28 protein-coding genes, 3 rRNA genes and 1 pseudogene (2 of these 32 running past the window's edge) are annotated in these 57,671 nt (G+C 46.4%); 5 read left to right on the top strand and 27 right to left on the bottom strand.

Going from position 1 to position 57,671, the window contains the following annotated elements:
* The 23 genes and pseudogenes from MKY75_RS11650 to MKY75_RS11535 all read right to left on the bottom strand — a co-directional run.
* Positions 1-8,240: the 5' portion of an amino acid adenylation domain-containing protein gene (locus MKY75_RS11650; RefSeq protein WP_340885343.1), read on the bottom strand. The gene continues 1,132 nt to the left of window position 1, outside the view; only the first 8,240 of its 9,372 coding nucleotides appear in the window; its start codon is at positions 8,238-8,240; the stop codon falls past the left edge of the window.
* 24 nt (positions 8,241-8,264) lie between these two features.
* The gene (locus MKY75_RS11645; RefSeq protein WP_340885341.1) at positions 8,265-20,948 is read right to left on the bottom strand and encodes an amino acid adenylation domain-containing protein; all 12,684 of its coding nucleotides are present in this window, start codon (positions 20,946-20,948) and stop codon (positions 8,265-8,267) included.
* Positions 20,923-22,146 (bottom strand): ACP S-malonyltransferase, encoded by a 1,224-nt coding sequence (gene fabD, locus MKY75_RS11640; protein WP_340885338.1) that lies wholly within the window; start codon positions 22,144-22,146, stop codon positions 20,923-20,925. The genes MKY75_RS11645 and fabD overlap by 26 nt, the downstream gene beginning before the upstream one ends.
* Before the next feature lie 708 nt (positions 22,147-22,854).
* A pseudogene (locus MKY75_RS25590) lies at positions 22,855-23,274 on the bottom strand (GNAT family N-acetyltransferase).
* A gap of 1,035 nt (positions 23,275-24,309) precedes the next feature.
* Positions 24,310-24,426: ribosomal RNA gene (gene rrf / locus MKY75_RS11625) — 5S ribosomal RNA — on the bottom strand.
* A gap of 150 nt (positions 24,427-24,576) precedes the next feature.
* Positions 24,577-27,523, bottom strand: a 23S ribosomal RNA gene (locus MKY75_RS11620).
* Positions 27,524-27,925: 402 nt separating this feature from the next.
* A 16S ribosomal RNA gene (locus tag MKY75_RS11615) occupies positions 27,926-29,481 on the bottom strand.
* Together the 16S, 23S and 5S rRNA genes form the textbook arrangement of a ribosomal RNA operon.
* A 431-nt stretch (positions 29,482-29,912) precedes the next feature.
* The gene (locus MKY75_RS11610) at positions 29,913-31,073 is read right to left on the bottom strand and encodes a trans-sulfuration enzyme family protein (RefSeq protein ID WP_165150849.1); all 1,161 of its coding nucleotides are present in this window, start codon (positions 31,071-31,073) and stop codon (positions 29,913-29,915) included.
* Between the two features lie 303 nt (positions 31,074-31,376).
* Positions 31,377-32,057 carry a YetF domain-containing protein gene (locus MKY75_RS11605; protein WP_029516790.1) on the bottom strand — a complete coding sequence of 227 codons (681 nt, stop codon included), beginning with the start codon at positions 32,055-32,057 and terminating at the stop codon, positions 31,377-31,379.
* A 234-nt stretch (positions 32,058-32,291) separates the two neighbouring features.
* Positions 32,292-32,558 carry a metal-sensitive transcriptional regulator gene (locus tag MKY75_RS11600; protein ID WP_013310304.1) on the bottom strand — a complete coding sequence of 89 codons (267 nt, stop codon included), beginning with the start codon at positions 32,556-32,558 and terminating at the stop codon, positions 32,292-32,294.
* Between the two features lie 76 nt (positions 32,559-32,634).
* Complete coding sequence (locus tag MKY75_RS11595; RefSeq protein WP_039275080.1) at positions 32,635-33,111, bottom strand: DsrE/DsrF/DrsH-like family protein; 477 nt, start codon at positions 33,109-33,111, stop codon at positions 32,635-32,637.
* Complete coding sequence (locus tag MKY75_RS11590; protein WP_340885334.1) at positions 33,108-33,698, bottom strand: sulfurtransferase TusA family protein; 591 nt, start codon at positions 33,696-33,698, stop codon at positions 33,108-33,110. Before MKY75_RS11590 ends, MKY75_RS11595 begins: the two co-directional genes overlap by 4 nt.
* Before the next feature lie 216 nt (positions 33,699-33,914).
* Positions 33,915-34,442 carry a TetR/AcrR family transcriptional regulator gene (locus MKY75_RS11585; protein WP_029516793.1) on the bottom strand — a complete coding sequence of 176 codons (528 nt, stop codon included), beginning with the start codon at positions 34,440-34,442 and terminating at the stop codon, positions 33,915-33,917.
* 150 nt (positions 34,443-34,592) lie between these two features.
* Positions 34,593-35,294 carry a DUF4309 domain-containing protein gene (locus tag MKY75_RS11580; protein ID WP_340885332.1) on the bottom strand — a complete coding sequence of 234 codons (702 nt, stop codon included), beginning with the start codon at positions 35,292-35,294 and terminating at the stop codon, positions 34,593-34,595.
* A 120-nt stretch (positions 35,295-35,414) separates the two neighbouring features.
* Complete coding sequence (locus MKY75_RS11575) at positions 35,415-36,041, bottom strand: HXXEE domain-containing protein (protein WP_340885330.1); 627 nt, start codon at positions 36,039-36,041, stop codon at positions 35,415-35,417.
* Between the two features lie 18 nt (positions 36,042-36,059).
* Positions 36,060-36,650 (bottom strand): TetR/AcrR family transcriptional regulator, encoded by a 591-nt coding sequence (locus MKY75_RS11570; protein WP_029516796.1) that lies wholly within the window; start codon positions 36,648-36,650, stop codon positions 36,060-36,062.
* A 228-nt stretch (positions 36,651-36,878) separates the two neighbouring features.
* Entirely contained in the window at positions 36,879-38,111 is a 1,233-nt protein-coding gene (locus MKY75_RS11565; RefSeq protein ID WP_340887087.1) for an aminopeptidase, read from the bottom strand.
* A gap of 47 nt (positions 38,112-38,158) precedes the next feature.
* Complete coding sequence (locus tag MKY75_RS11560) at positions 38,159-39,748, bottom strand: acyl-CoA synthetase (protein WP_069012580.1); 1,590 nt, start codon at positions 39,746-39,748, stop codon at positions 38,159-38,161.
* A gap of 179 nt (positions 39,749-39,927) precedes the next feature.
* On the bottom strand, positions 39,928-41,031 hold the full coding sequence (locus MKY75_RS11555) for a DNA alkylation repair protein (protein WP_340885328.1): 1,104 nt from the start codon (positions 41,029-41,031) through the stop codon (positions 39,928-39,930).
* 113 nt (positions 41,032-41,144) lie between these two features.
* The gene (locus tag MKY75_RS11550; protein ID WP_340885325.1) at positions 41,145-43,172 is read right to left on the bottom strand and encodes a S9 family peptidase; all 2,028 of its coding nucleotides are present in this window, start codon (positions 43,170-43,172) and stop codon (positions 41,145-41,147) included.
* A 290-nt stretch (positions 43,173-43,462) separates the two neighbouring features.
* Positions 43,463-44,011 carry a GNAT family N-acetyltransferase gene (locus tag MKY75_RS11545; protein ID WP_340885323.1) on the bottom strand — a complete coding sequence of 183 codons (549 nt, stop codon included), beginning with the start codon at positions 44,009-44,011 and terminating at the stop codon, positions 43,463-43,465.
* 290 nt (positions 44,012-44,301) lie between these two features.
* Positions 44,302-44,805 carry a ferritin gene (locus tag MKY75_RS11540; RefSeq protein WP_039275069.1) on the bottom strand — a complete coding sequence of 168 codons (504 nt, stop codon included), beginning with the start codon at positions 44,803-44,805 and terminating at the stop codon, positions 44,302-44,304.
* Between the two features lie 139 nt (positions 44,806-44,944).
* Positions 44,945-47,893, bottom strand: a complete 2,949-nt coding sequence (locus MKY75_RS11535; RefSeq protein ID WP_340887086.1) for a glycoside hydrolase family 48 protein — start codon at positions 47,891-47,893, stop codon at positions 44,945-44,947.
* Between the two features lie 315 nt (positions 47,894-48,208).
* On the opposite strand from MKY75_RS11535, the gene MKY75_RS11530 reads away from it, so the two are divergent.
* On the top strand, positions 48,209-48,577 hold the full coding sequence (locus MKY75_RS11530) for a DUF423 domain-containing protein (protein WP_069011139.1): 369 nt from the start codon (positions 48,209-48,211) through the stop codon (positions 48,575-48,577).
* Between the two features lie 93 nt (positions 48,578-48,670).
* On the opposite strand, the gene MKY75_RS11525 is transcribed toward MKY75_RS11530, so the two are convergent.
* On the bottom strand, positions 48,671-49,525 hold the full coding sequence (locus tag MKY75_RS11525; protein ID WP_039275066.1) for a sugar phosphate isomerase/epimerase family protein: 855 nt from the start codon (positions 49,523-49,525) through the stop codon (positions 48,671-48,673).
* A gap of 19 nt (positions 49,526-49,544) precedes the next feature.
* Positions 49,545-50,279 carry a thioesterase II family protein gene (locus tag MKY75_RS11520; protein WP_340885322.1) on the bottom strand — a complete coding sequence of 245 codons (735 nt, stop codon included), beginning with the start codon at positions 50,277-50,279 and terminating at the stop codon, positions 49,545-49,547.
* A 224-nt stretch (positions 50,280-50,503) separates the two neighbouring features.
* Here MKY75_RS11520 and MKY75_RS11515 point away from each other — a divergent pair, with 224 nt between their 5' ends.
* The 3 genes from MKY75_RS11515 (at position 50,504) to MKY75_RS11505 (ending at position 54,841) form a co-directional block, all read left to right on the top strand.
* Complete coding sequence (locus MKY75_RS11515; protein WP_340885320.1) at positions 50,504-52,939, top strand: GH36-type glycosyl hydrolase domain-containing protein; 2,436 nt, start codon at positions 50,504-50,506, stop codon at positions 52,937-52,939.
* A 95-nt stretch (positions 52,940-53,034) separates the two neighbouring features.
* Positions 53,035-54,159: a GGDEF domain-containing protein gene (locus tag MKY75_RS11510; protein WP_029515039.1), complete on the top strand. Its 1,125-nt coding sequence runs from the start codon at positions 53,035-53,037 to the stop codon at positions 54,157-54,159.
* Positions 54,160-54,322: 163 nt separating this feature from the next.
* Positions 54,323-54,841 carry an NAD(P)H-dependent oxidoreductase gene (locus MKY75_RS11505; RefSeq protein WP_029515040.1) on the top strand — a complete coding sequence of 173 codons (519 nt, stop codon included), beginning with the start codon at positions 54,323-54,325 and terminating at the stop codon, positions 54,839-54,841.
* Between the two features lie 87 nt (positions 54,842-54,928).
* On the opposite strand, the gene ectB is transcribed toward MKY75_RS11505, so the two are convergent.
* Positions 54,929-56,191: a diaminobutyrate--2-oxoglutarate transaminase gene (gene ectB / locus MKY75_RS11500; RefSeq protein WP_340885318.1), complete on the bottom strand. Its 1,263-nt coding sequence runs from the start codon at positions 56,189-56,191 to the stop codon at positions 54,929-54,931.
* A gap of 591 nt (positions 56,192-56,782) precedes the next feature.
* Between ectB and MKY75_RS11495 the strand changes: the two genes are divergently transcribed.
* A complete protein-coding gene (locus tag MKY75_RS11495; RefSeq protein ID WP_029515042.1) occupies positions 56,783-57,469 on the top strand; it encodes a response regulator transcription factor in 687 nt (228 codons plus the stop codon).
* 5 nt (positions 57,470-57,474) lie between these two features.
* Here MKY75_RS11495 and MKY75_RS11490 read toward each other — a convergent pair whose 3' ends face one another.
* Positions 57,475-57,671: the 3' portion of a response regulator gene (locus tag MKY75_RS11490; RefSeq protein ID WP_340885316.1), read on the bottom strand. 2,368 nt of this gene lie beyond the right edge of the window; only the last 197 of its 2,565 coding nucleotides appear in the window; the start codon falls outside the window, past its right edge — the gene reads right to left on this strand; the stop codon is at positions 57,475-57,477.

Raw genomic sequence — 57,671 nt, 5'->3', positions numbered from 1 at the left:
ATCGTTACGGTCAAACGCTCGGTGTTCAAGTAGCTATCTAACTGCACAGCCATACCCGAGCCTGTAAAATGTTGCAAATGGTAATGCTGAGCTGGTGCAAGCGGATAGCGCCCAATAGCATTCAGACTTAGTATATTGGTATTCCACTCAGTATTTAACTCAGCAATGCTGGCAAGCCATACATCGGCCTGTTGTTTAAGTAAGGTTTCTTGTTCTTCGTTTGTCGGTATAGCTCCGAGAATTCTATCTGGTTCGTCGGTTCCCCAGCGGACGATATAATGCGGGTGCAGGTCTGGATGGATATGAGATTGGATAAATTCTGAGATTGCCTGAACTTGTTCTACGTGAAAAGGCTCCACTTGCAGGAACAAATAGTTTTGATTATCGGTGGAAACAGTCTGAAGAAAGACCTGTACACCAAACGCTTCTGTAATAGCCCGCTCAACCTCCTGAGCTTTCGCAATGAGCGTATCCGCGTTCACTCCGCCCTCTTCAACACGTTGTAAAAGATCAGACAAACTTCTTATTGTCTGATATTGAAGCAATTGATGTATATCCAGCGGAATGTTCGATTCATGTACTTTCGATACCAGTTGAATGGCCTTCAATGAATGACCTCCAAGCTCGAAAAAGCCGTCGTCAATGCCGACCTTTTCAACGCCAAGCACCGCTTGCCACAGGTTCGCCAACTGTTGTTCCACTTCATTTCTTGGAGCAACGTATTCCATATCGGAACCGCTGGTCATTTCTGGCTCAGGCAATGCTTGGCGGTCGATTTTACCGTTCGTTGTCAGGGGAAACGCCGGCAGGAACACATACTGGGCAGGAATCATATAATCCGGCAACTGGCCAATCAAATGGGTCTTCATATCACTCTTGGATAGCGGTACGTCGGTTGAGATATAAGCACAGAGCGTTTTTTGACCATCCTTCGTGCTTTTTACCGCTACGTGCGCCTCCCGAACTGCATCATGTTTCATGAGCTGGGTTTCAATTTCGCCGGGTTCAATACGATATCCGCGGATTTTAACCTGCTGGTCTATCCGTCCGAGATACTCCAGATTGCCGTCCGGTAGCCATCTGCCCAAATCACCTGTCCGATATATTTTTTCGCCCAGAATGAATGGATTAGGGACAAAATTTAGCTGGGTCAGATCATCCCTGTTTAGATAGCCGCGCGCCAGACCATCCCCACCAACACAAATTTCCCCTTGAGCACCAATAGGCAGCAGCCTGCTTGAAGAGTCCAAAATATAAACAGTTGAATTGCCAATTGGGCGACCAATAGGAATGCGGTTATATTCCTTATCAATCGGGAAATAAGTAGAGAATGTTGTGTTTTCTGTGGGGCCATAGACGTTGATAACGTTCAGTCCCGGAGAATGTGCTCTAACCGTATTAATGATCCCAGGTAAAAGCACATCCCCGCCCACCAGCAAGTGCTTTAGAGAAGCAAAGAGATCTGGTTTATGCTGTGTGAGTTGGTTAAACAAGGGCGATGTCAGCCACATCGTTGTAATATGATATCGATCCAGCGCTTCACCAAGCTGAACAGCATCCAAGATTATGGATTCCGGTACAATGTACAAACGCAATCCGTTCAGCAATGCTCCCCAAATTTCAAAGGTACAGGCATCGAACACGAGCGCCCCGGTCAGCAAAATGCGTTCGTTCTCGGCAAATGGTACGTAATTGGTGTTCTTCACCAGCCGTATGACATTCCGATGTTCAATCATGACACCTTTGGGACGTCCAGTTGAGCCAGATGTATACATGACATAGGCCAGATCGTCTGCCGTTGTCGATTCGGAAAAAATGAAGTCGTCGGAGTCGTCGGAGCTGATGTCGGCCAGATCCAGAACTGTACCGGAAAAATCGAAAGTGTGCATCTGTTTTCCCTTGTCGGATAGGGTTAGCAGAATTTCGCTACCGCTATCCTGAAGCATAAACATAATCCGTTCCTGCGGATAAGAAGGCTCCAATGGCAAGTAGGCTCCACCCGCCTTCAAAATACCAAGAATACCGATAATCATTTCTGGTGAACGTTTAGTCAAAATGCCTACGATGGTATCCTGCGCAACACCCAGTTTCTGCAGCTTCGAGGCCAGCTGATTAGCTTTTTTATTTAATTCGCGGTAGGTTAGCTCACGATTTTCAAATACAATAGCTACTGCATCCGGTGTTTTCTCAGCCTGTTCTTCAAATACGTGATGTATGGTGTGGTCCGATGGATACGGTCTCCGTGTATCGTTAAAATCAAATAAGAGCTGCTGTTTTTCCTCCGCTGTCAATAGATCAATCTCCGAAACCCGGATATTTGGGTTTTGAATAACTTGCTCCATCATTTGGATGAGGTGAGCAGCCAATTGTTTGATCGCATTTTTGTTATACGTCAGCGCGTTATAGCTAAATTTGATTTCCAGCTCGCGCCCAGGCATGACGATTACATTCAAATCATAATTCGTCTGTTCAATATCCTCTACTTCACCAACACGGAGTGCTTTGGTTTTTTTTTCTAATCCAGTAAGTTCTTCCGAAACGGGAAAGTTTTCAAAGGCGACAATATGCTGGATCAGGTTTTGTTTTAGTACACTATGGGCTTGAATATCAGCCAAGGAAAAATAGGAATACCGATTGGACTCCATTAAGGAATCCTGTATAGACGTAAGCAAGTCGGAAAACCGCAGTTCAGCGGAGCTTTTAATACGTACGGGTATGGTATTAATGAATAATCCGACCATATTTTCAATACCGGGGATTTCATCAGGTCTGCCCGACACAACAGACCCGAAAATGACGTCCTTACTGTTGTTGTACGTTTGTAGTAATAAGCCCCAAACGGTTTGAAATAAGGTGCTGACGGTGACACGGTTTTGCTTGGCGATTTGTTCCATGCCTTGGGTCAGCTGCTCTCCCCATGTGCATATGAGTTGCTCTACCTGAAATGAAGGATCGACGGATTGAGTATAGCCGGGCACGACAGTTTCATTTTCAAAATCAGCCACATATTGTTTCCAGTATGCTGCTGCTTCCTCTTTATTTTGTCTTTCCAACCACTGAATAAAGCTGCTAAATGGCTGGACAGGCTCTAATTTTAAAGGAGTATCGTCCCGAAGCGATGTGTAAATATCAAAAAAATCTTTGGCTACCACCCTCAGACACCAGCCGTCCATAATAATATGATGAGAGATCCAGATGAGCTTTGAGGTGTCCTCATCCCACTGTACAAGCGCTAACCGGATGAGAACCTCCTTTTCCAGATCAAAACCTCTCTGCCGCTCTTCCTGTAAAATGGCTTGAAGTCGTCTGTGCTTTTCCGCATCCGGTAAACTACGCACATCTTGGGTATGGACAGGAGCAGCTAATCGTTCCCCCAGTACAACCTGAAGCGGACGATCCGCCTCCTTATACATGAATACCGTACGGAAAATATCATATCGGTCAATCAGCTTTTGTAAGCTTCGGCTGATTAGGTTGGTATCCATAGCTTCATGAATGGTAATGATCGTTTGTTCGAAATAAGCCTCTGACTCTTCATCAAGTATGGAATGAAATAGCATTCCCTCCTGCATCGGGGATAGCGGATAGAGATCTTTAATTTTCACTTGGTGGTTTAACAGCTTATTTGACAAGCGATTTGCAATATTTTCAAACTGGTCCAGAGACAATTGCCCATATGTAAAATCCGTCGGGCTTTGTTCTGCTGTATCCTTGGCACAGCAATGGCGAATAAGTTCGATCAGATGATTCTTAAAGCTGGCTGTAAGTCGCTCCACCGTCGATGCTTCATATTCACGTGCGTTGTATTCGAATACAATGCGGAGTCTTTCGTCAGCCACCGCACCATGAATATCAAAGCTGGGCGCTTTTTTAGTCAGAGGGTTGATTTCAGTACCGGCAAACGTGGATAGTGGCGAGGTACGCCATGTCGTACCTTCTCTGGCTTCTCCGTCAAAGCTAAAGCTTATCTCAGGTGGCTTGGCAGAAAAAAAGGTTACCCTATTCTGCTGCTCCCTGTCGGTCAAGTAGCGTAAAATGCCATAGCCGAAACCCTTGTTGGGTACGCGTCGCAAATTGTCCTTAACCAGCTTGATTTGATGGGCCAAATCTTCGGGTTTGCTCACATTTACCACCAACGGATACACGGACGTAAACCTGCCAACTGTACGTGATACGTCAATGTCTTTAATCAATTCCGTCCTGCTATGACTTTCCACCTGGACTGCAATTTCAGCATGTCCGCTCCATTCCCGGTAAGCCAGTCCTAGCGCCGTCAGTAAAATATCATTTGTTTCTGTATTGTAAGCATGGTGCGCATGTTTTAGCAGGTTTTCGCTTTCTTCCCGGCTGAGTGTCACTTCGGATTTGCGCACGTCACGGATCAAGCTATCTGGAACCTCATGATCTTTTGGCAGCGGAAGTATTTCACGAGCTTCTACCGTATTCCAATAGCTGATTTCCTGACGCGCCAGCTCGCTTTGTGCATACTTGGACAAACGTGCTGCCCATTCTTTGTAGGAATCGGTCTTGGCGGGTAACTGTAGCTTTTCACCGTTAGCTAACTGTTGGTAGGTTGTTTCCAAGTCTTCCAGCAGGATTCTCCACGACACACTGTCTACGACAAGATGATGAATGACGATTAACAAATGATCGGATTCCTGCAGCCGAATTAAAGCCAAACGTACAAGCGGGCCGTTACGCAAATTAAAACTGCTTTGTAACGCGTCAGTGAGCTGCGCGATTTCTTCCTCAGGCTGGTCAGCATGTGAAAAATCGTAGCTTTCCAATGTAAAGTGTTCACCTTCGGCTGTGCCTCTGTTATAGGCGACAGGTTCTTTTTCACGTTCATCAAAGGTAATGCGCAAGGCATCATGGTGCATGGTCAGCTTGTCCACGGCGCTTCGCAGCCAGGTTTCGTTCCATCTTTCGGGGTTCTGGAGCATGACAGCCTGACTGTAATGATGACGTTCTATACGATGATGCTCAAAAAATTCCCATTGGATCGGTGTCAACTCCACTGTACCTTGTACCGCCCCCTGCGGGATGGTCCGAATTACTTTTTTTATATAAGGAGCAATCAAATCAATCTGCGGATGGCGGAACAAATCCTTCATGTCCATTTTGAGGCCCTTCGCGTTTAATCGGGCTGCGATTTGCAACGCTTTGATCGAATCGCCACCAAGCTCGAAAAAGTTGTTGCGCAGACCAATCGGCTTAACGCCAATGACTTCCTCCCAGATGGAAGCGAGTGTTTGCTCCAGTTCGCTCTGCGGCGCTTCATACTCGACGTCGGTCAACACAAAATCTTCGGGTTCTGGAAGCGCACGTCGATCAATTTTACCGTTATGGGTCAAAGGTAATTGATCCAGCACGATAATATGTGCGGGCACCATATAGCTTGGCAACTGCTTGGCAAGCTCTGTCCGCAGAAGGGATTTGTCGGTTGTACCTGCTACGTAGGCGCACAAATACTTTTGTCCGGTTTTATCCGTTCTATCCGTGACCACCGCTTGGCGTACCTCATCCAATTGGAGTAAGGCCGACTCAATTTCACCAGGTTCGATCCGGTAGCCACGAATTTTCACCTGAAAGTCAATCCGACCGATGAAATCAATGTTGCCATCCGGCAGCCAGCGTGCCAGATCTCCGGTGCGGTACAGACGCTCTCCCTTTACAAAAGGATTCGGTACAAATTTCTCCGCCGTCAGGTCAGGACGGTTCAAATAACCGCGGGCCACAGAAGCGCCGCCCAAACACAACTCCCCGGCTACGCCGACAGGGAGCGGACGAAAAGCCTCATCCACGATATATACTTTATGATTCGGCAGTGCCTTTCCAATCGGGACGATACCTGATGGAGGCAAACGTTCAGCTGTTTCTTCATAAAAGCTGGAATCAATAGCCGCTTCGGTTACACCGTAGGTATTCATGATGCGCATCGTATCGCCGAAGCGATTCAAAAGCGTCCGATAGTTTTCAACGCCAAAGCTGTCCGCGCCTGTAGTAAGCAGCTTCATGGCGCTGACATCTGTACCGTGTTCATATACGTAGGCCATAAGCAGCGTCAACAAGGCTGGTGGAACTTCAAACGTCGTAATTTCGTGCTGTTCGAGAACCTGGGCCAAAGCTGGAGGATCGTTGCGCACATCCTGTGGGCAAATGACCATGGTGCCTCCGTTCACGAATGTCTTGGCCAGATCACCGGCAAAGACATCGAACGACATACTGGCAATCTGAAGGAGCTTGACGGGAAACTCTTTTAACTGGTGAGCTTCTCTATAGCCCCACGCCGTATTTACGTAATGGCGATGCTCGATCATCACGCCTTTGGCGTTGCCCGTCGTTCCCGATGTGTAAATGACGTAGGCCAAAGCCTCGGGATCATGAATAGGTGCGTAGATAGGCGCTTGTTGATGGGAATGCTCCGCTTGTGAAGCCTGTTGAAGTAACGCTGGCAAGTCCAGCACTTCCCCCGCAAAATCCACATCGGCTAATAGTTCAGTCAAGGAAGACTGCGTGAGCATAATCGTAGCTCCGCTGTCCTGAAGCATGTAAGCAATTCTTTCTTTCGGGTAGGTCGGATCGACAGGTACGTAGGCAGCTCCCGCCTTCATAATCCCTAACACAGCGATAATCATGTCTGCTGAACGCTCAAGCATCACGGCGACGAGATGCTCACGCTTGCCCCCACGGTTTTGCAGTGCTTGAGCAAGCAGATTAGCCTTCTCATTCAGCTCATGATAGGTAAGTGCGGTGTCTTCGTAGATGACGGCGGTCTGTTCCGGGATACGTTCTGCCTGCGCCTCAAATATTCCATGAAACGTTCCAGCAGGATAGTCGGTAATCGGCCCGCTCCATACATTGGTGAGTTCCATCTCTTCTGTAGCGGTCAGCAGACGAATGTTCCCCAGCAGGAGTTCTGGTGTACGTGCAATTTGGAGGAGAACATGCTCCAAATGCCCAGCTAACCGTGTCATCGCTTCATCGCTGTAAACATAGTTGTTGTAGGACAGCATAAAGCTCAGCGCTTTTCCGTCCTCCACTTCGATGTTGAAGTGGTAAGGTGTTTCTTCGGACAGCTGAGCGTCCTCCACGACGAATCCAAGTCGTTCCTTCAGATCAGGCCGGCCAACCATGTCCTGCAGCGGGTAGTTTTCAAATACAACAAAATGGTCCATGAGTTGCTGCTTGAGTGCTGACTGGGACTGTATTTCAGCGAGTGAAAAATAGTCATATGCCCGTGATTGAATCGCGCTGCGCTGCACTTCGCGAAGCAGATCTGAGAATGAAAGATCTGCATCCAATTTGATTCGTACCGGTATGGTGTTAATGAAAAGTCCCAACATCTGTTCAACACCTTCAAGCTCCGGCGGTCGACCGGAAACAACGGTGCCGAAGACGACGTCTTCACTTTGGTTGTATCCTCCAAGCACCACTCCCCATGCAGCCAGAAACAGACTGCTAAGGGTTGTTCCATTGCGTTCAGCCACCGTCCGTAATTGACGGGTTGTTTCATCCGTGAGTGTTATTTTATGCTCATGCAGCAAGTACCCGGTATCTGGCTGGAGCGGATGGGCTACAGGTAGGGTAGGCAGCACAGCTGGCTGATCATAGTCGTTCAGGATGGACCGCCAGTATTCCTTCGCCGCCTCCTTATCCTGCTTATCCTGCTTATCCAGCCAGCGGGCATAGCCAGTATAGGGCTGCGGTGTCGGCAGTTGTACGGGCTTCCCTGCTTTCAGTGCTTCATAAGCCGCGAACAGCTCGTCCATAACGATGCCGAGGCACCAGCCGTCCATAATAATATGATGAAAGCTTAAAAGCAGCGTATATGCGTTCGTTTGGGTTTGAAGCACAGCCAGACGAATGAGCAAATCCTTGCTCAGATCGTAACGATGGTTTCGGTCTGCGTCTGCGTAGCTGCGAATGGCCTCTGCTTGCTCTGCCTCGGGAATATTCGTCAGATTCTCATAACGAAGCGTTGGATTTCGTTCCTTAAACACGATGAGCCGCGAACGGGAAGCACTTTTATGATAAATATTCGAACGAAGCGTTTCGTGACGCTGCACCAGAGTCTCGAAGCTCTTTTGCAGAGCCTCCAGGTTCAGTTCACCCCGGATGGTCATTCGTACTTGCTCATAGTACGCCTGTGATTCCGGCTCCATCACTGTATGAAAGAGCATCCCCTCCTGTAAAGGCGTTAAATTGGCCACTTTTTCGATTTCAAGCCTTTTACTCATCGGATTTCCCCCTCAATCGAATATTTATAGGCTTTCATAAAAATGCTTCATCTCTTCGAACTCTTCCAAATCCAGATCATCTGCCCCTACGTCTGTTGGTGTCAGTTCCTGACCGGACTGATTAAGGCAATGACGAATGGTATTCAACAGGTGTGTTTCGAAGCGGGAGAAAAGTTGTTTGACCGTGCGCTCTTCATATGCATTCCTGTCATAGGATATACGGATACTTAATTTTCCGTCCTCCAACCGGCTATCCATATAAAGAGCATAAGATGAACCATTAATCACATCCTTGGTACCTGGTCCAATTTCAGCTTGCAGCGGCGATATTGAAAAATAAACCGATTCCGGGTGTGGGGAGTCTATATAACGGAAACCAATTTCCGGATGACGAAAACGTTTAGAATCCGTTGGATTGCTGGCTTCGGTCAGATATCTCAATGCACCGTAGCCCAATCCGTGATTTGGAACCTGCCGAACCGTTTCCTTCACACGCTTGAGCAACAGCGCTATATCATCCGCAGATTTGATGTCCAGTACAACTGGATACACGGACGTAAACTGCCCTACCGTTCTGGAGATATCCAGCGAATTTGTTTCAGCCTGCTCTCGGCCAGGGTTCTCCACGTAGAGTGCAATCCGTTCTTGTCCTGACCATTCGGACACTGTTTGCCCCAGTACGGACAGCAGTACTTCCTCCGGCACGGTATTATAGGCATGATTGACCTGTGTCATCAGATGCTGGGTTTCGTCAGTTGATAATTGCAGGTGGAGCTGATGTGTTTGTCTCTCCGATCCAGAATCCGTAATGACTTCATGGTCTTTGGGAAGCGTTCTCCACTCTGACAACTCTATCTTGTTCCAATAGTCCTGCTCCTTGAGCAGCTCTTTACTATTCGCATAATGCTCAAGATGCTCTGCCCACGTTTGGTAAGCGTTCGTTTTGTCCGGTAAGACAATCGTTTCCCCATCCAGAGCTTGTCCGTAGCCTGTTGCCAGATCTTCGAGCAAAATATTCCATGAAATGGCGTCAGCCACTAGCGGGTCTACAGCAAGGAAAAGATGATCTCCGCTAACCAGACGGAAAAGCCCTGCCCGAACTCGTGGTCCTTCAAACAGCCGCAGGCTGCTTTGAATCCGTTGACATTCAGCTTCCATCTGGCTGCGTGCTTCGCTTTCCGTTCCCGTAAGCGACAGTACCTCCAGCGTGACTAGCTCCTCATGCAGTCCTTTGTGAGCTTGCGTAACCGACTCGTCAGCCTGTTGTAATAAGCCAAGGCGCAGAGCATCGTGGTGCTCTACGATTTTCTTCAATGCGGCTCGCAATGGCTGCTCGTCAAAGCCCGACTTTGCCAACAGCAGTACCGACATTGCGGCAGGAAGTGCCTCGGATGCTGGATGCCGTTCAAACCCATCGAGTAGATGTCGTTGTATCGGTGTCAGTGGTACTTCTCCATCTATCGGACCTTGCTCTATCGGACGGGACAGTGTTTCTGCATAGCCGCTCAGGATTTCAATGGACGGATGCTCCAGTACGTGTCGGATATCCAGTAAATATCCGTGGAGACGCATGCGTGCGATGACTTGAACTGCTTTAATCGAGTCGCCTCCGAGCAGAAAAAAGTTATCCTGAATGCCTACCTGATCGCGTCCCAAAACATCTTGCCATACGGCGGCCAAAGCTTCTTCCACATCATTTCGCGGCGCTACATAGGCCACATCCGGTCGGAATAGCTTTTCAGGCTCCGGCAATGCTTTTCGGTCGGTTTTTCCGTTCGGTGTCAACGGTATCCGATCCAGAAACACGAAGTAAGACGGAACCGAATAATACGGGAGCAACTTGGCGGCATGTTCATGAATGACCGTTAAGCTTGGTGTTTCTTCTGTATGCAATACAATGTAGGCACACAAGACGGATTCTTGCTCTTTGTTTTGATATACAGTGACGACAGCCTCTTGAATTGCAGAATGGCTCATCAAAGCATTTTCAACCTCACCCAGTTCGATCCGGAATCCACGTACTTTCACCTGATGGTCGATTCGGCCGATAAACTCCAGATTTCCATCTGCTTTCCAGCGAGCGAGGTCACCCGTTCTGTACATTCGTGTCCCTATTGAAAATGGATTATCCACAAATTTCTCTGCCGTCAAATCCTCGCGGTTCCAATAGCCACGCGCCAGCCCTTCCCCTGCAATGCATAGCTCGCCCGGTATACAGATTGGCTGTAATCTGTTCTGCGCATCCATGATATAAATGTGCGTATTCGCAATGGGGCGTCCAATGTCAATCTGATTGGCATGGGTAAGTTCCTGCACTGCCGACCAAACCGTCGTTTCCGTAGGTCCGTACATGTTATAAATACGGGGGCCGTTCAATTTCTGCAATGCCTCCAGCAGCCTGGGTGGAAGCGCTTCTCCCCCAACCATAATTTCCTGTACACCTTGCAGCGCACGGGAGCCTTCCTCATGACTCAGCAGCATGTGCAGCCGCGATGGCGTCATTTGCAGCATGTCAATATGATGTGCAGTAATCAGTTCGCCAAGTGCCTGAGGATCGACCTGATGATGGCGGTCGCCTAGCACGACGGTCATTCCGCCTAGCAGCGGCAGAATCGCTTCCAAAACGAAAATATCGAACGAAATAGTGGTTAGCGATAAAATCGTTTTGTTCGCTGCAAAGTCGATCACTTCACGCATTCCTGTAATAAAATTCAGCACCGAGCGATGCTGGAGCATAACTCCTTTCGGATTTCCGGTTGAGCCAGAAGTATAGATGACGTAAGCCAGATGCTCCGGCTGAGCAGTGGCTTCCAGATTGGTCCTTTCTCCTTGATATACTTCCTCATCTTCGATAAACAGGGTGTTGGCGCTGTAATGGTGTTCTCCTACCAGATCGCGACTGGTCAGGAGCACGGCAGCCTCACTGTCACTCAGCATATACTCAATACGGGCTGACGGATATTCAGGATCGATAGGCACATAAGCGCCACCCGCTTTTAGCACGGCGAGCAGACCGATAATCATTTCCGCCGAACGCTGCACCATCAGGCCGACTAGCTTATCGGGTCCTACACCATTCGCTTGAAGTATCCGTGCCAGTGAGTTAGCACGTTCGTTCAAGTCCCGGTAGGTCAGACGCTGATTTCCGAACGCCAATGCTATATGACCCGGCGTCTGTACGACCTGCTTTTCAAACTGCCCGTGAACTGTCTCATGGTGCGGGAAAGGTACGACGGTATGATTAAATTCGGTTAGCAGTAATTGCTTCTCTTCATCAGATACGATCGTAATATCGGCCAACCGCACCCCGACATCCTGCGTCACCGTTTCCAAAATTCGCACAAAATGCTCTCCCATCCGTCGGATGGTCTCCGGTTTAAACAGCTTTGTGCCATACTCCAAAGTGAAGGACAAACATTCTTTTTCCTCGGTCACATGCAATGAAAAATCCACCTTGGATATACCCGCGTTGAATTCTTCCGGTTTAAAACGAATGCCTCCTGTTTCCAAAACATCTGTGCCGACATTTTGCAAACTGAACATCGTATCGAACACCGGGTTTCGACTTACGTCGCGCACCAGTTCCAGTTTGTCTACAAGCTCATCAAACGGGTATTCCTGATGCTCCAGTGCCAGCAGCGAGTTTTGCTTAACCTCCTGCAAAAAGGATTGGAACGTTAAAGAAGATCGCGGCTGATTGCGAAGAACCAGCGTATTGACGAACATGCCAATCATCGCTTGCGTATCCACATGCCGTCTTCCGGCAACAGGTGTACCCACGATAATGTCCTCTTGGCCAGTATATTTGCCCAGCAGGACATTATAAGCCGCCAAAAGTACCATAAAGATCGTAGATTCGGTATCTTGGGCCAATTTGTAGAGTGTGTTAGTAAGTTTGGATTCCAAGGTGACGGTCAAGCTGTCACCTTCAAAGCTTTGTGCTTGTGGACGCGAAAAGTCCGTAGGCATATTTAGTACAGGAAGCTCGCCCTTCAAGGTCTGGAGCCAATATGATTCATGCGCTTGCAATGCGTCGTCAGTGATCTGCTGCTTCTGCCAAGCAACAAAGTCTTTGTAATGAAGCTGAATGTTCGCAAGCTGTCTGCCCTGATACCGTTGAATGATTTCATCTAGCAGCACGGCCATGGAGAAACCATCGGACACGATGTGATGCATATCCACTAGCAGATTGAAGCCACCTTCGATAAATTCGTACAGTTCGGCGCGGAATAAAGGAGCTGTTCCCAGATGAAAAGGCTGAACAAACAAGGTCCGAGCCTGTTTTGCTTCTTCCTTGGAAATACGGGTATATGGAATGTCGAATGGAATCGTGTCCCGAACTTTTTGTACCACTTCCCCGTCTTCCAGATCGAAATACGTCCTAAAGGATTCATGACGCAAAATAACTTCCCTAACGGCTTCAATGAAGCGGGGAACCTCCAGATCTCCCTCTATGAAAAGCTGACCTGGTACATGATAGGCCTTTCCACCTCCCAGCTGATCCAGCACGTACATTCTCTTTTGGGAAGAAGATACCGGATAGAAGGCTTGCGATTTCACAGATACAATCGGTTCATAGTTCTTCTTTGTTCCACCCGCAATGTATGTAGCCAGCTCAGCAATCGTTTGCAGCTCAAAAATGTGGCTGAGTGGAATGTGTACACCCAATTCCTTATTGACTCTCGACAGAATGACCGTCGCTTTTAGTGAATCACCACCCAGTTGAAAAAAATTATCGTCATCGCTGATATCTGTTACATTCAGAACGTCCATCCAAATGTTCACGAGTTGATCTTCTACGCCGTGGTTCTCAGGAGCGGTGTCTGTTTTAGTCAATACACTTGCTTGTCCCGGCTCTGGCAAAGCCTGTAGATCAGGCTGACCATCCGGCAGAAGAGGAATATGATCCATAGGAATCCAAAAACGGGGCTGCGTATAATCTGGAAGAATTTCGATTGCAGCCTTTTTCAGTGCGTCTTCTTCCCATGGCTTCGATGCGTTTGCGACCACATAGGCGGTTATATATGAGACTTTTCCAGCTTCGTCCGTTTGCGGTGTAATGACGCAGGACTCCAATCGGAAAGTTTGCAGCAGGAGTTTCTCCAACTGCCCCAAATTAACCCGATGTCCGCGAATGTGGATAGTCCGATTCAAATTGCCAATATGCCGCAGCTTGCCATCGTTTTCTACGTAAGCCCATTCTCGGGTCGTTCCCAACAGGCCTGCTACTGAGGCTTGATACACCTCCCCTGCTGTCCCAACAGGTGCCAAATGCTTGTAGGAATCGAGGACGCAAAGATAGTTTCCGTTGGCATCGGTATTTGCTGCCCATGCAGTTCGAAGTTGTTCGTTCTCCGACGCACGGAGTAAAGTCAGCGCGGAAACGCGAGCCCCTACTTCCTCTACAATGGAATACAGCAGATTCAGGAAATATCTTGACCAGGCTTCGATAATGTTTGGCTGAAAAAGATCCGAATTGTAGTCGAAATCAAGACGTAATTGTTGCTGCGCCTCTGTCACGTTCAAAAACAACTCGTATTTGCTGAATGATACCTCATTCTTAATGAGTTCTACTTCCAGTTCATGGAATTGAAAACGCGGAATCGGTCGATCCATATTGAATACAGCGTTAATGACTGGCAAATGCCTCAGCCCCAGCTGAGCAAGTCCGGCAAAGCTGTACTTTTGGAAGCTATCCAGTTCATTCATGCGCTTTTTGACTGTTTGGACATGCTCCGTAAAAGTAGCATCAGGACGCACTTCGCTGATCATCGGAAGCATGTTGACACAGTTGCCGATCAGAGAGAAGGCGTCCATATGGGATTGTCCTGCGGTGGGAACCCCCACCGTTACTTCCTGCTGCCCTGTCAGCCGATGTAGAAAAATCTGAAAGGCGGATAGCAGCGTTATAAAAAGACTGCTGCCTAGCTTTATGCTGGCGGATCTCAATTGTTTAACGAGCGGCGCTTCGAACATTACGGTATGTCTGCTTCCTCTGGAAGACGGAATCTGTATTCCCCTCACCGGAGATGGCAAATGGAGGACAGGCTGCTGCTTTTCTAGCACTGCCGACCAAAAAGCAAGGGCCTCTTTTTTCCCTGCTTTCAATTGATCCTGCTGCCAAACAACGTAATTCCGAAAAGGTACTGGATCGGGAAGGTTGTAGGCAGCATGTCGAACTAGCGCAGAATAGATGTGTTCCAGTTCCTGAATGAATACACTGATTGACCAGCCATCAGCGATAAAATGATGAAACGTAAAAACACCCAGATGCTCTTCATTCGATATTTTCAGCAGATGAATCCGGAATAATGGCTCGCCTGGCGTCATGGCAAATGGGGTTTCACTGTCCTTGATCATCCACGCCCGGATATGTTGTTCCTGTTCATCTGGGCGATAACTGGTAAAATCATGAAGCGGGATTTCCGCTTTCACCACAGGAGCGAACACCTGAGTTTCCCCATCGCCGCTCATAAAGATATGTAAGGCTTCATGACGGTTTACAATGGTCTGGATAGCTTGGTTGAACGCCTGCTGCTGAAGTGGACCACGAAACCGCAACAAGGCGGTTTCGTGTAAAGATTGAGAGTCACTTCGATCTGAAACAGAAGCGAACCAAAGCTGCTTTTGCTCTGGAGTTAACGCAATAACAGTTTCTGCTGCTTCAGCCTCTGGAGGTACGGTTACAGGTACAGGTTGCTTTCCCGGCCCCGGGCCGTTTCCATTCGGGGGCGGGTCCGGTAAAAATCCCCCTTTACGCAGCTCGTTCACGCTATCCTTGACCGCTTGTACGATTCGCGCAATATCTTCCTCGGTATGGGCTGTGGACAAGAAGCAGTTTCGTCCCTCCCAGATATAGATGCCTTTGTCCAGCATGTGATAGAAGAACAGCTCCAGATCGCCTTTGAGCACGAAGCGGAATAGGGAGCCAAAGTGAACGACCTTCATAGGTACGCGTTCGTCAGTGAAATAGCTGTTCAGCTCCGCTGCTAACGCCGAGGTGCGGCTGTTCAAGCGATTTTGCAGTTGCTCGCCATGCTTCTCCAAATGATCCAGCACCGCTAAGGATGCAGCCATTGCCAGCGGATGATGGCAGAAGGTTCCTGCCACAAAGGTTCGCTGCTGCTCATGCTGCGGATAGGAATCATCCCCGAATCTCCACGTGCCTCCGTCGATCCCGTTCATAAAGGCGGCTTTTCCGGCTACGATGCCGATGGGCAGCCCGCCGCCAATGATTTTACCGTAGGTCACGAGGTCGGCTTGTACCCCAAACCACGCTTGGGCTCCTCCGGGCTGAATCCGGAAGCCTGTGATGACTTCATCAAAAATGAAGGCAGTACCCGACTGCTCCGTTATCTGGCGAATTTCCTGCAAAAAGGCTTTAGGCTGAAAATCTGGTCGGCGGCTTTGTACCGGCTCCACGATAACCGCGGCCAGTTCATGCGCATGGGTGCGGATATAATCCAGAGAATCGTGCGCCCCATAATGAAGCACGACGACATCGTCCACCATATGCTGCAAGATACCTGGAGCTAGAGGTGTCGAATGCTCCTTGTCATCACCCGCGCTCCCCAGTGCCAGCACCCCGTCGAATGTACCGTGATACGAGCCAGCAAAAATGACGACTTTAGCTCGTCCAGTGGCAGCACGTGCCAAACGGAGCGCGACCATGACGGCTTCCGTGCCGGAATTATACAGGGCAATCCGTTCCACGCCGGTCATCTTGCATATTCGCTCGGCGACCTGTCCGGCCATGTTGGACATGGGGCCGACACACATGCCGTTCTTCAGCTCTTCTTCAATTTCTTCACGAATAAAGGCTGGATTGTGTCCGAACAGATTCACACCAAAGCCCATCGTCAAGTCGACATATTCATTGCCGTCCAGATCCCAAATTTTTGAACCATCGGCGCGTTGGGATACAATTTGATACACCATTTCCTTCAAAACAGGCCGGAAACCAGCCACATTGCGGTTATTGGCGTATACGGAGCGATACTGCTGGGTGTACTGTTTGGTGCTACCCGTACGGGCCGTGTAGCGTTCAATCAGTTCTTGCAGGTGTTGTTCCTGACGGAGCGAAAGCAATTCACGTGCTTTAACATCCAGCTTTTTATAAGGCGTATACGGCTTGACTTCATTGCCTGTCTGCTTGAAAACAGCCTTTACGGATGGTGCTGGTGCTAATGCAGCCGCGACTTTCTGCTTGGATTCGGTACGGATGATCTGCGCACTTTCACTACTTGCCGGTAGCAAAACGCCCGTTTCCGGGTTAAATGGCTCGGAAGCTATTACGGATGCAGATGGCTGATGCCGGAGAACATCGAGCTGCTGTGACATCAGATGTAGCTGTTGCTCCAAAATTCGCTCTACAGCCGCAGGAGCTGTAGCGATTGGAAAGCTTTGAGCCCGTGTTTGTCCAGCCGTGTCTATGGCATAAACAGATGCCGCAGCCGGAACAGCGGATTCATGAGACGGTTGGGTTAGCGGGAAAGCTGCGTGATCAACCTGATTCAGAGTTGTTTCTGGACGGTTTTCCACAGATTGAACCGGGGTTTCAGCAGAAGTGAAAATGCTCACCCGCTCGGCTACGTAGCTGGCCAACAGCTCCAGCGTGGTCAACGATTCGAAAAATTCGTTCATTGGAATGTCCAGTCCGAAGGTATCCTTGATACTGTGGCGAACCTGGGACAAATTAATGGAATCCAGCCCAAGCTCCAGAAAATGTGTTTGTGGCTCCAGTTCCTCCAGACTGAGTTGGGACACGTTACCGATCATTTTTGCTAACTTTTGAAGAATAGATGATTTGTGCTGATCGGTAGCAGATGCTGGCGCTGAATACTCGTTCCCCATAATTCCAGACTCCTTTGCTTTTGAGTTTTCATGAACTGGTACCTTCTGTTCCGTTCGAATCTGTTCGGGTACGTTAATCCAGCATCTTTTCCGTTCGAATGGATACGTAGGCAGAGAAACCTTTTTATAGTGCTTACCTGCATAGAGGGCATTCCAATCGATCTGCGCTCCTTGCACATACTTAGCAGCCAGTTGCTCCAGTGATTGCAACGTGTCCAAGCTTCCAGCGACCATCTCTGCGCCACCTTTGTTATCCGCTTTCCCGGTGTATACACCTTCGACGACTCTACCTTGTTCGTGTAACTGAATCACCTTCGCCTTCAACGCATCCGCCCCTGCGGCAGTCACAGCAATCCGGTGATTCAGGTGACTTCTGCCTGTGTTAGCCGTATAGCATACATCCTGCATCACGAGTTCTTCCGCACGTCCGAACCGTTCTGCGTATCGCCCGACCAGCTCGTGCAAAGCGGATTCACTCCGCGCTGACAGGGTCAGCAGCAGTGGTGATGATCTATTGTTGCTGTCCGTTGAGGCTTGGTCTGATTCCGTCTTCGCTATATATTCCTCCAGCACCACATGGCAGTTTGTCCCGCTGAATCCAAAGGAACTCAGTCCGCTTCTTCTCGGGAAACCGTCCGTCTTCCATTCCCTAAGCTTCGTATTAGCATATACCGGGGATTCCTCAAAATGGATCTTTTGGTTTGGTGTGCGAAAATGAACGAGCGGTGCAATCTGTTGGTGCTTCATGGACAATACGGATTTGATCAAGCCTGCAATCCCAGCGGCTTCGTATAAATGACCGATATTCGTTTTGACCGTGCTGATCGCCACAAACTGCTTACGCTGTGTATGCTTGCGGAAAGCCTTGGTAATGCCGTCAATCTCAACCGGATCACCCAGCTTGGTGCCGGTGCCATGTGCTTCGATATAACTTATCGTTTCAGGATCAATCCGTGCATCACGCCACGCCTGCGAAATCACTTCTGCCTGAGCGAGGGCATTCGGCGCGGAAATACCAATCGTGCTGCCGTCCTGATTGATGGCACTTCCCTTGATCACGGCTAAAATGTTGTCACCGTCTTGTTCCGCTTTGCGCAGCGGCTTCAGTAAAACGGCTCCAACTCCTTCACCCCAGCCCGTTCCGTCCGACTGGTCGTCGAAGGCGCGTGCTCGATCATCAGAGGATTCCATGCCAATGCCCGCTTTCAGCGGCAGTAAAATCGTCTTCACTCCACCTGCCAAGGCCATGTCGCAGTCTCCGCTAAGGATGGACTTGCAGGCCAAATGCACTGCCACGAGGGATGAAGAGCATGCTGTATCAATGGTTAGCGCCGGACCTTTTAGATCGAGCAAATATGCAATCCTGCTGGAAATAATGGATGATAAATTACCAATGGCAAAGTTCGGCAGCGCGCCCGGTTCCACCTCAGACAACAAACGCTCGTATTCGAAGCTGGTTTTGGAGAATCCGACATACACGCCGACCTTTTGGCCTGCCAGTTGCTTCCCCCCATACCCCGCATCCTCAATCGTGCTCCAGGCTGTTTGTAGAAATAACCGTTGATTCGGGTCCATGAGTGAGGCTTCCCGTGGAGTCAGCTTAAAGAAGGAGTAATCGAACTTGTCTACTTCATCCAGATAGCCGCCTTCTGCAATTTGCATATTCCGTCCTTCCGTATTCAGACGGGAAATGAAATCTTCGGCATCTTTTCTTCTTTCGTCGCTGTACGGGCCGATATTGTCAGCCCCTGATGCCACATTCGCCCAAAACTGCTCTAATGTTTCCGCTTGAGGAAACTTGCCTGACATGCCGATGATGGCGATATCCCGGACATTCGCTTCCTCCTTGGCCTCGGACTGTGCTGTTGCAGCCGGGTCGCTGCTCATGCCCTGACTAGAGATATATGCAGCAAGCTTGGCGATGGTCGGATAGGAAAAGAAGTCCGTCACCTCAATATGAATCCCTAATTGATCCTCCAACAGGTCCACAATTTGAACGAGCTGCAAGGAAGTCACTCCGATATCAAAGTAGCTGTCGTCCGTCCCGATCGACTTTACATTTAAAATATCCTGGCAGATTCCAATCAGCTTCTGTTCTATCTCTCCTTGAGGTAAGGCTACACGCTCAGCTGCTTGCATGACTCGAGTAGTAGCCTCGGCCAGTGCTGTCAATATTTCATCAAATTCGCCCTGCTCATAACTCTGGGCTAATTTGAAGCGCTGAACCTTTCCACTGGTTGTTTTAGGAATACGCCGGATCGGAACCACATCCTGAATATGCCAACCTCCCCGGTAATTTAGATGACTTTTCAGCTTTTGGACAAGCGGTACAAAATGCTCTATCTTTTTCGTGTGCATCACAAAGGCAATAATACGATCCTGCCTCGTTTGCGTATCATGTACACCGCACACGGCTACTTTTCCGAGATCCACACCATCCAGTTCCTCGGCAATCCTCTCGATGTCATGCGGGTAGACATTCTGTCCGTTCACGAAAATGATATCCTTGGCTCTACCAGTAATAGTCAGGCGACCGTTCCGCATAAACCCTAAATCGCCGGTGATAAGCCAGCCATCCTCTGTTTTGACCTTCGCGGTAGCCTCTGGATTGTTATAGTATCCGGATGTCACATTTTTGCCGCGGATCTGTGTGTGTCCAATCACCCCATCTTCAAGCACCTGATTTTTTTCATCGCAAATGCGGACAGAGGTACTGGCCAACGGATACCCCAAATCCACAAAAGTAAGACACCGCTTGTCGGACTTGTCCACTTCTTCTATGGGTTCACCCACGTGTAACTGCTGCCGGTTCAAATGAATGGGTATAAAGGTGCTTTTGTCCAGAGGTGGAGAGGAAACTCCCACACTCGCCTCTGCCAATCCGTAGACAGGAAACATCGCATTTTTATTCAAACCGTGAACACTCATTGCATCCATAAACACATCACAAAGCTCCACAGATACGGGCTCCGCTCCATTTAAGATCATACGGACATTTGACAAATCCCAGTTAGCTGCTGTTTCGGGTTTATACTGATCGAGAAAAAATTTATATCCAAAATTGGGAGAGCATATTTGAGTCACCTTATGCTCCGATACTTTTTTTAGCCATAAAGACGGGCGTCTGATAAAAAGTGCCGTTGGCATAATCAACTGCTTGGCATTAGCGATCACACAGGTTAAATGAAATGCGATCAATCCCAGGTCATGCGTAAGCGGCATCCAGCCCAAATAAGCATCCTTGGAGCTCATGCCCGTTTGATTTGCGACATCCCGAATATTGTAAACCAAATTTTCATGCGTCAGCATGACTCCTTTGGGATCACCTGTAGAACCTGAGGAAAATTGGATAAAAGCTAAATCCTCCGGTTTGGGTATATGGGCAACACCTTTACTCTGATTGGAAAAATCGAATATATGGCTTGAAAAAGTCGCTTTTTTAACGGGCTCAAAGGAATCCAGCAGTTCGTGCTGGTGCGAGTATTTTTCCAACTGCTCCAATACCTTGTCATCTGCAATCATATAAGGGCGGGAAAGTGTATTCCAGATTTTAAACAATTTCATTTTATGCTCATCATTATTCCCTATGCTTACAGGAACAGGAACGATTCCACCGAGTAGGCAACCCCAAAATACATTCACAAAGGTATGATTGTCGTCGATCTGCATGATCAGCTCATCGCCAGGTTGTATCCCTTTTTCCTGTAATTCATAAAGTACCTGTGATGCTTGCTCCAGAAGTTTACAGTAGGATACGTATTCCTCTTGTTTATCACCGGAAATAAAGGTGATTCCGTTCTCATCCCGGCTTGAACGGTCTTGAATGATTTCAATTAAAGTTTGAAACTGTTCCATCCTGATCCCTCCTCAATTGCTCTAGCATTACTTTCTGCTCTCCTTCGGAGACCTGTTTGGTTTGCAACACCAGGCGAATACACTCCAAAATCTCCTGTCTTTGCTCAAAAGCAGGAGGTGAACCGCTCCCTGATTCAGAGCTTCGAAGTAATTCTTCCAGTCTTCGAACAGGTAAAATAACACCCTTTCGATAATCATCTTCATTCCAATTGGCATTGGGGGTAGATACCGCCAATGAAAGGGAACGAGCAACCCAATCACGGATTGAGAAGCGGCGTTCCAGTTCAACGCGATCCAAGTCTCTATCCACGGACAGCAATTCAATGGTAGTGTTTATTTCCTTCGCCAAATTTTTCAGCACCGTTCGTGGACCTAACTCGATGCCTTGTTTTACGCCATGATTCTCCATATACTGCATGGTCTGAATCCATCGAACCGGGTGAGTCATTTGCAAAATCAATCCTTGACGGATGCTGTCAACATCGGGGTATGGCAGAGCGGTCACATTGGAGATCACGGGCCACTGCGCTTCATGGAAAGTGTATTTTTGCAGCTCGATGGTCAGCCTGTCCGCAGCATGCTGCATAAGCGGACTATGAAAAGGGCCGCTGACCTGCAAGCGAGTAATTTGAGCCCCCCGCTGTTCTAACTTGTCAGCTACCATAGCTATCGATGTATGATGACCAGAGATGACATACTGATTAGGCGAATTGTAACAAGCAATAACAGCAGGCTGATCGATTGGGGAGTGCAGACGACAGAATTCTTCCACGGCGTTCAACTCAGCTCCGCGAATGGCAATCATGCTGCCCAGACCGGCCTCTGCGGCTTCTTCCATGATGCGTCCTCGCTTTTGAACCAGTCGTAAAGCGTCGCTAAAGGATAGAACACCGCTACTTACCAGAGCTGAATATTCACCCAGGCTATGACCTGCTGAAAATTCAGGGATAATTCCGATTTCATGCATATAACGCCGGAATGCAATGACACTGATCGTGAGAAGTGCGGGCTGAGTATAGAATGTTCTGGATAGCTGGGTCATCGGACCTGCCATGCATAAAGCTTTCAGATCATATCCCAAAATATCAGCAGCCTCTTCGAACAAGCGATCCGCTTCTGCAAAGCCGCTATGCCACGTAGCCCCCATTCCTACATACTGAGAGCCTTGCCCAGGAAAAACCAAAGCAATGCGATTCATATCAAACCCCTTTCCTCCCCACAAAGATGTGGCAAAGCAAAAATGTTTTTACGATTCAGGTGTTAATGTACATATGTATGAAGACAATAGCTGTAGAGATAGATGTAGCAAAAAGCAACAAAACCGATTGTCAAAAAACAGTAATCGACATGTAAAAATGAGTTGGTTATGGAGTTTCCATTCGTGGTGTGATTGAGATCAAAAGTCAGATGTGTGAGTAGACTTGGAAGTGTAAAAAAACTTGAGGTATACTGGAATTCCAGGCTTGGAACCTAAAATTCAGTATCATAGATGAATGTGATGAGAAATTGTTGAGGTCATACAGGATGTTTTTCGATGTTAAGTATTAAATGAGAAATATTTTATTTATATAATAGATATGGACTCGAAAAATGTCAATATCTTTTTTAAATTCCTTTAATAAGGAAAAAATGCGATATATGAATGATTTTGTTTCAATATAAATATAAAAGTAAATTAAAGTATGTCGATATAATGTATAAGTATATTATATACACAAACAATGCCCTCTTTTGTCTAAAAATCAGGCATTGTTTGTAATTTTTAATGAATTATTGTAAAATTTCTGTGTAGTAAGTGCAAGAAACAGATTTTGTGTTATATCTGGTGCTTGACAAACCAAATTGTAATGCGTTGCAGTCGTTCCACACGAAGCTGCGCATGTCCTTTTCGTGAAAGTTCGTGGCTTTATCCAACCCCCTTTCGGCGAACAAATCGGCTTCGTCCGTTCTTGGTGATCGAGATACGTTCATATTCCCAACGCTCGTACATGGATAGCAGATATGGATGCTTCTCCGCTGTCGCCAGTGTCACCGCAGGGGCACCCAACTGATCACGAATAATTGTGTGTTCTACTCAATTCGTTTTCTCCCGTACCCTTGGCCTGTGCAGCCGGGTCTACAGCGAACCACATCACAAACGGCAAGTCGATTATAAAATCAAGGGCTTATTTTTCGAATGGCTAACAGTAGCCTGAATGACCCCGTTAATTTCCAGCACATAGCAATCATTGTGTTTAATGTTCTCCCGAATGAGAGCAACGTCTGCCTGAGTGGCAGGCCACTGGAGTCCCAACTGCCGAATCATTTCGTACGCTTCGTAGGTCACATACTGTTCGTCTGCACTAAGTTATCTGAATGTTCAGGTAAAATCAATATCTATGTCATCAATTTTAACAACAGTCATTCCTTGATAAGGGGTTTTACGCTCCAAAAAAGTAACAGGAACGTAAAAGTCCGAATTATCTTCTTTCTTTATACCCAAATGAATGTATCTGCCACTAAAAATGTTATACAACATAAACTCAGCATCAATCATGCTTTGGGCTAACTGAGGATTAAAAATAATAAAGCTAGGTTGATGTAGTAATTTATGAAGAAATGGGAAATGTCATATACGATAAATGGTTCTCTCATATCCGCCTAAGTTGGCTTTTTTCAGCATTTCTAAAGTCAGTGTTCCTTGTCTTAATTTTGGAAACCCTTTTTTTCCACGATATGAAGACCCAGTTTTCATTTTATGTATGCAAAGTAAATGAAGAAGATCAAAAGTTCTAAAATGCAACCTGATACCACGCTTTTTATGACGAATTTTATAATGAAAAATTAAGTTTCAAAGGTGCTCCTCATAAAAGATACTTCACTTATCGTCGCTTTAGCAAGCTGATTTCTCACTTTGTCCTTGTTAGCACCCATAAAATAAATGTCTTAAAACCTTTCAGATACATATCTTTAGGAACAAGCATAATAATCCAGTATTCTGCTATTCTTACTTTTATTTGATATGGACGTAATACATATCCATGCTCATACATATAATAGCACTCTTTAGGCTAACAGTTCACTTTGAGTTCAGAGGAATTTCTTCAATTAAACTTGCGTCTGTATGGCGAACATTCCCTACAGCTTTAGAAACGGGATACAGTTCATTAATCCAGCAGGGTATGACCAAGGCATTTTTATACATGTTCCATTTTTGTTATTTCAATGTAAGAACTACGTCACCCTACTCTTCGTCAGGACTAGGTTACTTCTATGTTATTCCTTCTTAGTTTCCATATCCTTTCATTAAACTGTTTAAATATCTAATTCCGAAAAGATAAAAGAGAGCACAGCCCATTATGGCTGTGCTCTCTTTTATCGTGCTTGGCGACGTCCTACTCTCCCAGGACCCTGCAGTCCAAGTACCATCGGCGCTGGAGGGCTTAACGGTCGTGTTCGGGATGGGTACGTGTGGAACCCCTCCGCTATCGCCACCAAACATGAATTTGCTACGCAAATTCTTCCGTATTGAAACTCGGTTCATCGCAGCTGTGTGAATGAATTTCAATGCGTATTTCGTATGTATTTCTACATACCTTCAAGGTTACACCCTGAAAACTGGATCCGAAACTTATTTGCGTTTTATCTTTAGGATAAGCCCTCGACCGATTAGTATTGGTCAGCTCCATGCATTACTGCACTTCCACCCCCAACCTATCTACCTCGTCGTCTTCAAGGGGTCTTACATACTGGGAAATCTCATCTTGAGGGGGGCTTCACGCTTAGATGCTTTCAGCGCTTATCCCTTCCGTACATAGCTACCCAGCGGTGCTCCTGGCGGAACAACTGGTACACCAGCGGTACGTCCATCCCGGTCCTCTCGTACTAAGGACAGCTCCTCTCAAATTTCCTACGCCCACGACAGATAGGGACCGAACTGTCTCACGACGTTCTGAACCCAGCTCGCGTACCGCTTTAATGGGCGAACAGCCCAACCCTTGGGACCTACTTCAGCCCCAGGATGCGATGAGCCGACATCGAGGTGCCAAACCTCCCCGTCGATGTGGACTCTTGGGGGAGATAAGCCTGTTATCCCCAGGGTAGCTTTTATCCGTTGAGCGATGGCCCTTCCATGCGGTACCACCGGATCACTAAGCCCGACTTTCGTCCCTGCTCGACTTGTAGGTCTCGCAGTCAAGCTCCCTTCTGCCTTTGCACTCTTCGAATGATTTCCAACCATTCTGAGGGAACCTTGGGGCGCCTCCGTTACTCTTTAGGAGGCGACCGCCCCAGTCAAACTGCCCACCTGACACTGTCCTCGCACCGGATTACGGTACCAAGTTAGAACCTAGATACGATCAGGGTGGTATCCCAAGGATGCCTCCCTTCAAGCTGGCGCTCAAAGTTCGACGGCTCCCACCTATCCTGTACAGATCGTACCCAAATTCAATATCAAGCTGCAGTAAAGCTCCATGGGGTCTTTCCGTCTTGTCGCGGGTAACCTGCATCTTCACAGGTATTAAAATTTCACCGGATCTCTCGTTGAGACAGCGCCCAAGTCGTTACGCCATTCGTGCGGGTCAGAATTTACCTGACAAGGAATTTCGCTACCTTAGGACCGTTATAGTTACGGCCGCCGTTTACTGGGGCTTCGGTTCATAGCTTCGCCCGAAGGCTTACCACTCCCCTTAACCTTCCAGCACCGGGCAGGCGTCAGCCCGTATACTTCGCCTTGCGGCTTCGCACAGACCTGTGTTTTTGCTAAACAGTCGCTTGGGCCTTTTCACTGCGGCCCCCTCGGGCTATTCACCCTACCGAGGCACCCCTTCTCCCGAAGTTACGGGGTCATTTTGCCGAGTTCCTTAACGAGAGTTCTTCCGCGCGCCTTAGAATTCTCTTCTCGCCTACCTGTGTCGGTTTGCGGTACGGGCACCTTCTCCTGGCTAGAGGCTTTTCTTGGCAGTCTGAGATCATGACCTTCGCTACTATAATTTTCGCTCCCCATCACAGCCCAGCCTTAATGATATGCGGATTTGCCTACACACCAGCCTCACTGCTTAGACGGACATCCATCCGTCCGCGTCACTACCCTACTGCGTCACCCCATTGCTCATAACGGATTACGGTGGTACAGGAATTTCGACCTGTTGTCCTTCGACTACGCCTATCGGCCTCGCCTTAGGTCCCGACTTACCCTGAGCGGACGAACCTTCCTCAGGAACCCTTAGGCTTTCGGCGGATCTGATTCTCACAGATCTTTTCGTTACTCATACCGGCATTCTCACTTGAATGCAGTCCAGCGCTCCTTACGGTACACCTTCAACCCGCATTCAACGCTCCCCTACCCCTGATGCAAGCATCAAGCCATAGCTTCGGTGGTGTGTTTAGCCCCGTTACATTTTCGGCGCAGAGTCACTCGACCAGTGAGCTATTACGCACTCTTTCAATGGTGGCTGCTTCTAAGCCAACATCCTGGTTGTCTGTGCAACTCCACATCCTTTCCCACTTAACACACACTTGGGGACCTTAGCTGATGGTCTGGGCTGTTTCCCTTTCGACAATGGATCTTAGCACTCACTGTCTGACTCCCGGAACTAAATCTATGGCATTCGGAGTTTGACTGAGCTTGGTAACCCTTGCGGGCCCCGCACCCAATCAGTGCTCTACCTCCACGATTCTTCTTTCCGAGGCTAGCCCTAAAGCTATTTCGGGGAGAACCAGCTATCTCCGGGTTCGATTGGAATTTCTCCGCTACCCCCACCTCATCCCCGCATTTTTCAACATGCGTGGGTTCGGGCCTCCAGTGCGTGTTACCGCACCTTCACCCTGGACAGGGGTAGATCACCCGGTTTCGGGTCTACGTCCACGTACTCAATTCGCCCTATTCAGACTCGCTTTCGCTGCGGCTTCAGCTCTTCACCTTAACCTTGCACGGGAACGTAACTCGCCGGTTCATTCTACAAAAGGCACGCCATCACCCGTGATTTTTCCAAAGGAAAATATCATAGGGCTCTGACTTCTTGTAAGCACACGGTTTCAGGATCTATTTCACTCCCCTTCCGGGGTGCTTTTCACCTTTCCCTCACGGTACTGCTTCACTATCGGTCGCCAGGGAGTATTTAGCCTTGGCAGATGGTCCTGCCGGATTCATACGGGGTTTCACGTGCCCCGCACTACTCGGGATCCGTCTCGGAGGGAACAAGTTTTGAACTACAGGGCTTTTACCTTCTCTGGCGGGCCTTTCCAGACCTCTTCATCTAACCGGTTCCTTTGTAACTCCATGTGAGACGTCCCACAACCCCAAGGAGCAAGCTCCTTGGTTTGGGCTAATCCGCGTTCGCTCGCCGCTACTGACGGAATCACTATTGTTTTCTCTTCCTCAGGGTACTTAGATGTTTCAGTTCCCCTGGTCTGCCTCTCACTCACCTATGAATTCAGTGAGTAGTGACTGTCGATGAAGACAGCCGGGTTTCCCCATTCGGACATCCCCGGATCAAAGCTTGCTTACAGCTCCCCGAGGCCTTATCGTTGTTCGCCACGTCCTTCGTCGGCTCCTGGCGCCTAGGCATCCTCCGTGTGCTCTTTGTAGCTTAACCTAGACTTTTCTTTGATAAAAGAAAATGTCGATGTTCGATAAAGAATGATTTTTGCCAAAGGCAAAAGATCTTTCCTTACCTGCTACCTTTATTTCACTTGTTTACACAAGATCAGCTTAAAGGAATATTCTAAAACGCAATTTCGTTTCGGTATCCAGTTTTCAAGGTGCAATTCGCTTCATCGAAGCGAAACCCGATGAATATTTCGGTTCCACACGGATGTGTGAATGAAGTATTCGTCGAAGCTTGAGAGTTTGAACTCTCAAAACTGAGCAACGAGTGAGTAAGTTCAGGATATTCATTTCATTCACACGAATGTGATGAACCGAATTGAATATCCGGTCGCAGGTACATGTACCTGCTAATTTGAATGTTTCCATCGCAGGAAACGATTCTCCATAGAAAGGAGGTGATCCAGCCGCACCTTCCGATACGGCTACCTTGTTACGACTTCACCCCAATCATCTACCCCACCTTCGGCGGCTGGCTCCCTTGCGGGTTACCCCACCGACTTCGGGTGTTGTAAACTCTCGTGGTGTGACGGGCGGTGTGTACAAGACCCGGGAACGTATTCACCGCGGCATGCTGATCCGCGATTACTAGCAATTCCGACTTCATGTAGGCGAGTTGCAGCCTACAATCCGAACTGAGACCGGCTTTTCTAGGATTGGCTCCACCTCGCGGCTTCGCTTCCCGTTGTACCGGCCATTGTAGTACGTGTGTAGCCCAGGTCATAAGGGGCATGATGATTTGACGTCATCCCCACCTTCCTCCGGTTTGTCACCGGCAGTCTGCTTAGAGTGCCCAGCTTGACCTGCTGGCAACTAAGCATAAGGGTTGCGCTCGTTGCGGGACTTAACCCAACATCTCACGACACGAGCTGACGACAACCATGCACCACCTGTCTCCTCTGTCCCGAAGGAAAGCCATATCTCTACAGCGGTCAGAGGGATGTCAAGACCTGGTAAGGTTCTTCGCGTTGCTTCGAATTAAACCACATACTCCACTGCTTGTGCGGGTCCCCGTCAATTCCTTTGAGTTTCAGTCTTGCGACCGTACTCCCCAGGCGGAATGCTTAATGTGTTAACTTCGGCACCAAGGGTATCGAAACCCCTAACACCTAGCATTCATCGTTTACGGCGTGGACTACCAGGGTATCTAATCCTGTTTGCTCCCCACGCTTTCGCGCCTCAGCGTCAGTTACAGCCCAGAGAGTCGCCTTCGCCACTGGTGTTCCTCCACATCTCTACGCATTTCACCGCTACACGTGGAATTCCACTCTCCTCTTCTGCACTCAAGCTCCCCAGTTTCCAGTGCGACCCGAAGTTGAGCCTCGGGATTAAACACCAGACTTAAAGAGCCGCCTGCGCGCGCTTTACGCCCAATAATTCCGGACAACGCTTGCCCCCTACGTATTACCGCGGCTGCTGGCACGTAGTTAGCCGGGGCTTTCTTCTCAGGTACCGTCACTCTTGTAGCAGTTACTCTACAAGACGTTCTTCCCTGGCAACAGAGCTTTACGATCCGAAAACCTTCATCACTCACGCGGCGTTGCTCCGTCAGGCTTTCGCCCATTGCGGAAGATTCCCTACTGCTGCCTCCCGTAGGAGTCTGGGCCGTGTCTCAGTCCCAGTGTGGCCGATCACCCTCTCAGGTCGGCTACGCATCGTCGCCTTGGTAGGCCTTTACCCCACCAACTAGCTAATGCGCCGCAGGCCCATCCACAAGTGACAGATTGCTCCGTCTTTCCTCCTTCGCCCATGCAGGAAAAGGATGTATCGGGTATTAGCTACCGTTTCCGGTAGTTATCCCTGTCTTGTGGGCAGGTTGCCTACGTGTTACTCACCCGTCCGCCGCTAGGTTATGTAGAAGCAAGCTTCTACATAACCTCGCTCGACTTGCATGTATTAGGCACGCCGCCAGCGTTCGTCCTGAGCCAGGATCAAACTCTCCATTAAAGACCAACCGAAGTTGGTTTATAGAAAGAGCGATAAGCTCATTTTGAAACTGACGAGATAAAAAACATCTCTTGTTTGCTTCCATTTTATACAGCCTGGAAGGCATGTACCAAAATTTCAGCGTTGGATTTTGCAAGCAAAATCCGTACTCACTCGTTGTTCAGTTTTCAAAGATCAAGTCAACAGCCGTTTAACTGGCTGGATATATAATTTATCACGTGTATACCTATCAGGCAAGTTGTAATATTTCCCAATTTACTAGTTTGTATTTCTACACGGTGATTTACCTGGAACAACTGAGACTCTCTTATCTCCTACTTCAAGTGCAAAGTTGATCAGGTATAAACATCATAAATCAGAAAAGCAGAAGCTCTTTATGTATTGGAGGAACCGCTACTTCCGCTTTTTTAGATAAAATCCTGAAAGTTAGCTTAGCTTAAAGCTGTAGCTAAATCCTGTATCAGAAGTTCAGCAGGCTCATGCCCTACAGCTAGGCGGATAAGCGATTCGGGCATGTGTTGTTTTTCTAGACTCTGCTTATTGAAGCCGTAGTTTGGTGAGATCACCTGGCTCTCCATAGACCCCCAAGATACACCGATCCGAATCAGTCGCAGTTTATTGATCACTCTGCATATATCCTCATAACCCGAATCTTTTAGTTCAAAACTGAATAATCCGGCATACCCTTTGAGTTGCCTACATGCCAGCTCATGTTGTGGGTGAGAAGGAAGTCCGGGATGATTCACTTTTGAAATGGCCGGATGATCTGATAGAAAACGAGCAACCAACAGAGCATTTCTCTGATGGGCTTCCATTCGGAGCGGGAGTGTTCTTAGCCCCCGAATGAGTAGCCATGCTTCAAAAGGGGCCAACGAGCCGCCAATCAACTCATACTCTTCAGCATACATACGATTTATTATCTCTTTAGAAGCGATCACTGCCCCTGCAATTAAATCATTATGACCACCCAAGTACTTGGATGCGGAGTGAACAACGATATCTACGCCCCATTCTAATGGTTTTTGAAAAAGGGGTGTAGCCCATGAATTATCTATGATTGTGCGGATGCCCTTCGCTTTGGAAAGCGAAGCTACCTCCTGAATATTTACCATATCGAATGTGAATGAGGTAGGAGACTCCATAAGAATAGCACGGGTCTGCGGGTTGATGGCATCAGCAACTGCTTCCGTAGAAATGGAATGTACAATTGTATAATTTATATTGAACTTCGATAAGTATTTAGCTAGGCTGACGGAGGTTTCGTATATGTGTCCGACCAGAATCAGATGGTCCCCGGCGGATAAACTACACATTAAAGCCGCACTGATAGCAGCCATTCCGGAAGCAAAGCACTTGCAGTCCGCCCCACCTTCCAGTGCAGCAATCATTTGCTCTGCAATCTGAACGGTAGGATTGGTTCCCCTCGAATAGACATAATGCTCCTTTTCATTATTAGCCGCTTCAGCATAATCTTCGTAAGTATCAAAGAAAAATGGAGCAGTCTCATAAATAGGAGGAGCAGCAGCCTTAGCAAAACACCCTAGTTCGTCCTCAAATCGGAGACAGATAAGCTGATCATCCGAGAAACTCAAATCTGATCACCACTTTCTGAAAAATTTCAAACTCATGAGGTAGTCTCCTCAATCCGGGACTCAAATATTCTATAGGGTTATTTCAAAAATCTTTTAAAGAACTGCTGGGATCTAAAAATGATAATTAAATGCATGAAATAAATATGGAGCAGTGAATGGAAGCAATGAGTAAAAATACACTCAGGGTATCAGAGTTGATCATCTGTATTTCATTGTTTGAGCTGGGAAGTACAACCCTGACTGTTCACCTTGCTCCTCTTTTTTGGCTTAATTATCAAAATGGTCTTATTTTTAATGCTTTTTCTATCTCATTGGCACGATATGAAGTGTTCCATCCTCGCTTAACTCTGCATAGGCAATCTCATCGATACTATCATATCCCTGCTCTCGCACCTTAGCCTTAATCTCTCCAATATCAATTGTTTTCCCACGCATAGATTCATTTAGCAACCTTCCCTTATCAATGACAGTAACAGAAAAAAGATCAGGCTGTGCATCTATTCCCATATCCTGAGCGGCGGGTGGCTCGTATTCAGGTTTCCGCATGACTGACAAGGAGCCGTTCGTCTCTAACGTAGCGTACCAGACCTCACGCAGAGAAAAAATATTTTGCTGGCGTAGCATGGAGAGTAGCTGTGTAAATTCTATGTCATATTTCTCCAGCATTTCTTGATTAACCTGCCCTTTATCCACGAGCAGCACTGTTCGACCTTCTGCCATATATCCAAATTTCACAAAATGGGTCGTCGCTTTTTCAAAAAAGTAGGCCAGCGCGCACCATAGTGCCAAAGCAAATAAAAGCTGCCCAATGGTCACCTTATCGTCATATAACGTATTTCCCACAATTTCGCTTAACACCAATGATGTTAGGAAATCGAGTGGTGTTAACTGACTAAGTGTTTTCCGACCTGTAATAAAAGTAATGATCCACAAGCCAAAAAAGCTGATGATCAATTTGACACCAATCGAAACAAATACCTCCATAAATAGGCCTCCCGGAAGAAGTTGTTTTGTTATGTGTTATTTACACCGGCCTACCTCAGCATAAACAGAGGATTATTCCTGAAATGTCCGAATAAAAAAGCCCGCTACCAACTAGAGGCAGCGAACTTTTTAATTACGGCTAGTATATAATCTTAATCAAAGGCAATATGCCAGCTCCCGTAATTTTGTGCATAGTGACATCATTGCCCGCTAGCTTGGACTCTGGAGTCATGATTATCTACTTTTCACAAGCAGCTGAATCGCTTCTTTAACCAGCTTATCCGTGTCTCCTCCAGCCTCTTGCTCTTCCAATATACATCGTTGCAGATTCTCTGCTACAATTTGGGCAATCGCTTTATCTGATGCGTTACGTACGGCAGATAACTGGCTAACGACGTCTTTGCACGATTTTCCTTCATCCATTAAACGAAGTACCCCACGCACCTGTCCCTCAATCCTCCTCAGGCGCGTTTTCAGTTCATCACTGTAATTGTAATCCATAAGTAATGCACTCCTTTTTCGACTTACCATATACACGTATAGGTATATTATAAACCAAAAAAATAAATAGGATACCCTAAATAAATAGATTCACCTTGCCCTGGGAAGCATCCCCCAAGTAGGCGGCTACCCCAGCATATTCCAAACCGTCGATTAGCTCTTCTTGCTGCAGCCCTAACAAATCCATGGTCATGGTACAGGCGACGAGCTTGATCCCCTGCTCTCGTGCCAACTCTATAAGCTGCGGCAAGGAAAGCGCATTGTGTTTTTTCATGACATGCTTGATCATCTGTGGACCGAGTCCGGCAAAATTCATTTTGGATAGTGCCAGCTTTTTGGGTCCACGAGGCATGATCCAACCAAAGGCTTTTTCGAGTATTCCCTTATTAGTGCTCACGATTTCATCCTTGCGTAACGTATTTAACCCCCAAAAAGTAAAGAAAATAGTTACTTCGTGATCATATGCTGCCGCTCCATTCGCAATAATGAATGCAGCAATCGCCTTATCCAGCTCCCCGCTGAATAATACAATCGTTGTTTTGGGTGTGCTCATATGGATTCGCTTCCTTTAGTCTCTCCAGCCCATTCGGATATGCCTGAAAGCACAGATTTGACTTTTTTAGCGCCTTTGGCAACTAATAACTGACAAGCCATTTCACTGCGTGCTCCAGCTTGGCAAATCACTGCGATCTCTTCTTCCAAGTTCAGTTCAGAAAGTCTGTTCTCCAGTTCGCCAAGAGGGATGTGCTTAGATCCAGGGATATGTTTAAGCGTAAATTCAGCGGGTTCACGAACATCGAGTAAAATGAAGTTCTCTTTGCCAGAATATTTTGCTTGTAGCTCTTCATGGCTTATCGTAGAAGAAAATACTTGCTCCTTCTTCACTTCAGCTAGATTTGCTTTTTGTAGATAATGTCGCATTACATCTCCTTCTTGGAGAGTGCCCAAATATTGATGTCCGGTGTTTTTGGCCCAGCTCTGAAAATCGGCTAATGAACCTTTGTCAGTCGCCTGAATCTCCATAATCTTTCCGGGAACGAGCTCATTCATAGCCTTTCTTGCTTTTACAATAGGCATAGGACAAGCTAGCCCTTTACAATCAAGAATATGATCTGCTTGGATATTGTTAGTTGATGACATTCTATAACCTCCGCCTGTTTTTTGAGGGGCTTAGCTTAGTTAAATCTTTTATACATATACCCCTATAGGTATTAGAATAATGATACTCACTTCTCTTGTCAACTTATTTGGCCGTTTCTTCTCAGAAGCAAACAAAATCATGTCTTAAACAAATAAAATTAAAAGCAAAAAAAGCCGCGCATAAATGCGACTCTAATGCATAAACATAAACCAAAATTAATCGTCTTTTTTCATCAGTTCTGGCAAATCCAGCGACATTGAAATATTACACAGCATACCTCTAGCGAGAAAAAGCATCGTTCTTTCCATTGCTTGTTCAATACCTGCCCGTCGGAAAGCATCATACACCGTCGTATGAATTTCACGTAACCCTTGCTGCATCACGCTTACAACCTCATCCTCGCGGATCGTCTGCGCCTGCATTTGCAAAAGTGTTTCATTACGGTATTCCGTCATAATTTGCGAATAGGCTGCAATTAGCTCTTGCTCGAGCTGCTCAGATGAGGCCGAATGAATGACGCTGTGAAAAGAATCTATGATACGTGTAAATGAAACCTTCAGGGCTTCAACAAGCAATGCTTCCTTGGTAGCGAAAAAACGAAAGACATAGGGTTGAGAAATATTGGCCCGTTCTGCAACTTTGGCTGTTGTAGCTCGGTAGTAGCCCATCTCAGCAAACACTTCAATGGCAGCAGATATGATTTCCTTTTGGCGATTTATAGATGTTGACGTAGCTTTAGTCATGTTTTTTTCATCCTTTTATTTAACACAGTTTTCTGATTAGTGATTAATCAATTACAAAATAGTATAAACGACATACCCTAAAAATGCAATGAGCTTGAACAAAGTCGCCTCCGCAATTCTAACGGAAACGACTCTGTTATATGCATCCAATTATGGCGTTTTAGAGTTAAAATATAATCGGATATAATTGACCTTTTGCGTTTTGGTTTGATAGGAAAATACTAAATTATAACTAAGTCCTGATGTGTTATTGATCGTATAATTAGCTTCTGCTGTGTCAGGTATGTCTCTAGAGGTATCAACGGTTTCCGTAGGTTGGCCTAAATCGTCAACAATTTGTTTGATAAGCAACTTTTTATATTCTGGATCGGAAGATGTAATTTCTGTAACTTTATCGCTTCCATCCAGCATGATGTCTGTATGATACTTAGCGTAGCTTCTCATAGGGCCAGTAGAACCAGACTCGGATTTCCCCCACAGCTCAAATAAAAGAGCGCTGCTAGTTCCCAAGCCAAGACCTTTAGGCAAATTCGGTAAGGTTCCCTGCTTGGCTGCGCTAAATATAGCGGCTGCAGGGCTGTGTTTACTGTGAGGTGTAGCTGTACTATTGGCAGGTTCTTGATGGGTCGAGGTTGAGGTTGAGCCTTGCCCATTAGTATTGAGATCCGTGTTTTGATCTGTAGAACTAGCAGGCGATGTGACTGTTTCTGCTTTAGTAGGAGCAGTTGATTTTGCTTCCCCGCTATTGCTGCATCCTGTCATCACAGCAAAACCTATCGCCAATAAAGCACTAGTGGTGATTAGCTTGTAAGCCAACTTTTTACGATCATAAAATTGATGTGTATGCTTCATTATAAGATCACTCTTTCCTTGTTCATGGGTACAAACCAAGTGTAACCGAACCTCGTTTCCAGAATACCTCTACTTGTTTCCAACTTGTAAACAAGGACATTAATGATTTTCTAATATACACTATTTACGACCATAAGATCCCAGCTGTTGTTTAGAAAAGGAGTAAGGAGAGTCACTCTTCTTCAACCATATATTCCCTTTAATGATGAAGATGTATACAGCAAAAACAAAGTAGATCGTACCCGCAATCCAGTCTATTGCCGTTGGGATGTCTCGCTGTACTATTGCATGTATATACCAAATTCCGACTGGAACATGCAGGAGAAGTGCCGTAAACAAGCCAGGATTATATAGGGTTTTTGCTTTAATATTTACGACGATACCGTGCCAGACGACCTGAAAAAATCCCATAAAAACGGGTGCGAGTCCAAGCCAGATTACTTGCGGAAACCATACGGGGAGCAGGTAAAACACATAGGCAATTGCAACATTGATAATCATCGCTGATTGAGTGTTTAAGGGGTAATGATCGGGTGCTTCACTTTTAAACATAACGTGGTTAAATAAACCAGCAAAATATCCAGGCCAGCGGTACTCCTCAAATTGATGAAACAATATAGCTACAAAACTCAACCATAACATGCCTGTTATATCCGAAAAGATAGCTTGATTCATAAGCAAAACAACACATACGACCACACCGATTATAGCCCCTGCATCTTGCCAATATTTTCTTAAATAATTCATATTAGTCACCCCTATGCTTTATTTTTGATCAAAATATCTTTCAAACAGCAGATTTAATTGTTCCTCTATTGAAGGTATTTTCACAACTGCCCCTGATTCAAGAATCGGACTCATCAGTGCGGGCAGAAAAATAGCTCCGAATATTTGCAGCATCATCGCTAACAAGCGCTCCGGCTGTTGCTCACCTGTCAGCTCCTTGATCGTGTTCTGAACCTTTGGAAATCCCATTATGTTTAAAAATCTTCCGTATTCCTGTTGAGATGTAAAGGGCGTGCTGCCCATGGCAATAATTCGCGAAAGAAGCTCTGGATATTGACGAATGACCTGTAAATAGTTATGTAAAAATTGTTTCAGTCTATCTTGGGGGGGGATCGCTGTATTATCCAAAATAGAAAAGGTGTGTTGAAAGCCATTTAATATCACTTCAATAGCTTCACTGAGCAAATTTTCCTTGGAGCCAAAATAATAATTAACTAATGAAATATTAGTAGCAGACAGATCGGCAATTTTTCGGATTGTAACCGCCTCAAAACCTTCCTTTTGAATAAATTCCAGCGTAGCGTCTAAGATTTTTTCTTTGGTTTGTTGTTTTTTGTCTGGGTGATTCATGTTTTTCCTCCTCCTGTTTCGTTCAATCATAACGGACAAATGAAACGGACAACTTTATATAAGCAACTTTTCAAACAACAATTAAAACATTGTTTAAATTTTTGTTTGAACTCAGTTTAGCACTTTATATTTCACAAAACAAGGAGTGATTTGAGATTTAGGGAATAGAAAAACCCGCATACGAATGAGATCGTTTGCGGGTTGATTGAATTGAGGTTGAGAAAAGGACTAAATAGCCCAATTTCCTTTGCGGAACACGGCTTCTTTACTTCCATCTTGCAGTTCGCCATCAATATCCAGCTCAGCTGAGCCGATCATGAAGTCAACATGAGTCAGACTGACATTGGCACCATTCTGGAGCAGCTCCTCCCGGTTCATTTGTGTCCCATTTTCCATATTAAATGGATACGCACTGCCTAGGGCCAAGTGACAGGAGGCATTTTCGTCAATACCTGTATTGTAAAAAATACGATTGAGATTGGAGATCGGTGAATCGTGCGGCACCAGTGCAACTTCTCCCAAATAGCTGGCCCCTTCATCCGTAGCGAGCAAATGAGTCAGATGCTGCTCGCCGGATTCTGCTGTATATTCAGTGACTTTACCGTCCTTAAAGGTAAACGTTATGCGATCCACCAGTTGTCCATTTAAATTGAGTGGTATGGTACTTGTGACATGACCATTCACACCTGTACGCTTAGGCATCGTGAACACTTCTTCTGTCGGCATATTCGCGACAAAGTAATCTCCGCGCTCGTTCTCCCCACCGCCGCTGCGCCAAATATGCCCGTCAGCCAGTTCAATTCGCAAATCTGTTCCTGGTGCACGATAGTGGAGACTTTTATACTTTTTATGATTCAGCTTGTCTTGTACCTGTTCAAGGTTTTTCAAATGTTTCTGCCAATTCTGAATAGGATCAGAGCCATCTACACGGTTCATTTGGAAGATTGTATCCCACATGACACGTATACGATCCTCTTCTGCTACATCTGCAAATACTTTATCGGCCCAAGCCTTCGTCGGCGCTTTAATTAAACACCAGCTAATTTTATGATTTCGGGTATATTTGGAAAAACTTTCTCTCGCCGTAGCTGCCGCCTTAGTCGCACGAGATACCTTTTGTGGATCAATGCCTTGATATAAATCGGGGTTCGGCACTTTAATCGTTAGTGTGGCTCCACCCTCTTCGGCAAATTTCTCCATCATTTCTGCCTTCCAAGCAGGGTAGTAATCGAAGCTAGCTTCGTCACCATGTTCAAAACGACTACGTGTAATGGAATCATCCTCAAACTCTACCTGTACATATTTAGCGCCTGCTTCATAGGCTTTGCTGACAATCAGGCGTGTAAACTCAACAGTTTCCAGTGGTGCAGTTACCAAAAACACCTGTCCAGGCTGAATGTTAACCCCTACTCTTACAACCAGTTCTGCGTATTGCTCCAACAATGATTCAAATGTACTCATTTTTCCACGCTCCTGTTCCGTTTTGATTATATTGAATAATTTCATCATTACAGTACGGATTGCTTCTCCAGTTCACGCAGCTCCACTCTTCGTATTTTGCCTGAGCTGGTTTTAGGGAGTTCTTTAATAAACTCTATTTTTCGTGGGTATTTATAAGGCGCCGTCCATGTTTTCACATGATGTTGCAGTTCCTTCACTAACGCCGGTGATCCTTCTACCCCAGCTTTGAGTACGACAAAAGCCTTTACAACATGTCCACGGATCTCGTCAGGGCTGGCTACGGCAGCACATTCCTGCACGGAGTCATGCTTCATAAGCGCTTCCTCTACTTCAAAAGGACCAATGGTATAGCCAGAACTGATAATGATATCATCCCCACGTCCTTCGAACCAGAAATATCCATCCTCATCTTTGCGAGCCCGGTCTCCCGTAACAAAATAATCTCCGTGGACACTAGTTAATTTGCGTTCTGGATCATGGTAATACGTTTGGAATAATGCCGGCAGATCAGCGCGTACCGCAATATCGCCCACTTGCCCCGGAGCCAGCGGAATGCCATCCTCGTCTACGACCTCAACGAGTCCCGGTGCAATAGATTTGCCCATCGAGCCTGTACGCAGAGGTGCATCCTTTAAATTACCAATAATTAATGTGCTCTCCGTTTGACCATAGCCGTCACGAATCGTAATGTTGAACTGCTCCTGAAACTTATTAATGACCTCCTGATTGAGAGGCTCTCCCGCAGAAACTGCGCTGCGCAATTGGGATAGATCATATTGATCCAAACCATCCGTTTTCGCCATAATCCGATATTCTGTCGGCGTACAGCACAACACTTGGATTCCGTACTGCTGCATGAACTGCAAATAGCGACCCGGACGAAACGGACCATTATATACGAATCCGGTCGCTCCATTCCCCAGTACAGATAAAAACGGACTCCAAATCCACTTTTGCCATCCTGGTGCAGCTGTAGCCCATACTACGTCTGAAGCTCGAATATCCAACCATGGTGATGTTATCCGCAGATGAGCATATCCCCAGCCATGGCTATGTACAACACCTTTAGGATTTCCCGTGGTGCCCGAAGTATAGGCCAGAATGGCCATGTCGTCACGGTGCGTCTTCACAGCTTCAAAAGTATCTTCCTGTCCATCCATCAGCTCATTCAGCACGAGCCAGCCAGATACATCTGGCGTGTCGTCCCCGGAGACCACGATACGATAATCCAGAGTAGGCAAATCATCGCTTATTTTGTCCACTTCACCTGTTACTCCGTTCCAGGCAATGACTGCGCGTGCTTCAGAATGGCGAAGACGATATGCAATATCCTTGGCACGCAGCATTTCTGAAGATGGAATGACAGCAAGCCCCAGCTTCAAGCAGGCTATATAAATTACATACGCAATAATACGCCGTGGTACTACGACCAGAACTCTGTCACCTTTGTTAAATCCCAGACTTGCGAGTCCTCCAGCCAGTCGGTTAGCCTTTTTCAACAGCTCTCCATAGGTGATTTCTTCGTATTCTCCTGTCTCACTCAGCCACTTAAGTGCTGTTTTATCAGCCTCATGGTGTTCCATTTCCGAAGTCATATTGTAATATTCAGGCGCAAGCCATTGTTGTTGATCTGTCAAATTATACCTTCCCCTTTATACATAAGATGAGATCCACTTTCTTACTGTAGTATAACACGTCTTAGTACCAGGTTCTAATACCAGAATCATTTTTTTTGGAAAAAAAATGAATTGGGTAAAAACAACCACAAAAAGAAAGAGCCTGATTTCAGACTCTTTCTCTTCACTGCAATCTTGATCTACAACTGGAGTTCTACCACTGTATAAGCCGCTTCCTGACCATTTACGAGCAACGCAATCCGATGCGTTCCCGCATAATGGCGACGAGTTGTCAGGTCTGCAAAACGGTGTGTCCGTGTACCTGTAAGATGGGTTCCTCCGGGGACCGTTTTGTCAGATAGCAAAAACAGTTTACGTGAAACCTGTCCTCTCGCCTTTACAAAGTCAATGCCGTACTCGATGCGGACTCGTACCGGGTCACCTTCACGAAGCTGAAGCGCGTAGCTCAACTCACAGCTATCACCAAGCTTTAGCACGGCAGGGTCTGTGGTGAAAGAGGCACCCGTGACCAACGGTCCCCCGTCTGTTTCATCCGCATAGCCGAACATTGCCATCACTTCGGGGATAGATTTGCGAATCAGGGTCCGGCAGCCATGACGCACAATCCAGTCGGTGTCAGGATGTGTCCCTTTCCACCGTTGAGCCGTAGCAATGACCACATCAGGATGATCCTTGGCAATATCGTTCAGGTTGTTGGCTACACTTTTACGTACATATAGTGATGGATCGGCTTTCAGTAATTCCAATACAGCCAATACTGGAGCAGGATCGCGCTTAAACACAGGCAACGCCTGTCCCCAGGGTAGCCGTGGACGGCAGCCTTCGCTGGCAAGACGACGAACGTGCTCACTTTGATGTCCCGCCCAGGTCGTCATTTGCTGCATCATCCGTTCCGGTTCACGCAGGAGGAAGGGTCTTACGGCGAACTCCGCAGAGGACCTAGATGTGAATCGCTCCAGCGCCTTCATGGACAGGTCCCAATCCCCTTCTCCCTGCCCATACACCTCCACAAAATCGGGGAAAAACAAGTACGGAAAACCACTGCAATGCTCATCTATATTAAAAAGAATACCCAGAGCTTCTTCATAATTACTGGGCAAAAATGCCCCTAATGTTAACGAAATACGCCGTATTCGTTCTTTCAGCTCCAGCTCATCCCATTTTTCATCCATCACTTGATGGATAAATCCGATGGTATCGAACGGCCTGTATGCAGACTGTACTTTTTCACCGAATTGTTGAAGAAAATTCTCCGTGTACATATTTTTTAAGGGCTCGGCCATTATATATCTCCTTTTGAATGAGGTTGAGAGAATTGTAGCAAGGCATACTAAAAATGCCAAGTCCTATGATGAGGACCTGACATTTTTACATCAACACAAGAAATCGATTTAACTTATAATTCGTGTTGGGCAAACCAATTGGTAATGCGTTGCAGTCGTTCCACGCGAAGCTGCGGGTGCCCTTTTCGTGAAAGCTCGTGACTTGAAGCTGGAAAACGGACAAATTGCGTAGGTTTCCCCAAGCGACGCAATGCTGTAAACAGCTGTTCTCCCTGCTCTATAGGGCATCGCAGATCCTGCTCCCCATGTAATATGAGCAGCGGTGTGTTAATTTGCTGCACATAAGCCAGTGGAGATTGCCTCCACAAGAGCTCGCAATCCTCCCACGGATTCCCGCCGACTTCATCTTCAGTAAACGAGTACCCTATGTCGCTCACTCCATACATTGACAGCCAATTAGATATGGAGCGCTGGGTTACAGCTGCGCGGAAACGATCGGTATGGCCAACAATCCAGTTTGTCATAAAGCCACCATAGCTGCCCCCTGTTACACCCAGCCTTTCCGGATCAATGAATGGGAACTGGCGTATAGCCTCGTCCACTGCGCTCAGTAGATCAGTGTAATCGCGTCCGCCGTAATCTCTAAGGACGACATTGGTAAAAGACTGTCCGTACCCTCGACTTCCTCCGGGATTCGTGTAGATGACTGTATATCCCTGAGCGGCCAGCAACTGAAATTCATGAAAAAAAGAATTGGAATACATGGCATGAGGGCCACCGTGTATCTCCAAAATGGCAGGATAGGATACTCCCTCCTTAAACCCAGCAGGCTTCATTACCCATCCCTGCACCCGTCGGCCATCCTCAACCTCCGTCCAAAAGCACTCAGGCACACTAATCTCAATCTCATCAAGCAAAGAATCATTTACTCGTGTCAGCCGTTCCTCAGTTCCTGAATGAATCGCAATCCGGAACAAATCGCCTGGTAAAGTTACATCGGTGGAAGCGGCAATGATATGCTGCTCATCCGATGTAAGCTCGAATTGGTAAATTTCTCGTTCTCCTTGCGTTAAAATTTTAAAAGTTCCATCAAGAGCAAACTGATATACGTGCACATTTCCTTCACGTGTAACCAGCGTGTACAGGGATTGACCGTCCGCACTGAAGCGTGGTGGTCCTATATGAAGATGTGAACGCATGTCGCTCATACCCGCATTACCAAGGTGAGCGTCAAGCGTCTCACTAACGCATACTGCCTTCCCCCCACTGGAAGGAACCGTGTACAGTCGGGTCTGAGTAGCGCCTTTGGCATGTCGATCATGGCCGTAAAAGGCAATCGTTGAACCGTCGGGAGAATAAGCAGCACTCTCGATGTGCAGTTCAGAATGGGTCAGCTTAAGCGGTGCTGCGGCATCATCATTTGAAATCGCAGGAGTTATCGTAAACAAATCATTTAGTTCACGTAAATCCGTATCCTCTTTCGAATGTTCTGCGATTCTGGCGACGAATAAAATACGTTGAGCATCCGGTGACCACACAGGCTCTGCCACATCATAAGCGCCGGAAGTCAGTTGAACTGTGTGCCCCGAAGTCATATCCGTTACATACAAGTGATCACGAGTATCATCCCACAGTCCATAGCCGTCGGATTTAGCTTTCGTTCGATTAACAACTCGTCCCTTAAGTTGCGTCTCCTGAGTTCCTTCATCGGATATCGGGCTTGACGGGTTCTCGGCCGTTTTAGCTACAAACGATATGCAGGTCCCATTAGGAGACCAGGCTAATGAACGAACGTTGTTCTCTACGTATGTAAGCTGTCGTGCCTCTCCCCCGCGTTCTGGAATAATCCATACCTGGCGCTTGCCGTCTGTTGTACGGAGAAAAGCTAGTTGTGATCCGTCGGGTGACCAGACAGGCGTTTCATCTTTCGGTCCGTATGTAAAGGGTAATGCGCTAGCGCCATCGGACGATAATAGCCAAATTCCTGAGTTATAATCTGTCCGCTCTTTATTAATATACTGTTCTACGTAAGCGATTTCACCACTAATAGGATGAATAGCTGGATCGCTAACCCAGTGAAGTCGATATAAATCCTCGGCTGTTATACAGCGCTTGGTCGTGCTAAATTGCGAGTTGCCCAAAAAAATCCCTCCTTATATCATCAGATTCCACATTTTCAAATTTTAATTAATCCGATTAATTTTATGTGATTATAATAATTATACAATTACGTTACTCTTTTAATTTATTTCTGTCAATTTGTCCAAAATTAAAAAGCCCCTCTCTCAGTCGCTATCGACCAGAAAACACCGTTATTTCGGTTAATTTCATGAGAGAGGGTAACGTTATTCATCAATCATAACTGAAAATTCATTCGCTCCAAGCCCCTTTCAGCGAACGAATCGGCTTCGTCTGTTCCGGTTGATCGGGTCTAATTTTGGTTGGCTGTCTCGGCTTCATTTTTTTCACGAATGTAAGTGGAGAATAATTCAGGATTCACCACTTTACGCAGTAAATGCATCGTCCCGTCCCCTGTTCCATGGTCAAAAGCATGGATACGTTCATATCCCCAACGCTCGTACATGGATAGCAAATAGGGATGCTTTTCTGCAGTCGCCAGTGTTACTGCAGGAGCTCCCACCTGATCACGTATAATCGTTTGCTCTACCCAATTCAACAATTTTTTCCCATATCCTTTGCCCTGGGTAGCCGGGTCTACAGCAAACCACATCACAAACGGTAGATCGGTTATAAAATTAAGGGCTCTATTTTTGAGATGGCTAACGGTAGCCTGAATGACACCGTCTACTTCCAGCACATAGCAATCATTATTTTTAATATTTTCTTGAATGAGAGCAACGTCTGCCTGAGTGGCAGGCCATCGAAGCCCCAACTGCCGAATTGTTTCATACGCCTCATACGTCACATACTGCAATCTTTCTGCGTCCTCTTGGAGTGCCAGACGATAGATTTCACTCATACTAACCCGCCTCCTTATAGTGTTTTTATAAAACGCGTGAACCACTATATAATTATTCCTATCTATTTAATCAGATATAAAAGTTAAAATAACTGTAGCATGCTCACCATCCAGCGACAAATTAATTTTTTCTATAACTCCATTTAAAATAACAATATCCCCTCGAAAGAGGGGCATTCGGTAAATCAAAGTCAACGCAAAAAAGCCCGAAAGCCGGGCTCCTTTACTTTCTTGACGAATAAAATGCTGTCCATGCCTCAGGCATTTTCAAACACAACATGTTTGCAGTGTTACTCCGCAGGGGCAGTAAAGCTGCGTTTGGCAAACTCGCTGTCCAGCATATAAAAGGCGTTGCTGTCTCTTTCAATGCGTTTAAGCTTCTGGATAACACTGTCGAACAGCGCTTCTTCCTCGACTTGCTCATCAATAAACCATTTCAAGAAATGGATCGTTGCATGCTCACGTGCATCAAGGGCCAAGTCAGCCAAATGATAAAATTTTTGCGTGTTTTGCTGCTCATGCTTGTAGCCATGCTCAAATACGTCCAGCATGGAATCGTAGCTGTTTTTTGGCTCTGGTAATGCAGCCAATGTAGCGCGTCCTCTACGATCATTAATGTATTTATACAGTTTCATGGCATGAAACCGTTCCTCCTCAGCTTGTACTAGGAAGAAGTTTGCAAACCCATCCAGACTTTCACTGGAGCAATAAGCAGCCATCGCCAAATATACGTGAGCGGAGTAAAATTCAAAGTTCATTTGCTCATTCAGAGCCTGTGCCAAATTGTCATTCATGTCTCAGGTCACCTCGGTCATGTATGTAATGATGTAACGATCATAGTGTACCACGAATCCGATCACAAAAAAACGGACGGAAATGAATTCAGTTCAGTGCTCTCACATTCCGCCCGCGATTTCCACACTCAGTTCGCAATCAAGGCTCCAGGCCCCAAACACGTTTGTCGTTTATATACAAAGGTGCTTTGTCCCAATCCGTATAAGAGGTCTTGGTAGAATCATAGGAAAAATCATCACTTTCGTTATAGTCGCTCCAGTCCGTCTTGTTCATGCGAATTTGAATATCTCCTGTATTTTCCCCTGCTGCCAGACTTCCCGCACCAGCTCCAAAGGAGATCTCCAGATAATAATCTGCACCTGTAACGGCCTTATCCAGTTTCACAAAACGTCCCTGAACGTTACTACTACCCAACTGTGCATAGTCACAATGGAATTCCTGTGACTTGTCGCCATCTACGGTATAGTAGTATCTCAGCTTAACATTTTTCAGTTCGACAGCCTCTTTACCCTTGTTTACAACACGGAACAGTGGCCGAATCTGGTTATCTCCCGGATTAGTGTCGCCCACGCGGTATTGGGCAATCACGTCTCCCGTTGCTGGAATGGGAGCTGCCGTAGGCTTAGCACTGACCTCGACAGAATCCGGGCTGGTTCCTAAAGAATTTGTTGCATTTGCTACATAATAATAAATGGTTTCATTCAGCACTCCTGTATCCTTGTAAGTGCTGTCTGTTACCGTTGCTACTGTGGTATAAGGACCACCACTGGTTGTCGAGCGCTTGACCGTATAGCTATCGGCACCCGTCGCTTTGCTCCAAGTGAGTGTAACCTGAGCATCCCCTGCGTTTGCCTTCACATTTGCCGGAGCTTTGGGAGCTGTCGGCTCGGTTGGTCCACTACCGTTAATGAGACGGTCATACTCAGCATAAGCCGTTGCCATATCGACTTGGGACCAGAAACGGTGATACGTAAATTCTGGAGCACCTTTATCCCATTTTTGGGTCTGATTGTTCCAAGAAGTCGTGTATTTATCTTTAAGATAGGACCATTGCGGATCTTTAGTGATATTAGGCCGGATATCGCTATAGCTGGAATAGGTACCATTGCCGCCCTTGGACGGGTCAGAAGCGGTAGCGTCTGTGCCAGGGATCGTGTTGCCTTGTCCAGTCTTACCACTCCAGCCGTTCGGGATATACACTTCTTTAGTAAAATAACGATAATAATCCTCGCGAGCTTCCTTCGTTGTAATACCTATACCATCGTTATAACCCCATGCAGCATCAAGCAAAGCTTTAGACAGATCCTTAGCTTCCTTGCCTAACTCGGAATAGTCTCCTTTTTCAGCTTTCGTTCCAGCAGCAAAGAAAGTAAGTGCTTTAACATAGCTGCCCAGTACTCCGGCATCCTGCCCCGGATTCTTTGTTACCACATGGAGATTGGTATTCCCTTTATGATTGGCAAATCCGCTCCAGGTTTCAGGCTTTCCACTCCACTCCAGATTGCTCGGCAGCCAGAATTCGCCTTTAGCTGCTGTAGTAGCCACTTTCGGATTTTTGCCACCCAGAATACGCTTGCCTTGTGCATCCAAATAATATCCCTGCACGTCAGTCACAGGCCGTTCGTTGGCAAATACATAGTTCTTGGACCATGCGATCCAGTTTTCCGTCACTTGTTTAGCCATTTTAAACTGCTCGGACGAAGTATCCCCTTTCTTGGCTAAAATGTAGTACAGCTCGGCAACTCGCTCGACAGGCCAAGCCTGCATCCCGAACCAGTTGTTCGACGGTGGATCGTTATATACAGGAGCCCCTGTATAAGCCATGCCATAAAAGGTGCTTGTGCCAGATGGATAAGCCTTGTAGGCACCATCCCAGCTATTCGTCGCTCCGCCTGCAATGGCCCCCTCATCGGATTGCAGCCAAGTATAAAACTCCAGTTGGCGCTTCAGCGAGGTCGCCCAATCCTGTCCCGCCGTTGGTGAATTCGGTATTAATCCACCATCTTGGTTGGACAACGCATATGCTGCGACGACATTTTGGTAGCCCTGATGTGCATGGCTGGCACCAATACGCCAAGCCCAGTTGCCGCTTTGGCCAAGTCCGCCGCCCCAGGATGTATACCATGCCATCAGATAAAGACTGGCATCCTTGCCCGTACCAGCAATTGGACTTCCATTGGAAGCGCTTCCGGTTTTCTGGAAGTATTTATCGTACATGCCGTAACGCAAAAAGTCTCCCATCTTTTTGGCTTTATCCAAATATACGGAGTTGTCATATCCCAATTCCTTAGCCCAGTACATCGCTTGAACTGCCCGTGCATCTGCATCGGTGGCATTCGTGTAACGCCATTGCTGAGCCGGGGCATTATTTTCCTTGGTGAACAAGCTCATAAAGCCTTCATTAGGCTTGCCAAACTTTTGATTGTCTTGCGATGGATGTGGTACAACCTCCCAGACCGATTCCTGTTCCCCGCGCTGGAAGGTGTTTACATAGGCTGCTGTATGCGACGGATTCAGAAGATTTCCGAAACCGTACCAATTATCCACGTCCAACAACCAGTGCATCAGATAAGTCTGGTTGTTGCCATAGGTTGCCTTCAGCTCAGAGTCCAGTGGATCCTTGCCAGCACCATACTGACCACTTAGGCGGCTTGGGTACTGATCCGGCTGCGAATATTCTGCTGCATAAGTGGCGGGGCTGTTCGGGTTATAGTTACTCATTGTCGGTTGCTCTTCCTTACCGTCGCCTTCATTAACAGGAATGATATATTTCTCCATGTTGTCCCACGCGGATTCCAAATGCCCCCAATCCCCGGTATAATGACCATACAGTACTTCCAGCCACATCCAGTAGCTGTACGCTTCCGAAGTCGTTAAGTGTCCGTAATCCGGAGCCTCGCTCATGAGCGTTTCAACGGAATGATAAGGTATGCCTTCTTTTGAAAAGTATCCGCTAGCCGGATCCTTCAGCTGTTTATACAATTGTAGAAAGCGTGTCGATTCCGGTGTTGTAGCTGATGCACGGTCGGGTTCTGCCTGAAATAAGCCCAAGGTTAACGGAAGTACCAAAATAGCTGACATGACCATAGAGACAGATTTCCTGAACACGGATTTTCTGCTGATCACTTTGCATTCATCCTCTCCATTATCAATTTTGACTTTACACAAGATTTTATTCCGAAAAATGACAGCACAAAAAGACAGCACCATCACCTCACTTTCCCATAAAAAAGGTGGAGGACACGCTGTCTATTGCTCCAAATGCTTCGCATTGGCCCTGGAAAAAATATACCACACTAGGCGCCAAATGAGAGTCGAAAAATTATATATGTTTAGAGTTTCACAAGGAAAATTGACGAAATCAATTGGAATCGGTACTATTTCACAGGGAGGCGTTAAAACATGAAAATTTTGCTATTGCTTGGTTGTATCGTGATGTTTTTAGCCGTAGCGCTTGGAGCGTTCGGCGCACACGCATTGAAAAAGAGACTTTCCGCAGACATGATGAGCATATTCCAGACAGGAATTCAATATCAAATCGCTCATGGACTGGGTTTGCTGCTGCTTGGAGTTCTTGCTGACAGACTTGTCCATTCTTCTCTCATCGTAACCGCAGGCTGGGTTATGCTGGTGGGTATTCTCCTATTTTCCGGTAGTCTGTATGCCCTTAGTATATCCGGTGTGAAAAAGCTTGGAGCAATCACCCCCATTGGCGGGTTGGCTTTTTTGGCAAGCTGGGTCATTGTGATCGTGGCGGTTGTGCAGGGTTAAACAAGGGTAAAGAAACAGAGACTTGGAAAAGGAGGCGCTTCCAAGTCTCTCGAATTATTAACGTAGCATTCCTGAGTATTATGATAGAATACATTATTTCGTCTGCACTTGTTGCGCTTTCTGAGCGGCTATCCGGTGTCCTTCGATATAACGTCTGGATTCAGCCATCTCATGCTCCTGAGCAGCTTCCATAATAATATGAACCCCCGGCTTGTACTGCTCCAGCAGTTCCATGTAGAGGCCATAGTTCATGTCTCCAAAACCCGGCGGCACCGTCTCAATTTCACCCGACGATGACAAACGCCGGTCTTTGGCATGCGCAGCGATAATCCGGGGGCCCAGCAGTTGGAAAGCTTCCCGAATGATCTCATCCTGCTGCGCCATATTTTCCGTTTTCAGCAGATTACCAGGATCAATCACAACACCGATGTGTGAAGAGGGCACTTCCTCCAGAAAGGTAGCCAACTCTACGGCAGTTCCTACCAAGTGATCGTTTGCAGCTTCCAATCCTACGAATACGCCCCACTTCTCCGCTTCATCTGCTAATTCACGCACTACTTCCCTTACAACTCTCCAGTCACGTTCCGTATAGGCGGTACCATCCTCATTACGTCCCACTTCAGCTGCAACCATGGGTGCTCCTAACAGACCCGCATATCGGATCAGCTCTTTAAAGCGCTCTACATTTTCACGCAGCAATTCCTCATCCTGTACAAAAAAATGCAAATAGCACCCGAGCACCGATATGGAAACACCATGCTTACGAAATTCTTCTGCGATAGACAGTGCCAATCCCGGATTGAACTTACCCGGTTTATTAAAATCCACATCACTGATCGCTCTCCACGGAGCCAGCTGAACATGAGTAAAGCCCGCTGCGCCTACCTTTGCAGCCAATTCGCGATAAGGCAACTTGCCAAACAAATGTGCCAATACACCTACTGTCACTAAAATTCACCTCTTATTTTTATTTTTGTATGCTACTTGTTACCGTAATCTGCTCCAAGGTCTCATTGATGATGTGCGTAATCCGCTCCACTTCATCATGAATAAAAAAGTGTCCTCCCTCAAAGGTAAACATACGAAATTGCTGATCCGTATGCTGTGCCCATGCCTCCGCATCTTGTAAGGTCACCGTGTTATCGGTCATTCCCGTCAAAGCGGTGATAGGACAATGTAAAAGTGCGGCTTTAGCCGTGTACTTATACAACTCAACAGCTTTGAAATCCGCTCTTAACACGGGCATAAAATAGTCGTATAATTCCTGATTGTCAAAAATCGCTTCCGAAAGCTGACCGTACCGCTGCAAATGCGTCCTGAACTGATCTGCGGGCAGATCGTGTAACCACGGGGAATTTCTTGGGACATGCGGTGCCCGTCCACCCGAAACGAACAGATGAGCAGGCTTGCCATATCCACCGGCCACCAGCTTGTAGTACAGCTCGAATGAGATCATCGTCCCCATACTGTGGCCGTATATGGCATAAGGATTGCCGGGGGCTATCTCTTCGCTGATCTTGTGCATCAGATCCTCGCTCATCTCCTCAATGCTTTCCTTAAGCGGTTCCCCAGAACGAATACCCCTGCCCGCTAATTCCAGTGGAACAAGCTTAATCTGCGGAAGTAGCGACTTTTTCCATTTGAAGCTGACCGACGCCGATCCGCCTGCATATGGGATGAAAAATAATGTGATAGGTGCCATTCTTGCAACCTCCTGCCTTGCTAAGTTCTAACTTTTTCATTTTAGCATAAAAAGGTATATTTACCCATTTCAAATATTTTGCAAATCCCAGAAGAAAGGTTGAGAAAATCAAGCGCATTTTACATAAAGAGGGGAATATCTTCCTAAAGGAAGAACGGCTTCATGTTTGAATATAATCATGTATTGGGCCTTTTATTTTTTCAAATCGAGAGGAGTTCTGCGCCATGAAGTATGGTTTCTTCGATGATGTCAATCAAGAATATGTCATCCACACCCCTCAAACCCCTTATCCTTGGATTAATTATTTAGGTAATGAACGATTTTTTGGACTGATTTCCAATACAAGTGGCGGCTATGCATTTTACCGGGATGCTCGCTTACGTCGCTTAACCCGTTACCGTTACAATAATATTCCTGTCGATAACGGTGGTCGTTATTTTTATATTTATGATGATGGGGATTATTGGACTCCAGGCTGGATGCCGGTCAAACGGGAGCTGGAGCAGTATGAATGCCGCCATGGACTTGGTTATACCTCAATTATGGGAGAACGCAACGGTATTCGAGCCACTCAGCTGGCTTTTGTACCCCTATCCTTTGACGGCGAGGTCCATCAGGTTAAGCTTCAGAACACATCGTTACAAACCAAAAAGATCAAACTCTTTTCGTTCGTGGAATTTTGTCTGTGGAACGCCTATGACGATATGACCAACTACCAGCGCAACTTGAACACGGGCGAGGTTGAGATACAGGACTCTGTCATTTATCACAAAACGGAATACCGTGAACGCCGCAATCACTATGCTTTTTTCTCTGCTAATCGTCCGCTAGCGGGTTATGATACAGATCGTGAAGCTTTTCTGGGACTCTACAACGGATTAGATCAGCCTCAAACGGTCGCCGCTGGGCAAGCCTCGAACTCTATTGCCAGCGGATGGTCCCCTGTCGGATCACATTGCATTGAGATCACGCTGGAGCCAGGCAAAGAAACAAGCTGTAACTTTATACTCGGTTATGTGGAAAATCCCGAGGAAGAGAAATGGGAGTCCCACGGTGTTATTAATAAAAAACAGGCACATGCCATGATTGCGCAGTTTGCGGATGAAGCCGATGTAAAACAAGCTTTGAGTGAACTCCGAGCCTATTGGAACAATCTGCTGTCCAAGTACACCCTTCAAAGCCACGACGACAAGCTGAACCGAATGGTAAACATATGGAACCCGTATCAATGCATGGTTACATTCAATATGTCACGTTCAGCTTCGTATTTTGAATCTGGTATCGGACGTGGTATGGGCTTCCGGGATTCAAATCAAGATTTGCTCGGTTTCGTCCACCAAATACCGGAGCGGGCACGGGAACGGATTATCGATATTGCCTCTACTCAATTTGAAAACGGCGGAGCTTATCATCAGTACCAACCGTTAACCAAAAAAGGAAACCACGAGGTTGGCGGTGGCTTTAACGACGATCCGTTATGGCTTATTGTCGGTACCGCAGCGTATATCAAAGAAACGGGAGACTTTGGCATACTGGACGAACAAGTGCCCTTTGACGGAAATGTAGAGCGTGCGGCTACGCTGTTTGAACATTTGAAGCGTTCTTTTTACCATGTAATAAATAATCTTGGTCCGTATGGTCTTCCACTCATTGGCCGAGCTGACTGGAACGATTGTCTGAATCTCAATTGTTTTTCCGCTACACCCGATGAGTCCTATCAGACAACACAGAATTTGGAGGGCCGAGTAGCTGAATCCGTGTTTATCGCCGGACTATTCGTATATACGGGACCGGATTTTATTGAGCTTTGCAAGCGCAGAGGTTTGGATGAAGAAGCGTCCACAGCTCAAGCCCATGTGGATCGTATGCGAGCAGCTACATTGGAGCATGGTTTTGACGGGGAATGGTTCTTACGTGCGTATGACCATTATGGAGACAAAATCGGAAGCAAGGATTGTGAGGAAGGTCAAATTTTCATTGAACCTCAAGGTTTCTGTGTCATGGCAGGAATTGGTGTTGAAGAAGGCTTGGCACATAAAGCTCTCGATTCTACACGTGATCGACTGGAAACTCCCTACGGCATCGTGCTGCAACATCCATCTTATTCCCGTTACCACATCAATCTGGGCGAAATCTCATCTTACCCTCCCGGGTATAAGGAAAATGCCGGTATTTTCTGCCACAATAACCCGTGGATTATGATGGCGGAAGCCGTAATAGGACGTGGAGATCGCGCTTTTGAGCTATATAGCAAAATTGCACCTGCCTATCTGGAGGACATCAGCGACATTCACCGCACCGAGCCGTATGTGTATGCACAAATGATTGCGGGCAAGGATGCTGTTCGTGAAGGCGAAGCCAAAAATTCCTGGCTGACGGGTACAGCGGCATGGAACTTTATAGCTATTACTCAATCCATCCTCGGTATCCAGCCGGAATGGGACGGTCTGCGTATTGACCCGTGCATTCCTACAGCCTGGGACGAATTCATAGTCACCCGCGTCTTCCGTGGCGATACCTACGTGATCCATATCACGAATCCACAGCATGTCTCCAAGGGTGTAGCTACGGTTACTGTAGACGGTACCCTCCTTACGAATAATATTCTGCCGGTTGCAGCGGACGGGGCTATCCACCAAGTAAAAGTGTTACTAGGCTAACAAGTTCATGGCCTTCAAAAAAATTAGCTTCAACTTCATCACATAGTATCTTATAATACGAGAATGGCTAAAGATACATTAAGTGTGGTGACATCATGAACAAGACAAAACGGCTTACTCAAACCATGGATTACAAAACAAAGCAAGCCCACTGGGTACGCAAAATGTTATTACTGTATTGGATGATTATAGCTGTACATTTTATCGTCCAGCTGGGCAGCTACTTATTTCTTGATTACGCCGCTTCGCCTTATGAATTTTACGTCGGAACCCTGATTGTTCCTACGCTAATCATGAGTGGTTCCAACTTACTGGCAGAGTTGGCTCATTTTAAATTTAACAGGTATTCTTTTGCGATCCTGTTTATGGCAAGCACCGTCATTTGCTGGATGATTATTCGCCTAAATTATGATATCCGGATTATTCCTGCGCTATGTTTGTTGCCTATTTTCTCTTCTATTCTGTTCTTCAATCGTCGCTTAATATGGCTTTCCTTTGTATTGCAAGTGGTCGTCTTTTTTCTGTTGCTGGCAGCAGATGGATCATTCCGCAGCTATTTGTCAGACTTCGATATTGTGGCGATTCCAACCTTTTTGATTATGTCCACCTTTCTTGCTCTCATTATTCAGGCCAGCGGCCGCGATTTGTTAGTGGATTTGTATAAAACAAAGCGTGCCCAACAGGAATTAATGATCAGTAATGCGATTATCAGCAAAATGTCAATGACTGATGGTTTGACAAAGCTGTACAATCATTTGTCCTTTCAAAACTTTTATGAAAAAGCACTCGAATATGCTGAACAAGGAGCGATCATCCATCTGGCGTTAGTGGATATTGATAATTTCAAGAAAATCAATGACAATTACGGACATCAGTTCGGTGATAAAATTTTGGAAGGCATCTCTCAAATCATTACAGAGCAAATTACAGCGAATGACATTCCGGCCCGCTATGGCGGTGAAGAATTTGCTATTTTGATGTTTGAGCATACTTCTGAGGAAGCCTATCAGATCGTTGAGAATATCCGGCGTGAAGTAGAGAATATGACCTTTCAGGAGAAAATGCAAATCGTTTCCGTAACCGTTAGCATTGGATTAAAAGGCTATACCGAGGATATGAACAAAGACAAAGATGTATTTTTCCAGGAGACAGACAACTATTTGTATCAAGCCAAGCGCTCCGGGAAAAACAAAATTGTTGCTCTTAATCATACCGCTTAATGTAAAAACGCTTCATTTGATGAGACTCCGGCTTGCCGGAGTTTTCTTGTATATAGAGCTTAAAATGTAATAGAGTTGACAACTCCATAAGTTGAAACTAAAATAGTTACATATGTATTGGTTATTTACTTACTAAAAATAAGTCTAAGGAGATGATTTTTGTATGCCAACCCTCGTTATTGTCGTTCACCCTGATCTTGCGGAATCTCGAATTAACAAAAGATGGGTGCAAGAACTCAAGAAACAATCCGGCGTGACCGTTCACAACCTGTATGAAGTATATCCGGATGAGCAAATCAATGTCGCCCAGGAGCAGGAACTGCTAGAGCAGCATGACCGTATCGTTCTGCAATTTCCTTTTTACTGGTACAGCACTCCTTCCCTACTGAAAAAATGGCTGGATAAGGTTCTAACCTACGGCTGGGCTTATGGGAGCGAAGGTGGCAAGCTACAGGGCAAAGAGTTGTTGATTGCCTTGTCTGCTGCCAGTGTTGAGGAAAACTATCAACATGACGGACGGAATAGGTATACGATCGAAGAGCTACTGAGACCTCTGGAAGCTACAGGCCATATGATTGGTGTCAAATTGCTCCCTTATTTCGTACAATATGGTGCTGCAGTATTGACCGATGAGCAACTAGACCAATCCGCACAAAAATACGCGCAAACAGTTATTTCTTAACTTTTTACTAGAAAGCCCCTTGGACGGCGCCTGTCATACCTGCTTTACAGCAGACGGCAGCTCCAACCAAGGGGCTTTAGTGATTGATTACATCGTAACCAAGGTACTGGTTACTTGGGCCATACTTTCTTTAATAATGTCGCAGCCCTTACGCAAGTTTTCCAGACTTATCGTTAACGCAGGCATAATTTTAATTACCGTATCGTTACGTCCAGCACGCTCAATAATGAGTCCTCTACTAAAGCAGAGAGTCGCTACCTCCTTGGCGAACGCTTCTCCCAGATGGGATACATCAATGCCCCAGATCAGTCCCAAGCCACGAATTTCAATAAGAGGATCTATCGATTGGATATGTTCACGCAAGAACTGCTGAACAAAAGCCTCTTTTTCCTTCACTTGTGCTTCCAGCTCTACCGTATCTCTGAACTCCAGCGCAGCCTTTGCCCCGACAAAAGCAAGCTGATTTCCACGGAAAGTGCCGTTATGCTCACCCGGACTCCATATATCCAATTCTGGCTTGAGTAGCAACAGAGACATTGGCAAGCCGTATCCACTGATCGATTTGGACAAAACAACCATATCAGGAACGATTCCCGCCCGCTCGAATGAGAAGAACGAACCAACTCGACCGCAACCGACTTGAATATCGTCCACAATAAGCAAAATATCATGATCATCGCACAACTGTCGCAAATCACGCAGCCATTCGGTATCTGCAATATGAATGCCGCCTTCAGCCTGTACCGTTTCCAAAATGATCGCGGCAGGCTTTTCCACACCTGAATGGGTGTCTGTTAAAAGCTGCTCCATATACAAAATGGTATCCATTCCGTTAAATGTGCTGTTATAAGGTATAAAGGTAACATTGTTCAGGGGAACCCCTGCGCTCTCTCGCATGGAGGTGTTGCTGGTAATCGATAAACTACCCAGCGACATTCCGTGGAACGCACCCATAAAGGCAAAAATACCATTTCTGTTTTTCACCTTGCGTGCAAGTTTCAGTGCTGCTTCCACCGCATTGGTTCCGGTCGGTCCGCAAAATTGCAGCTTATAATTCAAGCCCTTGGGCTGGAGAATACGCTCTGAAAAAGACTCCATAAACTCTTGCTTGGCCGTCGTGTACATATCCAGACCATGCATAATCCGATCGGATGTTAAATAATCCAATAACCGGTTTTTCATAAAATCATTATTATGCCCATAGTTCAAAGCCCCTGCCCCGGCAAAAAAGTCAATGTAACCCTTGCCTGTCTCCGTGTACAGTACATCGTTTTTAGCTTTGTTGAATACAACTGGAAAACTTCTGCAATAGGATCTTACATTGGACTCCAGCGCTTCGAATGTGTTCATGATCTCTCGTCCTCCCGCTGACCTGATTTTAAAAACATACAAGCATGGAAAGCAAAAAAAGTGTAAATATGTAATCTAAATGAGAAGACAGTCTGAATTCACAATGGGATATCCACACCAAAGAATCATGAGTACGATTACAAGAACAATTAAAGTACTAAAATTAAATACAGAGATAGCACATGAGAGTAGATTAGTAGAAGATTAAATAGTGGGTTTTTCTAAGAGGCCTATCAGAGGATGTCAACTCCTATGTAATAAAATACCATAATTTTCATTTAAGTCAATGCATGTTTCTGAGGTGTTTTGTTAAATTTTTGTAATTTATCATCAGCGGCTTGTAGTATATTGTTAAAACAAAACGAAAAATGTCGTATTATAGTGATAAATCTCAAAAATAGTACATTTCCATATCAAATAGATATACATCTGGACTAATTGTCCACAGGATTGTCACAACAAACCTGATCTTTTGACAGACTGTCCAAAGGAGTTTACTCTATCAACAGAACCTGTCAAAACTTGTTGTAAACATTGCAGTTATCCTAACTATTTGGCTCGAATTTGATAGAAAGATAAGGAAATATGATCATGTCTAATGTTTTGATTATTGAAGATGACAATATGCTGGGAGATACCCTTTCCTTGTATTTAACAGGAGAAGACTACAACGTTACTCGAGTGGAACAAGCGTCTGAGGGTATTGCAAGGCTTAAGGTCGTACAGCCCGATATTATTTTGCTGGATCTGCTGCTTCCAGATTTGGATGGCGTGAATCCCTGCCCACTGATACGCAAGCATACGGACGTCCCCATCATCGTGATTTCTACAGAAAACAACATATCAGAGCGCATTCGTACACTTACGTTGGGAGCAGATGATTATATTTGCAAGCCTTTTAGTATGCAAGAGCTAAAAGCACGGATGGAGGCTCTTTTTCGTCGTATTGAAATCACGCGCTTACAAGGAAGTGGCAGAGCACCTGAACCTGAAACGGGCATTACTTTGGATCTAGCGAGAAGAATGATTACCGTTAACGGACAAAATGTGGAGACAACATATTCAGAATTTGAGCTTATGAAGCTTTTTTATTTGAACCGAGGAATTGTATTCAGCAGGTATGCTTTAATTCAGGCTCTCCGTGGCACAGACTCCTTTATTAACGAGAGGGCCGTGGACGTACATATTAACCATTTACGCAGAAAAATCGAAAAAGACCCTAAGAAACCGCAATTGATTAAGACCATCTGGGGAATCGGCTACAAATTTATGCAATAACACGGTCAGCTCCAAGGAAGTGATGACTTGATTTGGTTAATATCCTTCTGAACCGCGCTCAGATGCTCTTTCCAGTCTGGATACAGTTCTCCTGTTGAGGTTTCATTGCTGCGCTTCAATGCCTTTTCCAGCTCTATAACCTTTGCCAGCAACTCAGGCGCGCACAGGTTCCCCGTTCCTCCTTTAAGCGAGTGGATTAATC

It is taken from the genome of Paenibacillus sp. FSL L8-0663, from assembly GCF_038008125.1.
GTDB lineage: Bacteria > Bacillota > Bacilli > Paenibacillales > Paenibacillaceae > Paenibacillus > Paenibacillus polymyxa_D.
Note: the sequence above shows the minus strand (reverse complement) of the source record. Positions and strands in the feature narration are given on the sequence as shown.

What these genes read in the sequence shown, in the direction of transcription:
- MKY75_RS11535 (WP_340887086.1), bottom strand. Translation starts at nt 47,893, where the DNA reads ATGGTCATGTCAGCTATTTTGGTACTTCCGTTAACCTTGGGCTTATTT.
- MKY75_RS11605 (WP_029516790.1), bottom strand. Translation starts at nt 32,057, where the DNA reads ATGGAGGTATTTGTTTCGATTGGTGTCAAATTGATCATCAGCTTTTTT.
- MKY75_RS11590 (WP_340885334.1), bottom strand. Translation starts at nt 33,698, where the DNA reads ATGTCATCAACTAACAATATCCAAGCAGATCATATTCTTGATTGTAAA.
- MKY75_RS11585 (WP_029516793.1), bottom strand. Translation starts at nt 34,442, where the DNA reads ATGACTAAAGCTACGTCAACATCTATAAATCGCCAAAAGGAAATCATA.
- MKY75_RS11575 (WP_340885330.1), bottom strand. Translation starts at nt 36,041, where the DNA reads ATGAATTATTTAAGAAAATATTGGCAAGATGCAGGGGCTATAATCGGT.
- fabD (WP_340885338.1), bottom strand. Translation starts at nt 22,146, where the DNA reads ATGAATCGCATTGCTTTGGTTTTTCCTGGGCAAGGCTCTCAGTATGTA.
- MKY75_RS11600 (WP_013310304.1), bottom strand. Translation starts at nt 32,558, where the DNA reads ATGGATTACAATTACAGTGATGAACTGAAAACGCGCCTGAGGAGGATT.
- MKY75_RS11580 (WP_340885332.1), bottom strand. Translation starts at nt 35,294, where the DNA reads ATGAAGCATACACATCAATTTTATGATCGTAAAAAGTTGGCTTACAAG.
- MKY75_RS11530 (WP_069011139.1), top strand. Translation starts at nt 48,209, where the DNA reads ATGAAAATTTTGCTATTGCTTGGTTGTATCGTGATGTTTTTAGCCGTA.
- MKY75_RS11545 (WP_340885323.1), bottom strand. Translation starts at nt 44,011, where the DNA reads ATGAGTGAAATCTATCGTCTGGCACTCCAAGAGGACGCAGAAAGATTG.
- ectB (WP_340885318.1), bottom strand. Translation starts at nt 56,191, where the DNA reads ATGAACACATTCGAAGCGCTGGAGTCCAATGTAAGATCCTATTGCAGA.
- MKY75_RS11520 (WP_340885322.1), bottom strand. Translation starts at nt 50,279, where the DNA reads ATGGCACCTATCACATTATTTTTCATCCCATATGCAGGCGGATCGGCG.
- MKY75_RS11570 (WP_029516796.1), bottom strand. Translation starts at nt 36,650, where the DNA reads ATGAATCACCCAGACAAAAAACAACAAACCAAAGAAAAAATCTTAGAC.
- MKY75_RS11505 (WP_029515040.1), top strand. Translation starts at nt 54,323, where the DNA reads ATGCCAACCCTCGTTATTGTCGTTCACCCTGATCTTGCGGAATCTCGA.
- MKY75_RS11495 (WP_029515042.1), top strand. Translation starts at nt 56,783, where the DNA reads ATGTCTAATGTTTTGATTATTGAAGATGACAATATGCTGGGAGATACC.
- MKY75_RS11515 (WP_340885320.1), top strand. Translation starts at nt 50,504, where the DNA reads ATGAAGTATGGTTTCTTCGATGATGTCAATCAAGAATATGTCATCCAC.
- MKY75_RS11510 (WP_029515039.1), top strand. Translation starts at nt 53,035, where the DNA reads ATGAACAAGACAAAACGGCTTACTCAAACCATGGATTACAAAACAAAG.
- MKY75_RS11565 (WP_340887087.1), bottom strand. Translation starts at nt 38,111, where the DNA reads ATGAGTACATTTGAATCATTGTTGGAGCAATACGCAGAACTGGTTGTA.
- MKY75_RS11595 (WP_039275080.1), bottom strand. Translation starts at nt 33,111, where the DNA reads ATGAGCACACCCAAAACAACGATTGTATTATTCAGCGGGGAGCTGGAT.
- MKY75_RS11540 (WP_039275069.1), bottom strand. Translation starts at nt 44,805, where the DNA reads ATGAATGACAATTTGGCACAGGCTCTGAATGAGCAAATGAACTTTGAA.
- MKY75_RS11645 (WP_340885341.1), bottom strand. Translation starts at nt 20,948, where the DNA reads ATGGAACAGTTTCAAACTTTAATTGAAATCATTCAAGACCGTTCAAGC.
- MKY75_RS11555 (WP_340885328.1), bottom strand. Translation starts at nt 41,031, where the DNA reads ATGGCCGAGCCCTTAAAAAATATGTACACGGAGAATTTTCTTCAACAA.